General features: G+C 39.0%; 49 protein-coding genes, 1 tRNA gene and 1 pseudogene (2 of these 51 running past the window's edge). 14 read left to right on the forward strand and 37 right to left on the reverse strand.

Annotated elements, in window-relative coordinates; all coding sequences use genetic code 11:
* The 4 genes from PMAN_RS06990 to trhO all read right to left on the reverse strand — a co-directional run.
* Positions 1–1,392 carry the 5' portion of a DUF294 nucleotidyltransferase-like domain-containing protein gene (locus PMAN_RS06990; RefSeq protein ID WP_010557402.1) on the reverse strand. 504 nt of this gene lie to the left of the window's left edge, so the window shows 1,392 of its 1,896 coding nt (coding positions 1–1,392); the start codon lies at positions 1,390–1,392; its stop codon lies beyond the left edge, outside the window.
* 88 nt (positions 1,393–1,480) lie between these two features.
* Positions 1,481–4,561, reverse strand: coding sequence for an efflux RND transporter permease subunit (locus PMAN_RS06995; protein ID WP_010557403.1), 3,081 nt, complete (start codon positions 4,559–4,561; stop codon positions 1,481–1,483).
* A 2-nt stretch (positions 4,562–4,563) separates the two neighbouring features.
* Positions 4,564–5,577: an efflux RND transporter periplasmic adaptor subunit gene (locus PMAN_RS07000; protein ID WP_010557404.1), complete on the reverse strand. Its 1,014-nt coding sequence runs from the start codon at positions 5,575–5,577 to the stop codon at positions 4,564–4,566.
* Between the two features lie 171 nt (positions 5,578–5,748).
* Positions 5,749–6,756: an oxygen-dependent tRNA uridine(34) hydroxylase TrhO gene (gene trhO / locus PMAN_RS07005; RefSeq protein WP_010557405.1), complete on the reverse strand. Its 1,008-nt coding sequence runs from the start codon at positions 6,754–6,756 to the stop codon at positions 5,749–5,751.
* Positions 6,757–6,954: 198 nt separating this feature from the next.
* Here trhO and PMAN_RS07010 point away from each other — a divergent pair, with 198 nt between their 5' ends.
* Both PMAN_RS07010 and PMAN_RS07015 read left to right on the forward strand, forming a co-directional pair.
* Positions 6,955–8,277: a DEAD/DEAH box helicase gene (locus PMAN_RS07010; protein WP_010557406.1), complete on the forward strand. Its 1,323-nt coding sequence runs from the start codon at positions 6,955–6,957 to the stop codon at positions 8,275–8,277.
* 2 nt (positions 8,278–8,279) lie between these two features.
* Positions 8,280–9,116 carry a CvfB family protein gene (locus PMAN_RS07015; RefSeq protein ID WP_010557407.1) on the forward strand — a complete coding sequence of 279 codons (837 nt, stop codon included), beginning with the start codon at positions 8,280–8,282 and terminating at the stop codon, positions 9,114–9,116.
* 37 nt (positions 9,117–9,153) lie between these two features.
* Here PMAN_RS07015 and PMAN_RS07020 read toward each other — a convergent pair whose 3' ends face one another.
* From PMAN_RS07020 to gyrA, 10 genes are all read right to left on the reverse strand, one after another.
* Positions 9,154–9,528: a hypothetical protein gene (locus tag PMAN_RS07020; RefSeq protein WP_010557408.1), complete on the reverse strand. Its 375-nt coding sequence runs from the start codon at positions 9,526–9,528 to the stop codon at positions 9,154–9,156.
* 92 nt (positions 9,529–9,620) lie between these two features.
* Positions 9,621–10,325, reverse strand: a complete 705-nt coding sequence (gene pyrF / locus PMAN_RS07025; RefSeq protein WP_010557409.1) for an orotidine-5'-phosphate decarboxylase — start codon at positions 10,323–10,325, stop codon at positions 9,621–9,623.
* Between the two features lie 163 nt (positions 10,326–10,488).
* Positions 10,489–11,625, reverse strand: a complete 1,137-nt coding sequence (lapB, locus tag PMAN_RS07030) for a lipopolysaccharide assembly protein LapB (RefSeq protein ID WP_010557410.1) — start codon at positions 11,623–11,625, stop codon at positions 10,489–10,491.
* A gap of 2 nt (positions 11,626–11,627) precedes the next feature.
* Positions 11,628–11,909 carry a lipopolysaccharide assembly protein LapA domain-containing protein gene (locus PMAN_RS07035; protein ID WP_008132961.1) on the reverse strand — a complete coding sequence of 94 codons (282 nt, stop codon included), beginning with the start codon at positions 11,907–11,909 and terminating at the stop codon, positions 11,628–11,630.
* A 21-nt stretch (positions 11,910–11,930) separates the two neighbouring features.
* Positions 11,931–12,218: an integration host factor subunit beta gene (gene ihfB, locus PMAN_RS07040; RefSeq protein ID WP_006794165.1), complete on the reverse strand. Its 288-nt coding sequence runs from the start codon at positions 12,216–12,218 to the stop codon at positions 11,931–11,933.
* Between the two features lie 67 nt (positions 12,219–12,285).
* Positions 12,286–13,953: a 30S ribosomal protein S1 gene (rpsA, locus tag PMAN_RS07045; RefSeq protein WP_006794164.1), complete on the reverse strand. Its 1,668-nt coding sequence runs from the start codon at positions 13,951–13,953 to the stop codon at positions 12,286–12,288.
* A 95-nt stretch (positions 13,954–14,048) separates the two neighbouring features.
* Complete coding sequence (gene cmk, locus PMAN_RS07050; RefSeq protein WP_010557412.1) at positions 14,049–14,759, reverse strand: (d)CMP kinase; 711 nt, start codon at positions 14,757–14,759, stop codon at positions 14,049–14,051.
* 106 nt (positions 14,760–14,865) lie between these two features.
* The gene (gene aroA, locus PMAN_RS07055) at positions 14,866–16,143 is read right to left on the reverse strand and encodes a 3-phosphoshikimate 1-carboxyvinyltransferase (RefSeq protein WP_010557413.1); all 1,278 of its coding nucleotides are present in this window, start codon (positions 16,141–16,143) and stop codon (positions 14,866–14,868) included.
* Positions 16,143–17,225, reverse strand: coding sequence for a 3-phosphoserine/phosphohydroxythreonine transaminase (gene serC / locus PMAN_RS07060; protein ID WP_010557414.1), 1,083 nt, complete (start codon positions 17,223–17,225; stop codon positions 16,143–16,145). Before serC ends, aroA begins: the two co-directional genes overlap by 1 nt.
* A gap of 117 nt (positions 17,226–17,342) precedes the next feature.
* Positions 17,343–20,042 (reverse strand): DNA topoisomerase (ATP-hydrolyzing) subunit A, encoded by a 2,700-nt coding sequence (gyrA, locus tag PMAN_RS07065; RefSeq protein WP_008132953.1) that lies wholly within the window; start codon positions 20,040–20,042, stop codon positions 17,343–17,345.
* A gap of 177 nt (positions 20,043–20,219) precedes the next feature.
* On the opposite strand from gyrA, the gene ubiG reads away from it, so the two are divergent.
* The 5 genes from ubiG (at position 20,220) to yfaE (ending at position 25,773) form a co-directional block, all read left to right on the forward strand.
* Complete coding sequence (gene ubiG, locus PMAN_RS07070; RefSeq protein WP_010557415.1) at positions 20,220–20,930, forward strand: bifunctional 2-polyprenyl-6-hydroxyphenol methylase/3-demethylubiquinol 3-O-methyltransferase UbiG; 711 nt, start codon at positions 20,220–20,222, stop codon at positions 20,928–20,930.
* Complete coding sequence (locus PMAN_RS07075) at positions 20,930–21,610, forward strand: HAD-IA family hydrolase (RefSeq protein WP_010557416.1); 681 nt, start codon at positions 20,930–20,932, stop codon at positions 21,608–21,610. Before ubiG ends, PMAN_RS07075 begins: the two co-directional genes overlap by 1 nt.
* A gap of 412 nt (positions 21,611–22,022) precedes the next feature.
* Positions 22,023–24,305 (forward strand): class 1a ribonucleoside-diphosphate reductase subunit alpha, encoded by a 2,283-nt coding sequence (gene nrdA, locus PMAN_RS07080; RefSeq protein ID WP_010557417.1) that lies wholly within the window; start codon positions 22,023–22,025, stop codon positions 24,303–24,305.
* A gap of 65 nt (positions 24,306–24,370) precedes the next feature.
* A complete protein-coding gene (nrdB, locus tag PMAN_RS07085) occupies positions 24,371–25,501 on the forward strand; it encodes a class Ia ribonucleoside-diphosphate reductase subunit beta (protein WP_006794448.1) in 1,131 nt (376 codons plus the stop codon).
* Positions 25,501–25,773 (forward strand): class I ribonucleotide reductase maintenance protein YfaE, encoded by a 273-nt coding sequence (gene yfaE, locus PMAN_RS07090; protein WP_010557418.1) that lies wholly within the window; start codon positions 25,501–25,503, stop codon positions 25,771–25,773. Before nrdB ends, yfaE begins: the two co-directional genes overlap by 1 nt.
* A 27-nt stretch (positions 25,774–25,800) precedes the next feature.
* Here yfaE and PMAN_RS07095 read toward each other — a convergent pair.
* Together PMAN_RS07095 and PMAN_RS07100 are read right to left on the reverse strand one after the other, a co-directional pair.
* Positions 25,801–26,399 (reverse strand): annotated as a pseudogene (locus PMAN_RS07095) (DUF1287 domain-containing protein).
* 37 nt (positions 26,400–26,436) lie between these two features.
* The gene (locus tag PMAN_RS07100; RefSeq protein ID WP_010557419.1) at positions 26,437–26,865 is read right to left on the reverse strand and encodes a hypothetical protein; all 429 of its coding nucleotides are present in this window, start codon (positions 26,863–26,865) and stop codon (positions 26,437–26,439) included.
* A gap of 359 nt (positions 26,866–27,224) precedes the next feature.
* Between PMAN_RS07100 and PMAN_RS07105 the strand changes: the two genes are divergently transcribed.
* The gene (locus tag PMAN_RS07105; RefSeq protein ID WP_010557420.1) at positions 27,225–27,611 is read left to right on the forward strand and encodes a YkgJ family cysteine cluster protein; all 387 of its coding nucleotides are present in this window, start codon (positions 27,225–27,227) and stop codon (positions 27,609–27,611) included.
* Between the two features lie 140 nt (positions 27,612–27,751).
* A complete protein-coding gene (locus PMAN_RS07110; RefSeq protein ID WP_010557421.1) occupies positions 27,752–30,145 on the forward strand; it encodes a TonB-dependent receptor in 2,394 nt (797 codons plus the stop codon).
* 259 nt (positions 30,146–30,404) lie between these two features.
* Here PMAN_RS07110 and PMAN_RS07115 read toward each other — a convergent pair whose 3' ends face one another.
* The 7 genes from PMAN_RS07115 to PMAN_RS07145 all read right to left on the reverse strand — a co-directional run bounded on the left by PMAN_RS07115 (position 30,405) and on the right by PMAN_RS07145 (position 35,734).
* On the reverse strand, positions 30,405–31,025 hold the full coding sequence (locus PMAN_RS07115) for a BamJ family beta-barrel-assembly machinery protein (protein WP_006794455.1): 621 nt from the start codon (positions 31,023–31,025) through the stop codon (positions 30,405–30,407).
* Positions 31,026–31,094: 69 nt separating this feature from the next.
* Entirely contained in the window at positions 31,095–31,481 is a 387-nt protein-coding gene (locus PMAN_RS07120) for a hypothetical protein (RefSeq protein ID WP_010557422.1), read from the reverse strand.
* 51 nt (positions 31,482–31,532) lie between these two features.
* A tRNA-Ser gene (locus tag PMAN_RS07125) sits at positions 31,533–31,623 on the reverse strand.
* A gap of 125 nt (positions 31,624–31,748) precedes the next feature.
* Positions 31,749–32,126 (reverse strand): hypothetical protein, encoded by a 378-nt coding sequence (locus PMAN_RS07130; RefSeq protein ID WP_006794457.1) that lies wholly within the window; start codon positions 32,124–32,126, stop codon positions 31,749–31,751.
* Between the two features lie 206 nt (positions 32,127–32,332).
* Positions 32,333–32,881: an NAD(P)H nitroreductase gene (locus PMAN_RS07135; protein WP_010557423.1), complete on the reverse strand. Its 549-nt coding sequence runs from the start codon at positions 32,879–32,881 to the stop codon at positions 32,333–32,335.
* A gap of 118 nt (positions 32,882–32,999) precedes the next feature.
* On the reverse strand, positions 33,000–33,683 hold the full coding sequence (locus PMAN_RS07140; protein WP_010557424.1) for an HvfX family Cu-binding RiPP maturation protein: 684 nt from the start codon (positions 33,681–33,683) through the stop codon (positions 33,000–33,002).
* Between the two features lie 89 nt (positions 33,684–33,772).
* Positions 33,773–35,734, reverse strand: coding sequence for an oxidoreductase (locus tag PMAN_RS07145; protein ID WP_010557425.1), 1,962 nt, complete (start codon positions 35,732–35,734; stop codon positions 33,773–33,775).
* Between the two features lie 288 nt (positions 35,735–36,022).
* Between PMAN_RS07145 and sppA the strand changes: the two genes are divergently transcribed.
* Both sppA and ansA read left to right on the forward strand, forming a co-directional pair.
* Complete coding sequence (gene sppA / locus PMAN_RS07150) at positions 36,023–37,888, forward strand: signal peptide peptidase SppA (RefSeq protein WP_010557426.1); 1,866 nt, start codon at positions 36,023–36,025, stop codon at positions 37,886–37,888.
* Positions 37,889–37,969: 81 nt separating this feature from the next.
* Positions 37,970–38,980, forward strand: a complete 1,011-nt coding sequence (gene ansA / locus PMAN_RS07155) for an asparaginase (RefSeq protein WP_006794462.1) — start codon at positions 37,970–37,972, stop codon at positions 38,978–38,980.
* A 64-nt stretch (positions 38,981–39,044) separates the two neighbouring features.
* Here the strand turns inward: ansA and gndA are convergent, their stop codons facing one another.
* Positions 39,045–40,418 (reverse strand): NADP-dependent phosphogluconate dehydrogenase, encoded by a 1,374-nt coding sequence (gene gndA, locus PMAN_RS07160; RefSeq protein WP_010557427.1) that lies wholly within the window; start codon positions 40,416–40,418, stop codon positions 39,045–39,047.
* Positions 40,419–40,796: 378 nt separating this feature from the next.
* Between gndA and pyk the strand changes: the two genes are divergently transcribed.
* Positions 40,797–42,233, forward strand: a complete 1,437-nt coding sequence (gene pyk, locus PMAN_RS07165; RefSeq protein WP_010557428.1) for a pyruvate kinase — start codon at positions 40,797–40,799, stop codon at positions 42,231–42,233.
* A 57-nt stretch (positions 42,234–42,290) separates the two neighbouring features.
* On the opposite strand, the gene PMAN_RS07170 is transcribed toward pyk, so the two are convergent.
* From PMAN_RS07170 to thrS, 10 genes are all read right to left on the reverse strand, one after another.
* Entirely contained in the window at positions 42,291–43,115 is an 825-nt protein-coding gene (locus PMAN_RS07170) for a LytR/AlgR family response regulator transcription factor (RefSeq protein WP_006794465.1), read from the reverse strand.
* Positions 43,112–44,185 carry a sensor histidine kinase gene (locus PMAN_RS07175; RefSeq protein ID WP_006794466.1) on the reverse strand — a complete coding sequence of 358 codons (1,074 nt, stop codon included), beginning with the start codon at positions 44,183–44,185 and terminating at the stop codon, positions 43,112–43,114. Before PMAN_RS07175 ends, PMAN_RS07170 begins: the two co-directional genes overlap by 4 nt.
* A 292-nt stretch (positions 44,186–44,477) precedes the next feature.
* On the reverse strand, positions 44,478–46,034 hold the full coding sequence (locus PMAN_RS07180) for a SulP family inorganic anion transporter (RefSeq protein WP_006794467.1): 1,557 nt from the start codon (positions 46,032–46,034) through the stop codon (positions 44,478–44,480).
* A gap of 113 nt (positions 46,035–46,147) precedes the next feature.
* Positions 46,148–46,606 (reverse strand): Lrp/AsnC family transcriptional regulator, encoded by a 459-nt coding sequence (locus PMAN_RS07185; protein ID WP_002960703.1) that lies wholly within the window; start codon positions 46,604–46,606, stop codon positions 46,148–46,150.
* A gap of 115 nt (positions 46,607–46,721) precedes the next feature.
* Positions 46,722–47,363, reverse strand: a complete 642-nt coding sequence (locus PMAN_RS07190) for an MBL fold metallo-hydrolase (protein WP_010557429.1) — start codon at positions 47,361–47,363, stop codon at positions 46,722–46,724.
* A 2-nt stretch (positions 47,364–47,365) separates the two neighbouring features.
* Positions 47,366–49,183, reverse strand: a complete 1,818-nt coding sequence (locus tag PMAN_RS07195; RefSeq protein WP_010557430.1) for a M14 family metallopeptidase — start codon at positions 49,181–49,183, stop codon at positions 47,366–47,368.
* Between the two features lie 298 nt (positions 49,184–49,481).
* The gene (rplT, locus tag PMAN_RS07200) at positions 49,482–49,841 is read right to left on the reverse strand and encodes a 50S ribosomal protein L20 (protein WP_002960711.1); all 360 of its coding nucleotides are present in this window, start codon (positions 49,839–49,841) and stop codon (positions 49,482–49,484) included.
* A gap of 15 nt (positions 49,842–49,856) precedes the next feature.
* Positions 49,857–50,057 (reverse strand): 50S ribosomal protein L35, encoded by a 201-nt coding sequence (rpmI, locus tag PMAN_RS07205; RefSeq protein WP_002960713.1) that lies wholly within the window; start codon positions 50,055–50,057, stop codon positions 49,857–49,859.
* A gap of 212 nt (positions 50,058–50,269) precedes the next feature.
* Entirely contained in the window at positions 50,270–50,830 is a 561-nt protein-coding gene (gene infC / locus PMAN_RS07210) for a translation initiation factor IF-3 (protein ID WP_006794470.1), read from the reverse strand.
* Between the two features lie 59 nt (positions 50,831–50,889).
* On the reverse strand, positions 50,890–52,800 hold the full coding sequence (gene thrS, locus PMAN_RS07215; protein WP_010557432.1) for a threonine--tRNA ligase: 1,911 nt from the start codon (positions 52,798–52,800) through the stop codon (positions 50,890–50,892).
* 357 nt (positions 52,801–53,157) lie between these two features.
* Between thrS and PMAN_RS07220 the strand changes: the two genes are divergently transcribed.
* Positions 53,158–53,604, forward strand: a complete 447-nt coding sequence (locus PMAN_RS07220) for a DUF3010 family protein (protein WP_006794749.1) — start codon at positions 53,158–53,160, stop codon at positions 53,602–53,604.
* 185 nt (positions 53,605–53,789) lie between these two features.
* Positions 53,790–55,523 carry an AMP-binding protein gene (locus PMAN_RS07225; protein ID WP_010557433.1) on the forward strand — a complete coding sequence of 578 codons (1,734 nt, stop codon included), beginning with the start codon at positions 53,790–53,792 and terminating at the stop codon, positions 55,521–55,523.
* 44 nt (positions 55,524–55,567) lie between these two features.
* Here the strand turns inward: PMAN_RS07225 and PMAN_RS07230 are convergent, their stop codons facing one another.
* The 3 genes from PMAN_RS07230 to PMAN_RS07240 form a co-directional block, all read right to left on the reverse strand.
* Positions 55,568–56,650 carry a GGDEF domain-containing protein gene (locus PMAN_RS07230; protein ID WP_010557434.1) on the reverse strand — a complete coding sequence of 361 codons (1,083 nt, stop codon included), beginning with the start codon at positions 56,648–56,650 and terminating at the stop codon, positions 55,568–55,570.
* Positions 56,651–56,878: 228 nt separating this feature from the next.
* The gene (locus PMAN_RS07235) at positions 56,879–57,340 is read right to left on the reverse strand and encodes a YehS family protein (protein ID WP_010557435.1); all 462 of its coding nucleotides are present in this window, start codon (positions 57,338–57,340) and stop codon (positions 56,879–56,881) included.
* Between the two features lie 106 nt (positions 57,341–57,446).
* Positions 57,447–57,671 carry the end of a lipoprotein-releasing ABC transporter permease subunit gene (locus PMAN_RS07240; RefSeq protein ID WP_010557436.1) on the reverse strand. It continues 1,020 nt past the right edge of the window, so only the last 225 of its 1,245 coding nucleotides appear in the window; its start codon lies beyond the right edge, outside the window — the gene reads right to left on this strand; its stop codon occupies positions 57,447–57,449.

Consider the following 57,671-nt stretch of genomic DNA (forward strand, 5'->3'; position numbering starts at 1 on the left):
CCATTTTGTTTTACCCCACACACCGTCTAAATCAAAAAATATAGAACTGTTAAGTAAAGCCTGTGGTTTGGGTTCAGCAATCCATTGGGCAAATTGCTCAAACCATTGGTCCTGTGTTTTTCGCCACTTCTTGAATGACGCCATAATTTCACCGTCGCAATAGCTATAGCCACATTGAGCTAATCCATCACAAACAAAGTCACTCAAATTTTGAAAATAAGCATTATGTTTTTCGTCGTCATAGCTATTATCTAATATAAGTGCATTGTCTTGATCGGTAACAATAAGCTGCTCATCTCTAGCCATTGAGCCTAATGCAATAAAGCAGTAGGGTACTGGCGGCGGGCCGAATTTTTCTTCTGCGAGTATTAGCAACCGTTGTTTAAATGTACGACCAATGACAGCCATTGCAGTACCAACCATATGAGAGTTTGCGTCTTCATTTACCATGCGCACAAATACACGGGGAAGCTGATTTGCGTAGTGAGCTAAGTCTTCAACAGACTGCTGAGCCAATATACCACGCACCAACAATAAGCTACTTTGCGATTCATAACGTAGAATATCTGACAGTGATATAACACCTATTGGACGTTTTTTTTGTACCACAGGAAGATGATGTAAATTATCTCTGAGCATGGCTAGCACGGCTTCAAAAATATAGTCATTTTGATCAAGTAGCACTAGGTTAGTTGACATAATAACGTGTGCGGGCGTGTTGTACTCAAGCCCCTGCGCAACAACTTTAGTACGTAAATCTTTATCAGTTATTATACCAACGACTTGCCCGTCATCTTCTTGAGGGTCGTTATTAATAGGCTTATTAACGTCGGTCACTAGCACTGACGAAACCGACTCATCGGTCATGAGCTGTGCAATATTTTTTACTGTTTCAGTTGCATCGACTGTAACAACGTCTCGGTGAAGTAACGATTTTACCTTTGCAGTCGTTAAATCGTTGCTATCGGCTTGCTCAACAATTGCTTGATGCAAACGCACATTACCATCGGTTTCAAAATAATCTGCAAAGACTTCAAATTCATTACAATACTGCAAAAATATGTCAACGTTTATACAATACACTAACGTGTCTTCAAGCGCTGTAGCCGGAAAACGTACTTTGCGATTCATCAACAAGCCCATTTGCCCAAATATTCCCGCAGTGGCCAAACGGTTATAGAGCTCGCCATCACGGCGATACATTTCAACAGCGCCACTTCTTATGATGTACAAATCGGCTATGTCTTGGCCGTATTGTAAAATATCGGTATTAGCCCTGAAGTAACTGACTTCGACTTGTTTAGCAAGTTCATCTAATGCTTTTTGAGGAAGATCATCAAAAGGAGGGTGTTGTGATAAAAATTGCGCTATTTCAATTTGTTCGCTTTGCATTATAGATCCCTACTGATTTCCAATAATGCAATTGTGGGCCTAATTAACCGTTTTTTAAAGAAAAAAGATTAATTAGGCCACTAAAGGTTTATTCTGTTTGTTCAAGCTCTTGGGCCAGCTGTTTAGTTTCATCCCCTCTTGGCTTAGTGAAACGTGCAAGTCCTAAATAGATGACTGGTGTTAAGTATAAAGTAAATAAAACAGCAAGTGAAAGACCACCAAATACAACCCAACCTATTGCATTACGTGCTTCAGCACCCGCCCCGCTTGATAAAATTAATGGCAGTGCACCAAGTAACGTAGAAACGAGTGTCATGGTGATTGGACGTAATCTTACCAGCGCAGCCTCTTCAACAGCCTCACGAACTGATAAGCCTTGGTCTCGAAGTTGATCTGCAAATTCGACTAATAAAATGGCATTTTTCGCAATTAGACCAATGAGCATCACTAGACCAATTTGCGAATAAATATTAAGAGACGTATTTGTTAAATAAAGCGCTAAAATAGCAGAGGTAATACCAAATGGAACTGTTAGCATTACCACTATCGCACTGTTTACACTTTCAAATTGAGCTGCTAATACCAGTAATACAATTAGAAAAGCCAACACGTAAGTTAAAAGTACTTCGTTTGCTGTTTCTTCAAAGGTCAGCGCTTCACCTTTAAACGCAAGGGTAATACCTTGAGGCAACGATTGCTGAGACAAATTGCGAATTTGATCGACTATATCGGCAATCGTCATACCATCCGGTAGTTCCATATCTAATTCAATAGCACGACGCTGTGCATGACGCTCAAGCTCAGCGGCTACTCCTTCTTCACTAATATTAGCTAAGCTACTAATAGGCACTAACCTCCCTTGCGAACTTGCCACATAGAGGTTTGCTAAATCACTTGGGTCTTGAATAACTTGGTTTTGTACTTGCAGCATGATGGGTATTGATTGGTCGCCAATGTTGAGATCAGCAACATCATCCCCATTGATGGCAGCACGGAGTGTAATTGAGATATCACTTAGCGATACACCCAACTCTTCGGCTCTTCGCCTATCAATATTTACACGTAATTGTGGCTGTGATGGCTGATAAGAGACTCTTACTGGCGCAGTACCCGGGATTGCGTTTTCAATTTGCTTTGCAAAATCTTGTGCAGCAACAAAAATTTGTTGGTAATCTTGGCCTAATAAAGCGATTTCTATACCGCCACCTTGACCTCTAAGATTTAAACTATTAGAACCGGATGCACGACCAGCTGCTCCTGGGATTTCACCTAATGGTCCGCGAATTTTATTAATGATTTCTTGCTGGCTAAATTGACGGTCGTCCCAATGCTTTAGTGGTACTGTAATAAAAACAATATTTGGATCCCATTGCCCAACAACTGTATAAATAGATTCTATTTCACCACTTTCTACAAAAGGTAACAAAATATCTTCCATTTGCATTGCTTGCCTGTCCATAAAATTCAACCCAACACCGTCTGGGCCTCTGGCAAATATACGAATTTTCCCCCTGTCCTCTGTAGGTAATAGTTCGTTATCGAGGTTTAAATACAATGCGCCAGAACCAAAGGCTATTAATATACAAGCTATGAGCACAAGCCAAGCGCGGTTCAGAACGCTTTTAATAGTTATGCTATAAAGGCTTACTAACTTATTACCTACTTTGGCAAATGGGTGGGTGCTATGTTTTTTAAGTTTTAATTTTGAAGTCAATGCAGGGACAAGTGATAACGCAACAAAACTTGAAATAATGACTGCACCTGCAAGCACCCCGCCAAACTCTCTAAATAATCGTCCTGCCGTAGAGGGTAAAAATGCAATAGGGATAAAAACCGCAGCCAATACGGCAGTCGTTGCAACTACTGCAAAAAATACTTCTCGAGTTCCTATTACTGCTGATGCTCGCCGACCAAGCCCTAGCCCTCTTTGACGTTGTATGTTTTCACTTACAACAATTGCATCATCAACTATTAAACCTGTGGCTAAAACCAGTGCTAATAAAGTGAGTATATTAATAGAAAAACCAAGGGCCCAAATAAGTGCAAGAGATCCTATAAGCGCAACAGGTATGGCAAACGCAGGCACAAGTGTTGCGCGCCACGAACCTATAAACACCCATAACGTTATTACCACTAACAAAACTGTAAGCACTAAGGAGTTTATTACTTCATCAACAGAGCTTCTTATAAATTGAGCATCGTCTGATGTCAGCGTAAATTCGAGTTCAGGGAATCGTTCACGCATGTTGTCAAGTAACTGTAAAACTTCATCCGATATTTCAATTGTATTTGATTGCGCTTGACGAATAACCTCCATACCGATTACGGGTTTGCCATCTAAACGAACCATAGAGCGAGGATCTGCAGGGCCAAAATAGACTGATGCAATATCACCTACTCGCGTATCACCGCTAACAATAATATCTGCTACTTCATTGGGTGTAATAGAAGTAGCATCGGCTCTGACTATAACTTGTTGGTCACTTGATTTAAGGCTTCCTGCTGGTACATCAAATGGTGCTTCTCGTAAAACATCTGCCACATCAGGAATGGTAAGGTTAAAACTACTTAACTTTAATGGATCTAAGCGAACTCGCAAAACACGTTTTCGATCCCCGTTTAACCTGACATCGGCAACACCCGGTATGGTTAAAAACTGGGGAGCTAAATCGGTTTCAACGCGTTCAGTAAGGGCTTCAAGTGCTAGACTATTACTTGATACAGTGAGCGAAACAACAGCTTCTGCATCATTATCGGCCTTGATAATTGCAACACGTTCAACTTCCTCTGGTAATTCTCGTTGTACACGAGCAACAGACTCACGGGTTTCGTTAGCTGCATTATCTAAGTCTACGCCAGGGCGAAACTCAACAACAATACGTGCATTGCCTTCTTCACTTTGTGCGCGAATTGATTTAACACCACTTACACGGGCTATTGCCCCTTCTAGTTTACTGGTTACTTCTGTGTCGACCGTTTCTGGAGACCCGCCAGGAAATGAAGCCGAAACAGTTATACGTGGCCTATCAACATCTGGTAATTCTCTGACTTCAATTCCTGCAATTGCAGCTAAACCAGCAATTATTATTAGTAGATTCAAAACAACAATGAGCACTGGGCGGCGAATTGCCATTGAGGGTAGGTCTTGCATCATAGGGGAATTTTTCATTGTTATTCCTCTAAATTACTGGGATTAGCAAACGTTAATGTTTGGTTTTCGCGCAAGCGTTGGACGCCTTCAACAACCAATATGTCGTTTTCATTTAAATTGCCTGAAACTAACAATCGCCCAGCTAAGCGTTGCTCTATTTTTACATCTATGCGCTTTGCTTTTTTATCTATACTTTTCCAAACATAAGGACCTGTTGCTCCCCACATAAGTGCAGCCTCAGGCACAACAGCATATGACTCCCCTTGCATGGTAATATTAATTCGAAAACTCATACCAGGCATAAACTGCTCATTTGCATTTTCCAGTTTGGCTTTGACACGTAAGGTACGGGTTTGTGGATTTATTCGAGAATCAAGATATGAAACTTGAGCATTAATAGCTTTTGCGCTTTGCCATGGTGTTACTTCCACAATACCTTTATTTTTTAGTATTGAGACAGCTGACTCGGGGGCGTTAAAATTAATGTACAAACTGCGAGTATCATCAATTGTTGCAATGGCAGTTTGCTCTGTAATGCGATCCCCTTTTTCTACATCAGTAAGTCCCATCACACCATCAAATGGCGCAAGCACAGTTCTGTCTTCCAGATCTGTTTTAGCATTAATAAGAGCAACCTCGGCGAGTGCATGCAAAGTTTTAGCATCATCTAAGTCACTTTTAGGAATTGCTCCCTTTTTGTGACTTTCGCTGAGTCTGTTAAGTGTTCGTTGGGTATCTGCTAAGGTTATTTCTGCTTGTTGAAGAGCTGCTTTTTGTCTGCGAGAGTCAAGCTCGACTAAAACATCTCCTTCCTTTACGAAGTTACCCGGTTTAAAGTGAACGGCTGTTACTCTATCACCCACTGCAGGAAATAATATAACGGAGTGGATTGCTTCTGCATTACCTACAGCTTTAACCTCTTCTTTTGTACGTTCCGTTGTAACTTTTTGTACCATTACATTTGCACTAGATGCTGCTGTGCTAAAAATGAATAATAACAAATAGATATTTAATAGAAGTATGCGCAATTTCAAAGAACCACCTTATAAACCATTTTGCTGACCACTATACGCAGTGTAACAAAAGTGTGATCAAAATTAGCCTGTGTTAACGCTGAACACTCAACTATGCAAGATGAATAACAAATTTTAGCCAAAAAAAAGAGCCGTAAAGCTCTTTTTTATTAAGTACATTTTAAAGATGACTTACTTACCACGTTGAGCATCTTTTTGTGCTTTTTTAGCCTCTTTGCGTTGTTGAAGAACGGTCTGTGCTTCGTTACCTATATGTCCTTCACCACGAGCCTGTGCGAGCTCAATTTGTTTTTGGCGCTCTGCAAAACGGGCTCGCTGCTCATCAGTTACCTTATCAATACAATGATGACATGAAACACCCTCTAAATATTCAGGCTTTTGTTTTTCTTGTTCAGTTATAGGCATACGACACGCATGACATTGATCGTAAGAACCTTTCTGTAGGTCATGATCAACAGCAACGCGATTATCAAATACAAAACACTCGCCTTCCCACATGGTTTCTTCTTTTGGCACTTCTTCTAAGTATTTAAGAATACCACCTTCTAAGTGATAAACTTCATCAAAGCCTTGCTCTTTCATGTAAGCTGTTGATTTTTCACATCGAATACCACCTGTACAAAACATAGCAACTTTTTTATGTTTTTCAGGATCAAGGTTTTCTTTTGCCCATTGAGGGAACTCACGAAACGTTGTTGTATTTGGATCAACGGCATTTTGAAATGTGCCAATTTCAATTTCGTAATCGTTACGCGTATCAATAAGTACAACCTCGGGGTCAGAAATTAATGCATTCCAGTCTTGAGGTTTAACATAGCTTCCCACTACTTTAAGAGGATCAATTCCCTCTACGCCCATTGTTACGATTTCTTTTTTTAGTTTTACTTTTGTGCGGTAAAACGGACATTCGTCATCGTAGGATTCTTTAGTAACAATGTTTTTTAAATTTGGCTGTTCATCTAACCATGCAAGGAGGTTATCAATGCCCGCTCGTTTTGAAGAAACAGTACCATTAATTCCTTCTGCAGCTAAGAGTAATGTGCCTCGCACTTCGTTTTTTTCCATAACCTCTAGTAGAGGTTTACGTAATGCTTCAAATTCAGGTAGGCCTACAAATTTGTATAAAGCGCACACTACAAAGTGTTCGCTGGTAAGATCATCTTTATGAACAGCTGTCATTTTATTTCCTATTTTGCCTTATTAGCCAATATTGGCGTTTACCGAATCGTAAATCCGGCGCATATGGGGCGCGTATTTTACGCTTTTTTAGATTAATTGCAAAAAATAGCACCATACTTTGCTTTTTGCTGTCGGGATAAGCCATGTGTACGCTATAATGCAGCAATTAATTTAAGTTGCACATTGGAGAACATTACATTGCACTTTACTGATCTTGGGATTGATACTCGCCTTGAAACACAATTAGCACATCAAGGGATCACCCAGCCCACAGACATTCAAGCACATGCAGTGCCTACCGCACTTGCAGGGCATGACATTTTCGCTCAGTCAAAGACTGGGTCGGGCAAAACCTTGGCGTTTTTATTACCTGCAGTACAACGGGTTATGAAACAAAAAGCACTCAGTAAACGCGATCCACGTGTACTTATTGTTGCCCCTACACGCGAATTAGCCACACAAGTATTTACGCAGCTGCGTTTGTTAATAGCGGGCACGGCGATTAAAGCTGTAAAAGTATTAGGTGGTGAAAACTTTAATGACCAAATTAAAGCATTAAGGAACGACCCACAGTTTGTAGTAGCAACACCCGGTCGTTTGGCCGATCATGTTACCAAACGCTCGTTACAATTAAGTGGTTTAGAACTGCTAATTTTTGATGAAGCAGACCGTATTTTAGATCTGGGCTTTACTGAACAACTAAAGTTAATTAACGACGAAGCCAATCACCGTCTTCGCCAAACATTATTGTTTTCAGCAACCCTAGACCACGCTCAAGTAGATGCTCTTTCGCGTAATTTATTAAAAAAACCAAAACAGATCACGCTTAGTGCTGCAAATGAACAGCACAGCGATATAACACAAACACTCTACTTAGCCGACCATCTAGATCACAAAGAAGCGTTATTAGCACACTTTTTAAAGCAAGACGAAGTTGGCCAATGCATAATATTTACTGCCACCCGGGCAGATACAAGTCGTTTGAGCGAAGAACTAAACAACAAAGGATTTAAATCAGTCGCACTAGCGGGTGATTTAACACAAAGCAAACGCTTAGACATTATGGACTCGTTTAGCAGAGAAAACTTTAAAATATTAATTACCACTGATGTCGCATCCCGTGGTTTAGATTTGTTAAGCGTAACGCATGTAATTAACTTTGATTTACCAAAACATGCAGAAGAATATGTACACAGAATAGGTAGAACTGGACGTGCTGGTTTTAAAGGTACCGCTATTTCGTTAGTAGGCCCTAAAGATTGGGCTAGTTATTTAGCAATTAAATCTTTTTTAAACGATGAGCTTAAATTTGCAACTATTGACGGGCTTAAAGCTAAATTTAAGGGGATAAAAGAGAAAAAACCTGCTGCAACTGTTAAAGCTAAAAAAGTAACGCAGGTTAAAAAGCCACAAATTAAACGTAAAGCAAAACCTAAAAAACCAGCGGCCCCCATTAAAGCCCCTATGAATATCGATGGCGATTCACCAATGCGCCGTAAAAAAAAGCCTGAGCAGGAATAATTATGAGTTACCTTGGAACAACACAAACCCTATTTGTAAAAGAAGTGAGTAATGAAGGCGCTTACTTGGACGGTCATGATTTAGGTGAAGTTTTTTTACCAAAAAACGAAATCAGAGATGAACTTGAAGCTGGTGACAGCATTAGCGTATTTATATATTTAGATAATGCTAATTTACCAACGGCGACTGTTAAAAAGCCACATGCTCAAGTAGGTGAATACGCCCTTTTACGTGTTAAGGAAATAAATAGTATTGGTGCATTTTTAGACTGGGGATTAGAAAAAGATGTATTAGCCCCATTTAATGAACAAAAGCCACGTATGCAAGAGGGGCATTCTTATCTTGTTCGTTTGTATCTTGATAATGCGAGTCAACGCATTTGTGCTTCAACTAACTTTAATCGCTTTTTATCAAAGGATGAGCCTGAATACACACACCTACAAGAGGTTGATTTGATTGTTGCTGGTAAAACAGATATTGGCTACAAGGTGCTTATAGAAGAGTCTCACTTTGGTGTTGTATTTTACAATATGGTATTCAAAAACTTATTTGTAGGGCAAAAGCTTAAAGGCTTTGTTCAAAAAGTACGAGAAGACGGAAAAATTGATGTTGTACTCGAAAAACCAGGCATGGGTAAAGTAAGCGAGCTTGGCGATAAAATAATGGAAAAGCTTAAAAACGAAGGCGGCATACTCGCCATTGGCGATAAATCTGATCCTGAACTTATTAAAAAAGTATTTTCAACAAGTAAAGCTAACTATAAAAAAGCAATTGGTGGATTATTTAAGCAAGAGCTTATTGAGATAGAAGCGAAATCTATTCGCTTAAAATCTAAATAATTTTATAGCGCTCATGATATCTTTATATTGTGAGTGCTTACCCTAAAATATACTTATAAGGCAATGTACACTGTGTATACTCTCTTGAGTAATTAAGTACTTCCCTTTCTGATTCTAAGTTTTGCGGCGCTAATCTAAAAACCTTTATTTCACACTCCAATTTCTTTTCATCATGATGAGATAAACAATCACTGACAGTGATATCTTGAGCATTTAACGCGTCAGAATTTCTGTAGCAAAGATGGTGAGCATAATCCTTCATCGTTTTTTTAAAATCAAACATGTCTACAGGATAAGCTGATATAACGTCTGTTACTGTTGTAACGCCATCATAAGCCTTACTAGAAAATACATGTTTGTTAACTGAAAAGCCTGCAATGATAATCAACACTGAACCAAATAATAGCTTCAAAATAAACCCCTTACATCATTTTGATATTATAAATGTAACACAAATTACACATAACGTAAGGGGTTTAGTACTTATTTGCTGTTTTTTGTAAATTATTTTATAGATTCATTAACATCTTGCAGTACTTTTACTGGATTTGCTGCTTTAGTAATCGGTCTGCCTACAACTAGATAATCACTGCCAGCTTCAATTGCTTGTTTTGGAGTCATTATTCTTTTTTGATCGCCTGCTTCACTGCCTTCAGGGCGAATACCTGGGGTAACTAATTTAAAATGCTCACCAAGTTCAGCCTTTAAAACATTCGCTTCTTGAGCAGAACAAACAACACCATCAAGGCCTGCTTCCTTAGCTAGTTTTGCAAGGTATATTACCTGCTCCTGTGGTGATTTGTTTATACCTAAGCGTTTTAATTCTGGTTCATCCATACTTGTTAACACAGTTACAGCAATAAGAATTGGTGCTCTATCTCCAAATTCTTCTAAAGCAAGTTTTGCTTTGTGCATCATTTCATAACCGCCTGACGCATGAACATTTACCATCCAAACGCCCATTTTTGCAGCAGCTGTAACTGCCTTTGCAACTGTATTAGGAATATCATGAAACTTTAAATCTAAAAATACATCAAAACCAAGTTTAATTAACTCTTTTACAAATTCAGGGCCAAAGTAAGTAAACATTTCTTTGCCTACTTTTAATCGACAAGTATCGGGCGAAAGCTGTTTTACAAATGCTAATGCTGTTTCTTGATCGTCGTAGTCTAAAGCGATAAGCACTTTTTTTGAATTTTCGAAAGACATAGTTATCCTAATCTATAGCAGTAAAGAGTTTTTATATATTCAACTTAGTTATCAAGGCGAACTTACACAAAGTGAGTAAGGAGGTTTAATTAGTATATAGATGCTAGTTAAACTTCTAGTCGAATTTGTAAGGGCATTACAATAATTAAGTATTTAGGGGTTATTAAAATCCGTCTAAACCTCTACTTGGGACAATGGTTTCCCAATGTTTACAAGAAGGGCAATTCCAATAAATAGTATAACTTGTGAAGCCACAATGCTGGCATTGAAAATCAGGCTTAGTAGCAATATATGACGTTACAAGGCTATCAATTTCATTAAGTACTTCTTTTGTATTTTTATTTTGGTCACCCATTAGCTGCAGTAAAAAACTAAACCCCCTGATCGTTGGTTGTCTTTTTAAACTGTCAGTTAAAAAATCGAAAGCTTGTTTTGTATGACCTTGCTCTAAAAGAGCTTGGCAATGTTTTATTTTTATAAGAACACCACCCTTCTCTAGTAAATCGTTTACTAACTCATGAAATTGATGCGTTAAATTTAGTTGCTCATAACTATGCGCCAGATCATCAATGAATAAGGGGGCAAACAAAGTAAACTGGCAAATAAGTTCACGCCAATAGTATATCGCTTTAACATAATCTTCTTTAGAAAAAGCGATAACACCTAGCTCATACAAAGGCCGAACGGCTTTGTAGTTTAGGCTAATTGCTTTTCGCATAATTTGAGGAGTACTGTCACTAAGGGCAGACTCACAATAAAAATTCGCGATAGCCTTAAATTGTTGCTCTTTAGAGAATAATTCGCTGTGAGATTCAAACATATTAATGCCTTTATCCCACTCACGAGTTTGCGAGTATAAGGTAATAATAGGATCGAGAGCTTCTACATGGCCGGCCTTGACCAACCAAACCAAATGCTCTTCTGCACCATCTAGCAATCCAGCCATTATATAATCTTCGGCTAATTCTAAGCGACTAGTAGCGGCTTGCTGCTCACTCAAACTTGGGTGTTTTAGGAGCAGTTCATGGATTTTGATTGCGCGGTCTAATTCGCCTCGGCGACGAAACATAGTGGCAAGTGTAGAGTAATGTTCAACTGAATCCGCTGCAACCTCTAGTAAATTTATTAAGTGTTCTAAACCTTGATCTTCTTCACGGTCTAATAGAAACTTAAGCCCTTTACTGTATTCAGAAGTTATTTGACGATTAAGTTGGTGAGCATGATTTTTAGCACTGTTTTTACCCATAATCCAACCGTAGCCGGCTGCAACAGGTAGTAGTAAAAACAAAAGCTCAATCATAATTAGGTGTCTTTATTAACGTCAAGCTTGTTTTTATTTTTCTCAGGCGCTAACTGTTTTTTCAAACGGTAATTTTGCCACTTTAATTGAGAGAATAGCTTAAAGCTTATAAAACAACCTATTAGAACACCTAACAAAAAGCAGATACTTATTATTACAGCTAAAGGCAGAGTATTACTGGCTATAATATAATTTACTTGTACTAACTGCGGGTTTTGTGACCCTAATACAAATGCGCTAATTAGGCACAGCGCTACCAGAATAAATTTCAATACCTTGAACAAGTAACTACTCCGTTATATTAACTAGGCAATGCTCGCATTTACGCGGTCGCGTAATTCTTTACCTGGTTTAAAATGAGGTACGTGCTTTCCATCTAACTCTACTGTATCGCCAGTTTTAGGGTTACGACCTGTGCGAGGAGCGCGGAAATGCAAAGAGAAACTACCAAATCCTCTGATCTCTATTCGATCTGAAGAAGATAATGAACCGGCCATTTGTTCTAGAATTTCTTTTACAGCATTTTCAACATCTTTCACTGGAACGTGTGCGTGTTGTTCCGCAAGTGTTTCTATCAATTCTGACTTAGTCATAGCGTTTCCTTAATAAAAAGATATAGGAAGGGCAAAAGTGCCCTCCCAACTAAAAACTAATTATTTATTAGTCTTTTTGTGCATTTGCGAAAGCAGCTGCCATTGCGTTTTCAAACACTGGCTCTTCTTTCTTAAGCTTCTCTAGTACTTCTTTCTCTTCTGCTTCGAAAAGAGCTTTAACAGATAAGCTTAAAGTGCGGTTCTTACGATCAACACCAACGTATTTAACTTCAACTTCGTCGCCTACAGAAACAACAGTAGTTGCGTCTTCAACGCGCTCTTGAGCGATATCAGCTACACGGATGTAACCTTCAACGCCTTCGATAAGTTCAACAGTTGCGCCTTTCGCATCAACTTCAGTCACTTTACCTTTAACAATAGCACCTTTTTTGTTTGCATCAAGGTAGTTATTGAACGGGTCAGCTTCGATTTGCTTAACACCTAGAGAGATACGTTCACGCTCTGGGTCAACTTGCAATACGATAGCAGTGATTTCGTCGCCTTTCTTGAATTCACGTACAGCTTCTTCGCCAGGTGTGTTCCAAGAAATATCTGAAAGGTGTACAAGACCGTCAATACCACCGTCAAGACCGATAAAGATACCGAAGTCAGTGATTGATTTGATCTTACCAGTAACTTGGTCGCCTTTGTTTTGTAGACGAGCAAATTCCTGCCAAGGATTAGCAATACATTGCTTAAGACCTAGAGAAATACGACGACGTTCTTCGTCGATTTCAAGAACCATAACTTCAACTGTGTCACCTAGTGAAACAACTTTTGAAGGGTGGATGTTCTTGTTAGTCCAATCCATTTCAGAAACGTGTACTAGACCTTCAACGCCTTCTTCGATTTCTACGAAGCAACCGTAATCAGTAAGGTTAGTTACACGACCAGAAAGTTTAGAACCTTCTGGGTAACGACCAGCGATAGCTGCCCATGGATCTTCACCAAGCTGTTTAAGGCCTAGAGATACACGAGTTTTATCTTTGTCGAATTTAAGAACTTTAACTGCGATTTCGTCACCAACATTAACGATTTCTGAAGGGTGCTTAACACGCTTCCACGCCATGTCAGTAATGTGTAGTAGACCATCAACACCACCAAGGTCAACGAACGCACCGTAGTCAGTAAGGTTCTTAACGATACCTTTAACTTCTTGACCTTCAACAAGGTTAGCAAGAAGCTCTTCACGTTCTTGTGAGTTTTCTGATTCGATAACTGCACGACGTGAAACAACAACGTTGTTACGTTTTTGATCAAGCTTGATTACTTTAAATTCAAGCTCTTTGCCTTCAAGGTGAGTTGTGTCACGTACTGGACGAACATCAACAAGTGAACCAGGTAGGAAAGCACGGATTGAATCAACTTCAACAGTGAAACCGCCTTTAACTTTACCGTTGATAACACCAGTAACAGTCTCTTGCTCTTCACAAGCTTTCTCAAGACGGATCCACGCTTCGTGACGCTTCGCTTTCTCACGAGAAAGGATAGTTTCACCGAAACCGTCTTCGATTGCATCTAGTGCAACATCTACTTCGTCGCCAACAGCAACTTCTAGTTCACCAGCAGCATTTTTGAACTGCTCTGCAGGGATAGCACTTTCTGATTTAAGACCAGCATCTACAAGTACAATGTTGTTCTCAATTGAGATTACTGTACCTTTAACAATAGAGCCTTGCTCTGCTTCAAAACCCTTTAAGCTTTCTTCAAATAACTGCGCAAAATTTTCTGACATACGAATATACGTCTCATATATTAATACCAATAAGCAACCATGCTGCATGGGGTTGTTAAAATAGCACTGGCATCCTGCTGGTGCATAAAATGTGTTTAACTTCGTTTAGGAAGTTTACCTTCAGAAATAGCTGCATCTAAAAAAGTAATAACTTTATCAAACACTTGCTGTGCATTTAGCTCGCTAGTATCGAGTTCAATTGCATCTTCTGCAGGCACAAGCGGTGCGACGGCGCGATTCATATCACGGTCATCACGAGCTTGAATGTCCTCTAATAGACCACTTAGTGTAACATCAAGCCCACGCTCATTCAACTCAACAAAGCGTCTACGAGCACGCTCTTGTGCGCTCGCTGTCAAATAGATTTTTAATGGCGCATCTGGGAATACAACAGTACCCATATCACGGCCGTCTGCTATCAAACCATTTTCGGTTCTAAAAGCGCGTTGACGCCTTAATAGCGCTTCACGAACACGAGGAAGAGCTGCTACTTTTGATGCAGCTGCGCCCACTTCTTCATTACGAATAGTGGTTGTTACGTCCTCTCCCTCTAGAATAACTTTTCCAGCATTAGTTTGGCTATCTACCAAAAACTGCACGTCTAAATTTGCAGCCAGTGGTACAAGTGCCTCTTCGTTATCTAATGCGATTTGGTGATGAAGTGCTGCAAGGGATAAAACGCGGTAAATTGCACCACTATCCAATACATCCCAACCCAACTTATCGGCTAACAAACGACAAACAGTTCCCTTACCAGAACCACTTGGGCCATCAACGGTGATCACGGGCATTAATAACGCCTGCATTTAAACCTCCTGCAATGCACACCTAAATAAACCGCGACATTATACGTCAGTTATTAAAATATATCTGCTATTAGTGTGTAACTTTTTATAAATAGTTATAAAAAGCCTATTCACTCACTGATGCTAATACATTGAAAAACGTAGGAAATGTTTTATAGGTACACTTAGGGTCATTGATTGTTATAGGCTTTCCGCCCACTGCAACCATGGCAAAACACATCGCAATCCGGTGATCATCGTAAGTATCAATAGCGACATCGTTAAATGTTAATGGCGGAGTTATTTCAATAAAATCCTCCCCCTCAACAACTTTTGCACCTACTTTACGAAGTTCTGTACTCATAGCGTAAAGACGGTCTGTTTCTTTTACACGCCAATTATAAATATTACGAATAGCTGTGGGACCTTTAGCAAATAAAGCAACGGTAGCCAACGTCATTGCAGCATCTGGAATGGCATTGGCGTCTATGTCGACCCCTTTTAACTCGCCTTTCCTCACAACTAAACGTTCATCGTACCAATCGATTTGTGCACCGACTTGTTCCATCACCTTCGCAAAGCCAATATCACCCTGAACCGATTTAGCACCCACACCTTTAATTTCAATCTCGCCACCAGCAATGGCTGCGGCTGCAACAAAATAAGAAGCCGATGATGCGTCACCTTCAACCATTATGCGTTCAGGTGATTTATACTGTTGGCCACCTTTTACTTTAAATAGTGAATAGTCTGAATGTTCAACGGTAATACCAAAACGCGCCATAACCCCTAAAGTAATATCAATATAAGGCTTAGAGACCAATGTGCCTTTAATTGTAATTTGCGTATCACCACTGAATAATGGAGCTGCCATTAATAAAGCGGTTAAGAATTGACTTGAAATACTGCCATCAATTTCAACTTCGCCACCATTAATTTGCCCACCAACAATTTTAAGCGGTGGGTAGTCTTTGTGCTTTGTATAGGTAATATCACCACCAAGGGCTTGAAGCGCATCAACTAAGTGCCCTATTGGGCGCTCTTCCATGCGTGGCTCACCGACTAACTCATATTCACCTTTAACAGCAGCTAAAACAGCTGTTAACGGACGATATGCTGTACCCGCATTACCTAAAAATAAAGGTTCATTAGGTTTTTTGAACTCACCACCAACACCATGAACAGTTGCAACTGTTCGGTCTTCATTAAGTGTTACTGTTACACCTAAAAGCTCTAATGCTCCCAACATGTGACGAATATCATCACTATCGAGTAAGTTCTCTACAACGGTTGTTCCGCTAGCCAGAGCAGCCAGCAATAAAATACGATTAGATAAACTTTTTGATCCAGGCAATGTCACAGAGCCGTTAACACGCGATATTGGTTCTAAACGAAGTTGCTCCATTAGCTATTCTCCTTCGCAAAAGCTGCCATGAAATCAACAAGCGCTTGTACGCCTTCAAGTGGCATTGCGTTATAAATACTTGCGCGCATACCGCCTACTATTCTGTGCCCTTCAAGCGCTAATAAACCAGCTTCTTTAGATTGTGATACAAACTTTTCATTTAAGCTTTCGTCATTAAGCCAAAATGGGACGTTCATACGTGAGCGGCAATGCTTGGCTACTTTATTTGAATAAAAAGGAGACTCATCAATAAAATTATAAAGAAGTTCAGCCTTAGCGATATTCTGAGCTTCCATTGCTTTTACACCACCTTGTGCTTCTAACCATTCAAACACTTCTGCAGCTAAGTACCATGCAAATGTGGGTGGTGTATTAAACATACTGCCCTGCTTCGCTTCGAGTGCATAATCTAAAATACCAGGCTTAGCTAAACCTTCACGCTCAAGTAATGTTTTGCGCACAATAACGATAGCGATACCTGATGGACCGATATTTTTTTGCGCACCAGCGTAAATTAAATCAAATTTATCTACATCAATTTCGCGCGATAAAATTGTTGACGACATATCAGCAACAATTGGTGCCGTTGGGTGACTTGGTACCTCAAAAATTTCTAAACCATCTACGGTTTCGTTCGGACAATAATGAATATATGAGGCATCTGCAGGTAAAACCCAATCAGCTACATTTTTAATTGAGAATTTTCCATCTGCATCGTTACGTACATCAACACTGGTTGTTGAAGTAAACTTGTTAGCTTCGTCTGTCGCGCTTTTAGACCACACACCATTTTCGCAGTAGATAGCTTTTTTATCTGCTTGATGAAGATTGAGGGGCACTGCACTAAACTGACCGCGACCACCACCATGCATAAATAAAACTTCAAATTCATCACTAATATTCATTAAGCGTCTTAAGCTTGCTTCACATTTTGCAGTTAATGCCAAAAATTCTTTACTACGGTGGCTAATTTCCATTACAGAAACGCCCATGTCTTGCCAATCTAAGAATTCTTTTTGTGCTTTTTGCATTACCGCTTGCGGAAGCATAGCCGGCCCTGCACAAAAATTATATTTACTCATTACCTTTGCCTCATTCCAGTAATTTATACACTCAACATGAAAATATTAAATCCACGCTGTATTAATTTTTTTCAACAACATTAAAAAAAGCGGCCAAGGCCGCTTTTTCAATCTCAATTATTCTGAAGGAGGATTATCATCCACGACTTCATCTATAACTGTATCAACTGTTTCAACGTCTTCAGTATTGATTAAGTCACTTTCTGTAACTTCAATTTCTTCTATACGTTGTAAACCAACTACTTGCTCTTCGTCAATAGTTCTGATCAAAATAACACCTTGTGTGTTACGACCAACCGTTGAAACTTCGTTCACACGAGTACGCACTAACGTTCCGCGATTTGAAATAAGCATTATTTCGTCGTTGTCATCAACTTGAACAGCACCTACTACAGCACCATTACGCTCACTCACCTTAATTGATACAACACCTTGTGTTGCACGACTCTTAGATGGGTAATCTTCAAGTTGAGTCCGTTTACCATAACCATTTTCAGTTACAGTCAATATTGCGCCATCAGTTTTTGGCACGATGAGCGATACAACACGTTGCTCGTCGGTCATTTTAATACCGCGTACACCCGTTGCCGTTCTGCCCATTGGACGAACACCCTTGAAACGAATTTCTGGGTTACCTTCTTCGTCTAATACTGGGTTTCCATTTTCATCAACAACAGCAGATTCTTCAGCTTCTTTAAAGCGAACAACCTTACCCGCATCGGTAAACAACATTATTTCGTTGGTACCGTCAGTAATATCAACACCAATTAAGCTATCACCCTCATTTAGGTTAACGGCAATAATACCGCTAGCACGTTGACGGCTGTAGGCTGTTAATGGTGTTTTCTTCACTGTACCAAATGCTGTTGCCATAAAGATGTATTTATCTTCTTCGTACTCACGTACTGGCAATATAGCGGTAATACGTTCGTCAGCCTCTAAAGGTAATAAGTTTACAATTGGCTTACCGCGTGCTGCACGACTTGCTAGTGGTAATTGATATACTTTTAGCCAATATAAACGCCCTGCTGTAGAGAAACATAAAATAGTATCATGCGTGTTTGCAACTAAAAGACGTTCAATAAAATCCTCGTCTTTCATTTTTGTTGCAGATTTACCTTTACCACCACGACGCTGCGCTTCGTAATCAGATAACGCCTGATACTTAACATAACCTTCGTGAGAAAGCGTAACAACTACGTTTTCTTCAGTTATTAGGTCTTCAAGGCTGATATCATGCGCGGCTGCATTGATTTCAGTGCGGCGCTCATCACCATATTGCGCCTTAATTTCAACTAACTCGTCACGAATTACTTCCATTAAGCGCTCTGGGCTTGCCAGTATGTGTAACAGTTCAGCAATTAAATCAAGCAGTGTTTGGTATTCACTTAAGATTTTTTCGTGCTCAAGACCTGTTAGCTTGTGTAATCGTAAGTCAAGAATCGCTTGAGCTTGTTGCTCAGAAATAAAGTATTGGCCGTCGCGTATACCTAAATCATCAGCTAACCAATCTGGGCGAGCAACGTTAGCCTCACCTGCTTTTTCAAGCATTGCTTTAACATTACCTAATTCCCACGAACGTGCAGTTAACGCAATTTTTGCCTCTGCTGGTGTTGGAGACTTACGAATAAGTTCAATAATTGGGTCAATGTTGGCAAGTGCAATTGCTAGACCTTCTAGCATGTGTGCACGGTCGCGCGCTTTACGTAAATCAAATACTGTACGACGAGTTACTACTTCACGACGGTGAATGATAAACTCTTCAAGCATTTCTTTTAAATTAAAACACTTAGGCTGGTTATTGATGAGTGCAACCATGTTCATACCAAACACTGTTTGTAACTGTGTTTGTGCATATAGGTTGTTTAGAATCACTTCACCTACGTCACCACGTTTTATCTCAATAACGATACGCATACCGTCTTTATCTGATTCATCACGTAGTGCACTAATGCCTTCAATTTTTTTATCTTTAACAAGCTCCGCTATTTTTTCAATTAAGCGCGCTTTGTTAACTTGATAAGGGATTTCATGAACAATAATTGTTTCACGACCCGTTTTTTCGTCTGTTTCGATGTCAGCACGTGCACGCATGTACACTTTGCCACGACCCGTTTGATACGCTTGTTCAATCCCTTTTTTACCGTTAATGATTGCGGCTGTAGGGAAATCTGGACCAGGAATGTAATCCATTAACTCAGTTATGGTTAAATCTGGATTAACAATTAATGCTAAACAACCATTGATAACTTCAGTTAAGTTATGTGGTGGGATGTTTGTCGCCATACCTACGGCAATACCAGAAGAACCATTTACAAGTAAATTAGGTACCTTCGTTGGTAAAACGTCAGGAATTTGCTCTGTGCCATCGTAGTTAGGAACGAAATCAACCGTTTCTTTCTCAAGATCCGCTAATAACTCATGAGACATTTTAGCCATACGTACTTCGGTGTAACGCATAGCAGCAGCTGAATCACCATCAACAGAACCAAAGTTACCCTGGCCGTCTACAAGCATATAACGAAGTGAGAATGGCTGTGCCATACGAACTATCGTGTCATAAACTGCGCTATCGCCGTGTGGGTGGTATTTACCGATTACATCACCGACAACACGTGCCGACTTTTTGTAAGGCTTGTTCCAATCATTACTAAGCTCGTTCATTGCAAACAAAACGCGGCGGTGAACTGGCTTTAAGCCATCACGTACGTCTGGTAATGCACGTCCTACAATTACACTCATTGCGTAATCTAAGTAGGAGTTTTTTAACTCGTCTTCAATATTGACTGGCAGAATTTCATTGGCGAGATCAGTCATTTGATATCACATTCCTTCAGTAGCAGCTCTTAATAACCCAGTATTAGGTTTTAAAGAGTATTGTTATTATTACTAACAGACATGCTATCACAATTAATTTTAATTTACAGGCGCAAAACTTTGCGATTTATCAATTTAGGCCTATATAATGGCCTCAGATTGACGAGGAAGTATTTTATGACCGAACATCAAAATGTAGATCACGCAGAAATAGCAAAGTTTGAAGCCATCGCAGAGCGTTGGTGGGATTTAGAGGGTGAGTTTAAACCTCTTCACGAAATTAATCCGTTACGCCTAGATTTTATTGCAAATAAAACGCAAGGTTTATTTGATAAAGAAACACTCGATGTTGGCTGTGGTGGGGGTATTTTAAGCCAAAGTATGGCACGTATGGGGGCAAAGGTAACAGGTATTGATATGGGACAAGAGCCTTTGACTGTCGCTAAATTACACAGCCTAGAAACGGGTGTTAATGTAGATTACATAAAAATACCCGCAGAACAGTTTGCTGAAGAACACCCTGAACGATTTGACGTTGTTACCTGTATGGAAATGCTCGAACACGTTCCAGACCCTGCTTCAATTATTCACGCCGTTGCCAAACTTGCAAAACCTGGCGCTGATGTTTTTTTCTCTACCCTCAATAAAACACCGAAAGCTTACTTGTACGCGATTGTAGGTGCTGAAAAACTATTAAAAATGGTTCCTGAGGGAACTCACGATCACAAAAAGTTTATTAAACCGGCGCAGCTAATTGCGTGGGCCGAGCAAGCGGGCTTAAAAGTACGTGCAAGCTCAGGACTTTCGTATAACCCCTTCTCTAAACAATACACACTTAATAATGATGTTAGTGTTAATTATATCCTTCATTTTGAGAAGTTGGTGTAATGATGAGCGCAGGTTCATCATTAGAACTTTATCAATATGATGCGTTTTTGTTTGATTTAGACGGCACCTTACTCGACACAGCTGACGATTTAGGCGCTGCACTTAATAGTGTACTACGAGCAAATCAAATTGCCGAAGTAACAAGCGAAATATATCGCCCAGCGGCTTCTAATGGTGCGGCAGCTTTATTGGAAGCGGGTTTTAAAGAATTGTGGCCCTCTCTTGCACAAGCACAGTTGATAAAACAATTGGTCGATAGCTATGCCCAAAACATTGCGAAATACACCCAATGCTTTGCCGGTATTGAACCACTACTGATCTCACTTGATCACAAAAAGATCAAATGGGGGATCATGACAAACAAGCCTGGGTTTTTAACTGAGCCGCTTGTCGCTGCGATTCCCGCTTTAAAAAATGCGGCAGTTGTTATTAGCGGTGATACGCTTGAAGAAGCCAAACCTTCTCCTCTACCTTTACTTCATTGCGCAAAACTAATGGACGTAATACCAGCTCGCTGTTTATACATAGGTGATGCCGAGCGAGACATACAAGCTGGTAAAGCAGCAGGTATGCCTACAGCTACTGCTCTGTGGGGGTACATTCCAAGCGATACAGAAGCACTTACTTGGAAAGCTGATTTTAACTGGCGTAGCCCTATTGACGCATTTAACCATATATAGTGCCCATTTTAGATATAAACACTATATATTGTGATTGTGTTAGTTTTTACGCAAAGCTTGATGATAAAAAAAGCAGCCGAAATTTATTTTCAAAATGTGTAAATTTAGTCGATCCTGAGTTGATTTTTAAAAATTTCAACTTCAATGAATGATCAAAGGTTAATGCCTACTAACACAAATACGTTATCCCAACGTTATCCACAAATAGGGGCAATTATGCCCCTTGCAAATCAACTCAGACCACACTATCTTGTGATCTCTAAATTGAACAACACCAGATATTGTGGCCAAATGTTATTCAATTAAATTTACCTCATTGGGTAAAACTTATAAAAAATGAGCACTACTTCTCTTTTTGAGACGTACAACTTTGGTCAAAAATACATTATCCCCAAGGAATACAGGCAAAGCTATGAACCAACAGTTATCTGTAAGCAAACGTGACGGGCGCAAAGAGCCTCTTGATCTTGATAAGATCCATCGCGTTATAGAATGGGCCGCCGAAGGTTTAAATAACGTTTCGGTTTCACAGGTTGAATTAAAGTCACATATTCAATTTTATGATGGTATTCGTACAAAAGATATTCACGAAACGATTATCAAAGCGGCTGCCGATCAGATTTCTAAAGAATCACCTGACTACCAGTATCTTGCTGCGCGTTTAGCTGTATTCCACTTACGTAAAAAAGCATACGGTCAATTCGAGCCTCCACGTTTATTTGATCACGTAACAAAAATGGTGAGTGATAAACGTTACGATGCTCACTTACTTGCTGATTATACAGAGCAAGAATTTGACGAATTAGATGAATACCTTGACCACTCACGCGATCTTAATTTTAGTTACGCTGCAGTTAAGCAATTAGAAGGTAAATACCTAGTTCAAAACCGTGTAACGGGTGAAATTTATGAAAGCGCACAGTTTTTATATATTTTAGTGGCTGCAAGCTTATTTGCAGATTACCCACGAGAAACACGAGTTTCATACATAAAACGTTTTTACGACGCGGTATCCTTATTTAAAATTTCATTGCCTACGCCAATCATGGCTGGTGTACGTACGCCTACTCGTCAATTTAGCTCTTGCGTACTTATTGAATGTGGCGACAGCCTTGATTCAATCAATGCAACATCGTCAGCTATTGTAAAATACGTTTCTCAGCGTGCTGGTATCGGTATTAATGCTGGTCGTATCCGTGCATTAGGAAGCCATATTCGTAATGGCGAAGCATACCACACTGGTTGTATCCCTTTTTACAAGCACTTTCAAACAGCTGTTAAGAGTTGTTCGCAAGGTGGTGTTCGCGGCGGCGCAGCAACCCTATTCTACCCGCTATGGCATTTAGAAGTAGAGAACCTTTTAGTTCTTAAAAATAACCGTGGTGTTGATGACAACCGTGTTCGTCATTTAGATTACGGCGTACAATTTAATAAGTTAATGTATTCTCGTTTGATTAAAGACGATTACATCACGTTATTTAGTCCATCAGACGTGCCAGGTCTTTACGATGCGTTTTTTGAAGATCAAGACGAATTTGATGCCTTATATGTTAAATACGAACAAGACGAGTCTATTCGTAAAAAGCGTATTAAAGCCATTGAATTGTTCTCTGTGTTTGCACAAGAACGTGCAAGTACTGGCCGCATATACTTACAGAATGTAGATCACTGTAATACACATAGCCCGTTTATAGCGAAAGTTGCGCCAATACGTCAGTCTAACTTGTGTTTAGAAATTGCATTACCGACTAAACCACTTAACAACGTTAACGACGAAGAAGGCGAAATTGCATTATGTACATTGTCTGCTTTCAACCTAGGTGCGCTTGAGTCTCTAGATGAACTAGAAGAGCTTGCGGAGCTAGCAGTACGTGCACTCGATAACTTACTCGACTTCCAAGACTACCCAGTACCAGCTGCCAAAAACGCAACGATGGGACGTCGTACGTTAGGAATAGGCGTAATCAACTATGCCTACTACTTAGCTAAAAATGGTAAGCGTTATTCAGACGGCAGTGCAAATGCACTCACACATAAAACATTCGAAGCTATTCAATACTACTTAATGAAAGCGTCAAACGAGCTTGCAAAAGAACGTGGTGCATGTCCTAAGTTTAACGAAACAACGTATTCTCAAGGTATTATGCCTACAGATACGTATAAAACAGACTTAGATAAAATTTGTGATGAGCCACTGCACCTTGATTGGGATACACTGCGTAAAAGCATACAAGAACACGGTATGCGTAACTCAACACTAAGCGCATTAATGCCATCAGAAACGTCATCGCAAATCTCGAACGCAACAAATGGTATCGAGCCACCACGCGGTCACATTAGTGTTAAAGCAAGTAAAGATGGTATTTTAAAACAAGTTGTACCTGAGTACGAACGTTTGAAAGACAACTATGAGTTACTTTGGGACATACCTTCTAATGATGGTTACTTACAGCTTGTCGGTATCATGCAAAAATTTGTTGACCAAACTATTTCTGCAAACACAAATTATGATCCAAATAAATTTGAAGGCGGTAAAGTACCTATGAAAGTCTTATTAAAAGACTTACTTAGCGCCTACAAATTGGGGGTCAAAACTCTTTATTACCATAATACCCGTGATGGCGCATCTGATGCACAAGACGACACTCCAGAAGTGGAAGATGACGATTGTGCAGGCGGCGCGTGTAAAATATAGTCGTTAATTTTATCTTAAGCGGGCATGCAGCCCGCTTTGTTCTGATAGTTTTTTGAGTGATAAACATGTCTTATACTACTTTTAGTCGTAATCATAATAACCAAATGCAAGAGCCAATGTTTTTTGGCCAGACCGTTAACGTATCGCGTTACGATCAACAAAAATATCCTATTTTTGAAAAGTTAATTGAAAAGCAACTGTCTTTCTTTTGGCGACCAGAAGAAGTAGATGTGAGTAAAGACCGTTTAGATTTTCAGGCACTACCAGAGCATGAAAAGCACATATTTTTAAGTAACTTAAAATATCAAACACTGCTTGATAGTGTACAAGGCCGCTCTCCTAACGTTGCGCTACTACCTATCGTGTCTATCCCAGAACTTGAAACCTGGATAGAAACGTGGGCATTTAGTGAAACAATTCACAGCCGTTCATACACCCACATTATTCGTAACGTAACACAATCACCAGAGCTTATCTTTGATGACATCGTTAGCAACGATAAAATTAGCGAGCGCGCTGATGCAGTAACAACTTATTACGATGATTTAATTAACTCTGTTTCACTTTACAACCTTTACGGTGAAGGCAAGCATGAAATCAACGGTAAAACAGTTGTTGTAAACTTATTCGAGCTAAAAAAGAAACTTTACCTCGCTATGATGTCGGTAAACATTCTTGAAGCAATTCGTTTTTATGTCAGCTTTGCTTGTTCATTTGCATTTGCTGAGCGTGAACTTATGGAAGGTAACGCTAAGATAATTAAACTAATTGCACGTGACGAAGCACTTCATCTTTCGGGTACACAGCATATTTTAAATATCATGCAAGACGGTAAAGACGATCCAGAAATGGCAATCGTTGCAGCTCAATGTCGCGATGAAGCAATTAAAATGTTTGTACAAGCTGCTGAGCAAGAGAAAGAATGGGCAGAGTACCTATTCAAAGATGGCTCTATGATTGGCTTAAACAAGCATATTTTATGTCAGTATGTTGAATATATTACTAACGCACGTATGACTGCTATTGGTTTGCCAGCCCAATTTGAAAACAACAGTAACCCTATCCCATGGATCAACTCATGGTTAGTGTCTGATAATGTTCAGGTTGCGCCACAAGAGGCAGAAATTAGTTCATACCTTGTAGGTCAAATAGATTCACAAGTTGATGCAGCTGAATTTGGTGATTTTGACTTATAATGAATAACGAAACGACTGCAAGTGTTACACTTGCAGAAAACAGCCAGCGCATTGAATATAGCCCTGGCTGCCCTTCTCTTTTACACTGCTTAGAATCTCAAAAAATAGACGTTGCTTATCAATGTCGTGAAGGCTACTGCGGTGCTTGCAGAGCAACTTTAGTATCTGGCAATGTTAAATATAATGAAGAGCCACTCGCGTTTGTTCGTGATGGTGAAATACTTTTATGCTGTAGCAAGCCAAACGGCAATATAAGTATTAATCTAAAATAATTAATAGCTTTATAGCAGCACCCATCTTTACTGGGCATTATAATGTTTATTAGTAAAACGATAATGACCAGTAATCTTATAATCAAATAGCATTTCGCTTATTTCTGGTCCTCGCCCTATATTATGTACAATTTGAACATTCTCGGCGCTGCTTAAAGCTTCCGTAACAACCATGCCTATATGGGGTAAGTTACCGGGTAACATCCAAGTAACTATATCACCAACTTTATAATCACGTGAGTTACTTGAAATAGTTAACTCTGTGCCTTGACGCTTAAAAAATACTTGAAGGTTAGGTACACGCCTGTGGTCGATATTTTTATCTGGTTTTTTAAACCCCAAATTCGCTCAGACGGATACATCACAAAATTTGCTCGAATATCTTCATGTACTCTTTGTTGTAAATCCACACCCAATTGGCGGTAAGCGCGAATAATAACATCGGTACACACACCAATATTACTTGGTACATCACCACCGGGATAGGTCATTGAATAATAACTGCCGTCATAAGTAATATTGTGTGTTGTTCTTTCAATCAGAGCTGCGGATATTTGCTGATTGAAAGAGTTAGCAAACGAACAAAAAGGTAAAAACGTAAATAAATATAAACCGTATTTAAACATAATCACCCTTTAAAAACGCTATACGCCAAAGCTTTAATTAGCCTTCTTCTTCAACAAGTGACTCTAACAAGTCATGAATCTCTGCTTTAAGTTCTTTGTCTTCTATTTTATTTGCACTGACTTTGGCACTTTGAAGATTTTTAATTGCCTCTTCTTTTTGGCCCATCTCAAGTTGTAGTGTCGCCATAGAAAAAGCAACCGACGACATATGGTCTTTATTATTAATAGCAATAGATTTTGCTAGTGCCTTCTCGTAGGTAGTAATCGCATCTTCTAACTCCTCTGTAAAATCAGCCAGTGTTTCCCACTGAACAGGATGATCTTTAGAGGTATCTTCGTTTTCTTCACAAATTGCTTTTAGTTTAGAAAAAAGTAACTCAAAGCGTTTGCGATCATTTTTATTCGCCGCACTCATTAATTCTTCAGCCAAATCATGTACCGCTTTGTATACTTTTGTATTCATCATTACGTATCACCCCTAATGTATTTATGCTTAAAATAGCAAAATATAAATCTAAATGGCTCATTAAATATGCCTTTAGGCCGATCATACAACATTAAAGTATATAGCAAACGATTTAACTACAGGGGCAGTAGTTAAAAATGTATTTTTGATGAGGTTTAACTATTTTATAGGTAGTAAAACCCTCTAAAAGACTTAACTATTGTGGATTTGTAAATATCAGAACGAAAAAGAATATTTGGTAAGCTCTTTCAGGCTATAAACTTAAATGCTTAGGGTTAATAAAAAAATAATAATTTCAAACAATTTAACACGAGCTGTTAAACTAATAATTGTAAAAATTATATAAAGATGAATAAATCATGAAAGAGTGTAACCAGTGTGGTAAGTGCTGTACCAAATATGGTGGTGGTGACCTCGATGTATCATCAGAAGAAATTGAAATGTGGGCGCTCTTTAATCCCGAAATTTATCAATATGTACAAAACAATAAAATTTGGTTTGATCCGAACACGGGTGATAAATTAAATAACTGCCCTTTTTTAGCAGTTGAACCTAAAAAAGATGAAGGTGTTCGCGATAAATTCATATGTAATATTTACCTAGACCGACCTGAAGATTGCCGCCAATACCCTAGCCTAATAGCCGAAATGCTACGTGACGAATGTGAAATGCTAGAGCCTACTGACTTAAAAAACCAAACACGAGCACAATACAAGCTTGATGTACTAATGATTGATAGCAGATAAAATACCAACTAGCCTGAGTGATTTATCATCATTTTTAGTTAATTAACCGCAAACACAAAAGTTATAGTATAACATTGTTGATTCACAAATTACGAACTGTTATATTATATCACAACATGTAATCACCAAATAATTTACCAATGACAAAGTTAACATTAATTTCTTCTGCCATATTATCGGTTTTATGCACCCAATCCGCCTTAGCTGCAACAATAACAGGTAAGGTAATAAACGATAAAAATCAACCTATTGAAAACGCTTCCATTCATGTTCATGGAAAAAATCAAACTATAAAAAGTAATGAGCTTGGCGAATTCTCAATTGAAATTGACGCTAACAGCCAACTTCATATCAGTAAAGACAACTACGTAGATTCAAGAATAACGGTGACTGAATCGTCAAACAATGTCACGGTTTCACTTTTACCAACCTCGGTTGAAACCGTTGTGGTTTATGCATCTGCGCTACACAAAAGCAGCTTAGAAATGATTTCACCTGTAAGCGTTCTGTCGGGTGATGAGTTAAGAAATAAATCTAAACCAACACTTGGCGAAACACTAAAAGGTTTACCTGGTGTTAATGCAAGCTACTTTGGCCCTGTATCCTCAAGCCCTATTATTCGAGGTTTAGATGGTCCTCGCGTTAAAATCACCCAAAACGGATTAGATGCTAGTGATGCATCGCGCATTGGACCAGACCATGCAACCTCAAGCGACAGCTTAGCAGCTGAACAAATTGAAGTACTTCGTGGACCAAGTACGCTGTTGTATGGCTCAGGTGCAATTGGTGGTGTGGTAAATGTGGTTGATAACCGTATTCCAACGAGCAATTTAGATGATTTAACTGGCGCCGCTGAGTACAGCCATGACACGGTTTCTAACTCAAATACCGTCGCCGCAAAACTAGAAACAGGAAATGACGGATTTAACTTTCATTTTGATGGGACTAAACGCAGTGGCGATGACTATGAAACGCCTACATTTACAGTAACTGACGTAGATGGCGACGTTGAAACTGAAAACACAGTAGAAAACACGTTTATTGATAGCGAAACACTAAATTTTGGTACTAGCTACGTTGGCGAGCACCTTACTGTCGGATTTTCTTACGGTAGTATAGAAACTGACTATGGAATACCTGGACATGAACATCATCATGAGCATGATCACGAAGGTGAAACTGAAGAAGAACATGCAGAACATGAGGGTGAAGAAGAAGGCGAAGAAGCTGTTTTTGCACAGCTAGAGCAAGACCGTTGGCAAGGCTTAATCAGCTATGCGCTTCACAATAACTGGATAGAGACAATCAACCTACGTATAGGTTATACAGACTATTCACACAGTGAAATTGAAGATGGTGAAATTGGTACCACGTTCACTAATAAAACTACCGAAGCGCGTTTAAACGTAGAACATAAGTTCGCGGACTGGCATGGTATGTTAGGCTATCATTACAGCAATTCTGACTACGACGCAATTGGTGATGAAGCATTTACTCCAGCAAGTATAACAACCTCAAATGCACTTTATGTGTTAGAAGAACGCGTGTTTGGTGATGTTACTTTAGAGCTTGGTGCTCGTATTGAAGATTACAAAATTGAAAGTAATATATCTTCAGCTGAGCATCATCATGACCATGATGAAGAATTTGAAGAATTTGAAGAAGAACATGAAGAAGAGATAATTGCCTACAGTGAAAGCTTTACTAACGTAAGTGCATCTGCAGGGGCTATTTGGCAATATACGCCAGGACAAAGTTTAGCACTGAGCCTATCTCATTCTGAGCGTGCGCCGCTTTCTGCTGAGCTGTTATCTAATGGCCTACACATTGCTACAGGTACTTACGAACTTGGCTTAGGTTACCACATCGAAGATAACGAAGCCCACTTTGAACCTGAGGACATCAAACAAGAAAAATCAACTAACCTTGATTTAAGCTTTAGACGCTTTAGTGGAGATTTTGGTTACACTGTAAACTTTTTCTATAACGATATTAAAAATTTCTATTTCCAAGAAAATACGGGCTTAGTTTACGATGAAGAAGAGGGTTTAGAATCAGCTGTTGGTGCACACGACGATGTAGTAGCTGTTTACCAATTTAAAAGCAAAGATGCAGAGCTCTATGGATTTGAGTTCGATGCACACTACCAAATTACACCAAACACAATGGTTAAAGTATTTGGTGACTCTACCCGCGCTAAACTTAAAAGTGATGAAGGCAACTTGCCGCGTATACCTGCAAATAAGTTAGGCTCTGAGTTACAGTATGATTTAGGTAAATTGCAACTAACGTTAACTGGCACACATTACTTCGATCAAAATGATATCACTGCGTTTGAAAGCCGAACGGATGGTTATACTTTATTTGATGCTCAAGCTAACTACCAATTAGGGTTAGGTGCTGTTGATGCTCAATTTTATATAAATGTTGATAACCTGACTGATGAGCTTGGGTTTGTTCATACCTCATTTATAAAAGATAAAGCCCCTCTTCCAGGTAGAAATATTCGCTTGGGTGTTCGCGGCTACTTTTAATCATTAAAAGCTATGCTTTGACATTAAAGTGTTTAATTAATAACTCCCTTTTGAAACCGCATTTTTAAATGCGGTTTTTTTAATGACTTGCTTTGTAATTGGCGTTTGGCGTTTGGCGTTTGGCGTTTGGCGTTTGGCGTTAATCATTTTAAAAGTGACTGTTCGTATTGCCTGACAATAATTAAAGGTAATTTTTAATAGGCACAAAAAAACCGCGCTATAAGTAAGCGCGGTTTTTTAACTAACTTAATAATGACTATTAAGAAAGGATTTCGTGTAGCTCAACGTCAAATACAAGCGTTGAGAAAGGTGCAATTGCAGCACCTGCACCACGTTCACCATAAGCTAGCTCATGAGGAACGTAAATACGCCATTTAGTGCCTACTGGCATCATTTGTAACGCTTCAGTCCAACCTTTGATCACGCCACCTACTGGGAATTCAGCTGGTTGACCGCGCTCGTAAGAGCTATCAAATACTGTACCGTTAATTAATGTACCGTGGTAATCAACACGTACTGTAGACTCAGCAGTTGGCTTTTCGCCTTCACCTGTTGCTAATACTTCATATTGAAGACCAGACTCAGTAACAGTGATTTCAGGACGTTTTGCGTTTTCTTCTAAGAATGCAATACCTTCAGCAGAAAGTACTTTTGACTCTTCTTCACGACGAGCTTGAATCTCTTCGTTAACTTTTTCAAATGCAGCTTGGATCTCTGGGATCTCAACTTGAAAAGCGCTACCTGCGTACGCATCTTTCATGCCTTCAAACACTGAATTTAGGTTTAAGCCTTCAAAAGGATTAGACTTAAGTTGCTCACCCATTTGTAAGCCAATACCGTAACTTGCTTTTTCAGCATCTGTAGTAAAATTATCTGACATAATGTGTTTTTCACGTTTTGTTAGTTAAAAGACATGAGTATGCTATCACAAAATAACGCACGTTTGGTGCTAGTTTTTATTGAGTTTTACCTTTAACAGACCAACAATAAAGCAACTAAGTATCAAACTGAATAAAAATCCAGCAAGCAATGAAAAAGTTAATAAACTAGCGGTGCCGCCAATAATAATTGGTACAGCGACTAATCCAACTACACCAATAAATACTGAGGCAACTAGGGGCCATTTTGTATCGTACTTAGTAATTAAGTGGGCCACTAAAATATTAAAACCTACACCATATGCAAACGCTGTAATTAATGGGTGTTCTGGTTGTGCATCGGCTGCCATTTTAATTAGTACGCTCATGCCGCTTTGGTAACAGTAACCAAACACGGTCCATAAAAGAATGTGTTTTAAAAGCTGTGCACTCATAGGAATAGTTGCGTTGTCTGTCATTTATCAAACCCCAGATAGCAAAAAACCGCCATAAGGCGGTTTTTTAAATAATGGTGGAGAGATAGGGATTTGAACCCTAGATAGGCTACAAACCTATGCCGGTTTTCAAGACCGGTGCATTCGACCACTCTGCCATCTCTCCGTACGGCGCGAATAATATGGGTTATCGAGATATTTGTAAAGCTTTAAATGTAAAAAAATAAAATTTAATCTAATAGCGTAAAAAACTATCACTTATTCATTTAAAGATTTTAAAAATAGCGGTTACTAGTAATACTGTTTAGGCCTACGCGCAATCCAAGAACACACTAAGCAAACCAATAAGCTCAATGAGAAAAAAGTAACCCCTTGAAAAATTAAATCAAAACGGTTTAAATCGTCACTTGGCACAATGACAAACATAAAAGTAGGCAGAATACTTAACATAAGCACATAACAACACACTTTAAATGCGCGTCCAAAATCAAATCGTTTAGATTGTTGCATCCACCAAGTAAGTAATACCAATACACTGACAGCTGAACCGGCAATAAAAGGGGCTGCATTTGTACTCATTGCTACATATAACGTAACAAACGCACCTAAAAGGCCCCAAATTGACCAAGCGAGCCAGTTTTCTTTTTCACGTAAAAATAAATTTCCCATAATTTAAGTCTTCTTTATCGTTATTATTTTGAGACTCTCCATACATTATCAAAAAACAACCGATTAAAAAACAATCTGCAGAAGAATTATCAAGTTATTTAGCATCCATGCCCTTCTTGCAGTTTCTCACTGACAATAATAATCAGCGGTTAAAATTTACACTCTATTATAAGTGACCCTATATGTATGTAAAAGTTCACACTTATTTATAAATCCGTAAAATAAGCTTCTGGCTTATGCCTTGGTGACTTTTTACAATCGACGGCAGGTGTACCTATATACAAGTAACCCACAATTTCATCTAACTCGTTTAAATTAAGCGCTAGCTTAACCGCATTACTTTGTGCAAAATAACCCGTGCGCCAAATACCCCCTAACCCTTGTGCAAATGCGGCTTGTTGCATTGCAAGTACGCTACACCCTGCGCTTTGCACTTGCTCGATACGAGGAACTTTAGGATGTTGTTGATATTTAGCAATGGCGATGATGATCATTGGAGCACGAAGCGGTAATTCTTTAGCTCGGTTTATAACTTTATCTTCTTGTTGCTCTGCCACAGCACTCTCGTGGTAAATCGACCCTAACTTTTCACGCGCTTGCCCTTCAACAACAATAAATTGCCATGGCGCTATGCAACCATGATCGGGGACACGAAGTGCAGCTTGTTTAATAATATTAAGCTGCTCAATTGATGGGCCTGGCTCTGTTAGTTTTGAGTCGGATTGGCGAGTTAATAAAAGCTCAATAGCGTCCATAATTATTTCTCGATATTTAAAACGCTAGGGTAACATTTTAAGTCTGTGTTGATAAATATTGAAATAAAAACGCCAGCAAAAAATAATTTTTGCTGGCGTATATAAACTCACGTTAAATTTACTCTTTAAAGACACTTCTTCTTAGCCAATAGTCAACGCTTACAAAACGCCCACCACCAGTGAAAAATAAACTCAGGAGCATAGCGAAATAAATGGCAGCAAATTCTATCCCATTATTTAATATTGAAGGTTTACCTTTTTCGTACAGGTAATCTACAAATCCATGCTCATCGACTATTGATCGTATTTTGCCAATTCGCTCTTGTACTTCAACTGAGTTTTCAAGACTTTCTTTGGCGCCCGGTATAGATAACCAATCAAGTACCTGAGCTGCACTCGTATCAGGATTAGTCGGAGCAATTGCAAACCAGCCATTGTGCCAATGTACTGATGTTGCAGCAACAACCATAGTAAACATTAGAGGAATACTTACGAAGCGAGTCAATAGACCTAATAATAAAAACCAACCACCCAAAAATTCGCTCCAACCAGCTAAAAATGCAAGTAAGTCGGGAAAAGGTAAACCTAAGCCCCATTCACTATTTCCAAACCATTGCACAACATCAGGTGATGCTAATAAATTATTGAAAAAGCCAGTAGCATCGCCGCTGATGGCGAGCTTATTATAACCCGCGATAATCATCACAGGGGCTAAAATTAATCTAAAAAGTAAAGGAGGTAACCCATCTAAAAATGATAGTTTACCTATTGCAGCTACATAGAAGCGGGTCAGTGTGTTCATGCGTATCCTGTGTTTAATGTTTATTTAGTTATAGACTATAAACAACCAAGACCGCATGAATTACTAAACTATTTCAACTTGTCGAAAGGTTAAATACTTCTCGCTATTTGAAGGGCTTCAAAAATAGCGCGCTTAGCATCAATTGCAGCAGCGAGTTTAGCGCCACCAATAACGTGTACTTTAGCGTTTTCAGCATGAGGCTTTACAACTTCATCATTTGAAACTTGACCAATACACGCAATAACAGTGTCGACCGGTAAAACCTGAGTTTCACCACCAACTGTAATAGTTAAACCCTTGCTATCAAAGCTTTGATACTGACAATCCGCAATTTGTTTTACACCATGCTGCTTAGCTACTTGACGATGGATCCAACCTGTTGTTTTTCCAAGTTCACTACCAAATCGGCCAGAGCTTCTTTTTAACATGTACAACTGACGCTCGTCTTTGTGTGGCTTCGGTTCACATTCAATTCCCCACTGCGTTTTAAACTCATCAATGGTTTGTGATTTATGTTCACTTAAAAATGCCACCATATCAAAACCAATGCCGCCAGCACCTAAAATGGCAATAGAGTTGCCTAACTCGACTTCGCCACGAATTACTTCATCGTATGCAAATACGCGTTTGTTATCACTACATTTAATTGACGCCTCACGTGGGCGAACACCCGTGGCAAATACAATGTCGTCGTACTGTGTCAGCATTGACTCGTTGTATGATGTTTCGAGCTTAACCGCTACATCTAAACGTTCTAGCTCATTAATAAAGTATGCCAGTGTATGATTAAAGTCTTCTTTGCCAGGTATTTGCATGGCTAAATTAAATTGGCCACCCATTTGCGCTTTTTGGTCAATCAAAGTGACCTTATGACCTTTTTGAGCCAAATAACAACTTGCGGATAAGCCAGCAGGGCCTGCGCCCACAACAAGTACATTTTTTGAGTTTGTCGCTTTATCGAGCGGGTAATCAAGTTCAAAAGCCGCTTGAGGATTAACCAAGCAGGTTGCACGTTTATTTTTAAATACATGATCTAAACAGCCTTGGTTACAGCCAATACAAATGTTAATTTGTTTTGTTTGATCGTTTTGATATTTATTAAAAAACTCAGGATCAGCTAATAAAGGTCTAGCCATTGATATGAGGTCGGCTTCACCTGCATTTAAAATGTCATTTGCAATGTCAGGTGTATTAATACGGTTTACTGCAATGACTGGAACGCTAACAACACTTTTTAAGCGCTTAGACGCTTCTTTAAAGGCTCCTGGTGGAACCATACTAGCAATCGTAGGAACGCGCGCTTCATGCCAGCCAATACCCGTATTAAAAATATCAACCCCGGCTTTTTCAAGCTCAGTGGCTTGAATAACCACTTCATCAGGAGTGGACCCATCAGGGATTAGATCCATAACTGACAGTCTAAATATAATTAAAAATTTATCAGATACTTTAGCCCTAACCGCTTTGACTATTTCAAGCGCTAGGCGCATTCTGTTTTCAAGGCTTCCACCAAATTCGTCTTTGCGTTTGTTAGTGTGTGGCGCCATGAATTCGTTAATCAAATAACCTTCAGACCCCATTACCTCAACGCCATCATACCCTGCTTTTTCAGCCATATAAGCAGAGTGTGCAAAGTCTTTAATCGTTTTTTTGATTGAGCTCAGTGACATTTCTTTAGGCTTGTAGGGATTAATTGGAGCCTGAATTGCACTAGGTGCCTGATTGAAAGGATGATAAGCATAGCGACCCGCATGCAGTAACTGTAAACAAATTTTCCCACCATGTTTATGAACAGCGTCTGTGTATGCGCGATGCTTAAAAACATCATAATAACTGTTAAAAGAAGACGATATTGGCGTTAACTTGCCTCGCAGGTTCGGGCTATAGCCACCGGTAATGAGCATGGCTGTGCCGCCTTTTGCACGGGCTTCATAAAATGCACGTAAACGTTTTCTGTTATGCCATCCCTCTTCGAGGCCCGTATGCATTGAGCCCATAACTAATCTGTTTCGTAATTGTGTGTGTTTTAATTGTAGTTGTTGTTCTAACATCTCATGCCCCATTAACTGGTCTAACCTGTGTAGATTCACTAATTCTGCTTTAATGATAACGAATAAGCAATATTTGCATGTATTTAATTAATACTTAAGACACGCTTAAAATACGTACTCATCTCAAAATTACTATTTAATGCGAGCGTGTATAGCATAATAAATCCATTGTTTTCGGTAGCTTAAACGTATTTATAAACACTTCGTTACGATTTAGCAGTTAAATTTATATTTATTCTAGGATAAGATGAAACAAATGTATTAGCTGTACCAAATTAAGGAGCTATTTTGATAGCAAAAATATTCAAAGGTATTTGGGCTGGAATAAACTTTTCTCGTCGATTAATAATCAACTTTTTGTTTGTACTACTTGTTATTGTATTTATTGCAGGTATATCAAGCGATGATGATAAAATTATTGTAGAGGAAGGCTCTGTTCTTAGGTTAAACCTAAATGGCCCATTGGTTGAAGAAAAGTTATATGTAGATCCTATTGAAGCGGCTTTAAATGACGCAACATCAGGTAACGACGAACCAAGTGAGATTTTACTCGATGATGTTGTTGAAGTCATAAACGAAGCAGCAAAAGATAGTCGTATCAGTGTACTACTTCTTGATTTACAAGAAATGCCTAAAGCGCATTTAAATAAACTTAAACAAATTACCAACGCTATTGAAGGCTTCAAACAGGCTGGCAAAAAAGTAATCGCTACAGGTTACTACTACACGCAAGCGCAGTATTACATTGCTGCACATGCTGACGAAATAGCGATGCATCCGTATGGAAGCGTAGCTATTGAAGGTTACGGCATGTACCCACTGTATTTTAAAGACGCACTAGAAAAGCTAGAAGTAACACAGCATATTTTTAGAGTAGGTACATTTAAATCAGCTGTTGAACCCTTTATCCGTAACGATATGTCTGATGCGGCTAAAGAAGCAAACCGTGTATGGTTAGGTGCACTTTGGAATGAATATAAGCAAGATGTTTCTGCTGTACGTCCATTCGATGAGTCAAACTTTGATGAAACTATGGATGTTTACCTAGAAAAAATGCAAGCGGCTAACGGTGATGCTGGTAAATATGCACTCGATAATCAATGGGTTGATTCGCTTAAAACAAGTCAGCAAATACGCCAACAATTGATAGATTTAGTGGGTGCGCAAGAAGATGGTAAAACATTTAAACACGTATCGTTTCGTCAATACCTGAGCCTGGTTAAACCTCCTGTCGTTTTTGATAACCCAATTACTGAGAAAGTAGCGGTTGTTGTAGCGAGAGGAACAATTGTAGATGGTGAGCGCAGAGCGGGCGAAATTGGTGGTGACTCTACCGCTGCCCTTCTCCGTAAAGCAAGACTTGATGATAAAGTAAAAGCAGTGGTACTTCGTATTGATTCAGGTGGCGGTAGTATGTTCGCATCTGAAGTTATTCGCGCAGAGGTATTAGCTCTAAAAGCAGCCGGTAAACCTGTTATCGCATCAATGAGTTCTGTTGCGGCATCTGGCGGTTACTGGATTGCATCTGCTGCAAACGAAATTTGGGCTGCACCAAGTACGATTACAGGGTCTATTGGTGTATTTGGTACATTTATGACATTTGAAAATACATTATCAAAAATTGGTGTTTATTCTGATGGTGTTGCAACCACCGAAATGGCAGGTTTTTCTGTCACTCGCCCACTTAACGAAAAAATGGCTCAAGTTATTCAAATGAGTGTTGAAGAGGCTTACGGTCGATTTTTGAATGTTGTAGCTCAAGCTCGAGGCATGACGCCTGAGGAAGTTGATGCAATTGCGCAAGGTCGAGTTTGGATTGCTTCTCAAGCACTTGAACTGGGATTAATTGATAAGCTAGGTGATAAGCAAGATGCAATTGATGCTGCAGCCGCCCTTGCTAAGTTAGAAAACTACGATGTTAAAACAATCACACAAGATTTGAGCCCGCAAGAAAAAATGCTACAAGACATTTTTGGAAGTGCATCAGTGAAATCGATGTTGGGTCTTCAAACACAAGCACCATCTGTTTTAGCAACACAAGCTAATTTAAACAGCGTCATACAACAACTGAGTAGTGAAGTTGAAAGCCTCAAGGATTATAACGATCCACAGGGTGTGTACGCTCGTTGTTTAGAGTGTAAAGTTGCACAATAAAGGTGCGTGATCCACACTCGTTGCTTTATTTACACTAGCGACAGGTTATACTAAGCCCAGTTTTTTTACTGGGCTTTTTTTATGAAACGTAAACGCATTTATATCGCTTATACCGGCGGTACCATAGGAATGAAAAAATCAAGTCGGGGTTACATTCCCGCAGAAGGTTTCTTAACCGAAACGGTTATGAACAATGCCGAATTTAATCGTGATGAAATGCCCTTATTCGATATTCACGAATACTGTCCACTTATTGATTCATCTGACATGTCCCCTGCACACTGGCAACTTATTGCAGATGATATAAAAAGTAAATATCAGCAATACGACGGCTTTGTTGTACTGCATGGTACAGACACCATGGCCTATACTGCATCCGCACTTTCATTCATGTTTGATAATTTAACTAAACCCGTTATTGTTACCGGATCGCAAATTCCACTTTCTCAACTACGATCTGACGGACAGGTTAATTTGTTAAATGCAATGTACTTAGCTGCTAATTACCCAATTGCAGAAGTGAGTCTGTTTTTTAATAACCAGTTATTTAGAGGTAATAGAGCCACTAAAGCACATGCAGATGGTTTTGATGCCTTTGCTTCACCAAATTTAGAGCCTCTTGCATTATCAGGTATTAATATTCAACTTATTAAAGGCCAACTAAGTCCTTATGTTGAAAACGAACTTCAAGTAACCACAATAACGCCACAGCCAATTGGCGTACTTTATTTATATCCAGGAATAAGTACCGAGGTGGTGAAGAGTCTTGTAAACGATAACATTAAAGCTTTAGTGTTATTGAGCTTTGGCGTGGGTAATGCACCTCAGGACGATAAGTTTTTATCTGTGTTAAGTGAAGCAAGTAATAAAGGAATGATTATTGTTAATTTAACACAATGTCTAAAAGGTCAAGTCAATATGGGCGGTTACGCAACCGGCAACGCATTATTAAATATTGGCGTTATTAGTGGGTATGATATGACTTTAGAAGCCTGCTTAACCAAACTTCATTGCCTATTCAGCCAGAATCTAGAAATCGAGACTATTCGCCACTTAATGCAAGATAATATGCGTGGTGAATTAACAAGATAAAGAGTTACACATCGCAGAATCAAAAAAGGCACGCTTATAGCGTGCCTTTTTGTCTAATAAAGAATTAACGAACTTTAGCTTCAATCTCAACTAGGTCAGTCAAATGGCAGGTTTCACCACTATGGGTTTTAATGCCATGCTCACCAAAATAATCACGCTGGGCTTGAACTAGGTGCCCATTACTTGGTGTTGTTAACGTTGCTAAGTAAGTTTGTGTAGAGCTTAATACAGGAAACGCCAAACCAGACATAACAGCTTGTCCTGTTATCTTACGTAGTGCATTCGCCTCTTTATCGAGTGAATCTATAAATTCGACTCCTTGCGCCACGCTATCTAGATAGTCAGCTCGAATAATACAACCTGCACGCCAAGTTTGTAATGTTTTCGACAAATCAACTTTCCACTGGTGTGTACGAGATGCGCCTTTAATTAGTGCTAAACCTTGGCGATACGCAAGTAAACTAGCAAGTGTAAATGCATCTTTAAGCTCTTCGAGATCAATATCAACGATATTGGTTGATTTTGAAGCGTACGTCATTTCTTGTGCAGCGGTTGTATCGCAGGCATTGGTTAGGTGTCTGGCTTGAACAGCAGCGACAAGTGATGGTACTGCAATTCCTAACTCTAGCGCGTTTTGTGCAGTCCACAAACCTGTACCTTTAGCGCCAACTTTATTATCAATAAGGTCGACTAGTGGCTCATTTTTATCATTTTCAAGGGTTAATATGTGGCTAGAGATAGAAAGTAAGTAACTATTTAACTGCCCTTGTGACCACTCATCAAATATTGCAGCTACTTCTTTTGGAGAACGGTTAGTTCCTGAGCGTAGTAATTGATACATTTCTGCAATGAGTTGCATAAGTGCATATTCAATGCCGTTGTGAACCATTTTAACAAAGTGTCCACTTGCCGATTGGCCAACACGTGCAAAACAAGAGCTACCATTGTAACTTGCAGCTACTTTTTCAAACCATGGTTCAATACGTTCCCAGCCACCTTCTGACCCACTGGCCATCATTGCTGGGCCATGGCGGGCACCTTCTGCACCACCTGAAATACCCATGGTGGCAAACTCAAATTTATTTTGGTATTTAAGTTTACGCGTAATACCATCTTTATAATTACTGTTACCACAATCAACTATAATATCATCACACTCTACGCCTGCGTTTACCAGTTCATTACAAACGGTATCTACTAACTCACCCGCAGGAACAAGTAATAAAATAGAACGAGGTGCTTCTAAACGCCTTACCATGTCTCCTAAATCAGAAACAATGTGAAGTTTGTCAGCCATGCCTTGAGATTTAGCACAACTTATTAACTCTTCACCCGCATGTGGGTTTTTGTCATAAGCAACAAGCGTTATCCCCTTTTCTATCAAATTTAGGGCAAGATTTTTCCCCATAACGCCTAACCCGACTAATGCAACTTGCATTTAGTGTCCTCCTCGGTAACAACTATTTGGTTAGAAAATTCAATGTATTCATTCAATAATACCGCATGCTTTATACGTATACAGTAATAAAATACTAACGATGAGCCAATACAAAGTAATATTTCACTACAGGTATAAAAGCCTCGCAATTATATCAAATATCATCGAGCAAAGGGTGACTAAAAGCAAAGCAAATTAAAATTATGATCATTGACGCATTTTGACACCGGTGTCATAATGATGACACAATAGTTTTGTATAAAATAGTGGCAATTCTTTTAGCTTTGCCTACAACTAAAGATATAGCTTTATAAAGCTATATCTATCGTAAACAAAATAACCGTCAACCTGCTTTCACCAAGCACACAGGAGAAATTGATGCTAAGACGCACAAAAATAGTCGCTACCCTTGGGCCCGCTACCGATAGAGATAACAACTTAGAAAAAATTATTCGCGCAGGCGCAAACGTAGTACGTTTAAACTTCTCACACGGTGTGGCTCAAGATCATAAAGACCGTGCACAAGCAGTTCGTGATATTGCAAAACGATTGAACAAACATATTGCTATCCTTGCCGACCTTCAAGGTCCTAAAATCCGTGTATCAACGTTCAAAGAAGGCAAAGTAACCCTAGAAGTGGGTGCTAAGTTTATCCTTGATGCAAAAATGGAAAAAGGGCAAGGCGATATAAGCGCTGTAGGTATCGATTATAAAGAGCTTCCACAAGACGTATCTCCTAACGATTTACTTCTTTTAAATGATGGTTTAATTCAACTTACAGTTGATAAAGTAGTTGATCATCTAGTTCACTGTACCGTTACAGTGGGAGGTGTTTTATCAAATAATAAAGGGATTAACCGTTTGGGCGGTGGATTAACTGCCCCTGCGTTTACTGATAAAGACAAAGAAGATTTAATCACAGCAGCAGAAATCGATGTAGATTATATTGCGGTATCTTTCCCACGTAGTGGTGATGATATGCGTTACGTTCGTTCTTTAGCTGAAGCAGCTGGCTCTAAAGCGCAACTTCTTGCAAAAATTGAACGTGCTGAAGCTGTAGAAACGCAAGAAGCGATTGACGACATTGTACTTGCTTCAGATGCTGTTATGGTTGCGCGTGGTGACTTAGGTGTAGAAATTGGCGATGCTGCGTTAATGGGCAAGCAAAAGCTTATTATTCGTCGTGCTCGTTCATTGAACCGTACTGTTGTTACAGCAACGCAAATGATGGAATCGATGATCGATAACCCAATGCCAACACGTGCTGAAGTAATGGATGTTGCAAACGCAGTGCTTGATGGAACCGACGCTGTAATGCTTTCTGCAGAAACCGCAGCGGGTGATTACCCTGAAGAAACTGTAGCGACTATGGCGCGAGTTTGTTTGGGTGCTGAGTCACAAAAAGAAACACACGTATCTAAGCACCGTTTAGACAGCCGTTTTTCTAATAATGCAGAATCAATTGCTTTATCAGCTATGTATGCGGCAAACCATTTAGACTCTGTTAAAGCTATTGTAACGCTTACTGAATCAGGTAGCACAGCAAAATTAATGTCACGTATTAGTTCGGGTTTACCAATCTATTCACTATCTCGTCATGCTAGTACGCTTGGTCAAACCGCACTTTATCGTGGTGTTTACCCTGTGTTTTTTGATTCAACACAAACAGAAAAAGATGCAATGGTTAAAGCAGCTTTAGATACGCTTGTTGCCCAAGGATCATTAGCGTCAGGTGATACTGTGATTTTAACGCATGGTGATTCAATGGAAACGGTTGGCGCAACAAATACAATGAAAATTGTTACTGTTGAGTAATTAACGCTTTAAAAAAAATGCGAGCTTAGCTCGCATTTTTTATTTCTAACTATAATTTTAGCTCGCTAATGCTGCTTTTACTTTATCTCGGTAACTTCGGCTTACTTTTAATTCTTGTCCATTTTCTAAAACAAGTAAATACTCGCCACTAACCTGTGTTACTAATTTACTGATTTGTTTTGTATTTACAATTGCGCTGCGATGAACCCTAACAAATAAATGAGGGTCGAGCTCTTGCTCAAGTTCTTTCATTGTTTTACGTAATATATGTGTTTGTCCATCTTGGCAATGTAAACACATATAATCACCTGCTGCATCAACCCATTGAATGGTTGCTGCTGGAACACGAATAATTTCGCCCTGCTCTTTTACTGCCAACGACTCTGGGTAACGTTTATCAGCTAAAGTATCACCGGTTGCCAGCTTTTTGAGAATTTCTTCACAGTTATTTCCGGTAATGCCAGCTACAAAACTCGCGAGTTTTTTCTTATGGGCGTTGTCTTGTTGCGTTTTTAAATAGGTATGCACTTTTTCTACCGCCTGTTTTAGTCTGTTATCATCAACGGGTTTTAAAATGTAATCCAATGCATGAATTTCAAATGCTTTTACTGCAAATTGATCAAATGCGGTAACAAACACGATTGCAGGTAGTACTTTAGTGCTTTCACTTAACGCGCGAGCAACTTCAAAACCATTCATGCCTGGCATTTGAATATCTAAAAATACTAAATCTATTTTTTCGTTTTTACACGTCTGTATTGCATCCGCACCCGAACTGCATAATTTAATAACTTCAATATCATCAAATTCTGAAAGTCTTACATCTAAACCTTTGCGCGCTAATGGTTCATCATCAACAATAAGCGTTCTGATTTTCATCATTTCTTCACAGCCTTCTCAAACGGCACTCGCAGATTAACTTTTAATCCACTTGGCGTATTATGTGATAATACAAACGAATAATTATTTTCGTAGAGCGTTTTTAATCTATCTTTGGTATTTGCAATGCCAACACCTTGTGCGTTAACAAGCTTGCCATTTTCTAATTCTGTGCCAGGCCCGTTATCTCCCACTTCAAGGAGTAATTCGTTAGCAAACACTTGGGCTTTGATATCAATTACACCACCTTCAGATAAGTGGGCAATCGCATATTTAATTGCGTTCTCAATAATAGGTTGCAATATAAGACTAGGCACAAGCGCTTGTTTTGCTTGTTCACTTACGTCTATGTTTACCTTTAAACGTTCATCAAAACGTACTCTCTCAATATCAAGGTATAGCTTTAATGCATGTAACTCTTGCTCAAGTGGTACTTTTTTTATGGGATCGGTATTTAATGTGTATCTTAAAAAGTCACTTAATTTAGAGACCATTAAGTTAGCATCTTTATTTTCTTTTACCAAAACTAATGTTGAAATGGCATTTAGCGTATTAAATAAAAAATGCGGGTTAAGCTGATACCTAAGCATTTTTAATTGGGCTTCGTGGGCCATTGTAGTGGCTTTTAATGCTTTTTGACGTTCACTTTGCAATAGCTGATAATATTTGACGCCAAAGTACAAACCACTCCAACACAAAATAATGTAAACAGAATCTAATCCTTGTTGCAGGTAATAAAACCACTCTTCTGGCCTGTAACCATGGCGATATATTTCCCATAGATTAAATTTTTGTACAACAGCCCATAATGTACCCGTTACATAAGATGCCCCAAACACCACTAACATCAGCACTATAGGTGAAGCATTCCAAACTGTACGGTAAATATAGCGAAGAGGTACTGTCATAAGACAGCCAGCATAAGCATTTAATAATATAACGAATACGTAAATATCACGCATTTCAAATACTTTAGAACCAATGTAATTGACAAGCGCATACCCTATCCAGCCTGCAATCTGCAAAAGCCAAAAAAAGCGCTGACGGTTATCAATTAAAGATTGCCAATTCAAAACTTACACTGTCTCCAAAATAGTAACTACTTTAAAATCTACTCTTAGCTTGTATTTATTAATAACTAATTAATTTTATAATTCAACTAATTCATATCATCGCCTATTATATAGATTTACGAGGCTGTTTAGCACTACCGCCTATCTTAGTTTTTAATACAATCAACGCAAACTCTACTCACACGCAATAAAAAAGCGAAAGGTGTTACCCTTTCGCTTTCGTTGATACGTTGATACGTTGATACGTTGATACGTTGATACGTTGATACGTTGATACGTTGATAGTTAGTATTTAAGCTAGCTTATCTGACGCAACTTTATAAGTAGGATCTTCTATTACATTGACCTCAACTAAATCACGCGCTTTGTGCAGTAACTGAGTACAGTCTTTACTTAAATGACGCAAATGAAGCTGTTTACCTGCTTTAGTATATTTATCAGCTAATGCGTCAATAGCCTCTATTGCACTGTGATCTGATACACGGCTATGTTTAAACTCTACAATAACGTTCTCTGGGTCATTTTTAACATCAAATAATTCAGAAAAGTTTTTAACTGAACCAAAAAATAATGGCCCATGTAACTCATATACTTTTGAGCCTTCTTCATCAATGTAGTTAGTTGTGTAAATATGCTTAGCATGTTGCCATGCAAAAACAAGTGCAGACACAATTACACCTACACACACTGCAATCGCTAAATCGGTAATCACCGTTACACCTGAAACCAACACGATTACAAAGGCATCTGACAATGGAACGCGCTTCATCATTTTAAAACTTGCCCATTCAAATGTACCAAGCACAACCATAAACATAACCCCAACAAGTGCGGCAAGTGGGATCATTTCAATTAAACTTGAGGCAAAAATGATAAATGCAAGCAACATTAGTGCTGCACTGATACCTGATAAACGTGAACGACCGCCAGAATTAATATTAATCATTGATTGGCCAATCATTGCACAACCACCCATTGCACCAAAAAAGCCACACGTTATATTTGCAGCGCCTTGGCCAATACACTCTTTGTTACTGTGACCACGGGTTTCAGTAATTTCATCAATTAAGCTAAGCGTTAATAATGACTCTATCAGGCCGATAGCAGCAAGTATCAGTGCATAAGGGAAGATAATTTGCAGCGTATCTAAATTAAATGGCACCATAGGAATATGGAACTCTGGCAACCCACCTGCGATTGTTGCCGCTTCGTCACCTGTCATCCCTTTTAAAAAATCTAATACGGTATGTGCTTCAAGGTCTAAACCAATCACTAAGCCAGTTACCGTTACAATCGCAACCAAAGACGAAGGAATAGCCGTTGTTAACTTAGGAAGGAAATGAATAATTCCCATAGTTAGCGCAACCAGCCCTAGCATAATAAACAATGGTTCACCCGTCATCCATTGCTGACCGCCCATACCGTCAGGTACTTTAAACTGACCTAACTGGGCTAAAAATATAACAATAGCTAAGCCGTTTACAAACCCTAGCATTACAGGATGTGGTACCATTCGAATAAACTTACCGAGCTTGAATATTCCCGCGAGTATTTGCAAAATACCCATCAACAGCACGGTTGCAAAGAGATACTCAACACCATGATCAAGTACTAAACTTACCATAACAACCGCTAAAGCACCGGTAGCACCTGAAATCATACCAGGGCGGCCGCCAAATATAGCCGTAATTAAACCTACGATAAACGCGGCATATAGACCAACTAAAGGTTCTACATTTGCTACAAAGGCAAACGCAACAGCTTCTGGCACTAAGGCTAACGCCACAGTTAAACCAGATAGAATATCGTTTTTAGCAGAGCTTGGCGCCCTACTGAGTAAGTTAAACATTGAGATCCTCAGGTGTATTTTGGGTATAAAAAAAGCGCTAAATTCTAGCAAATTAGCGCTCATTTAACAATTACATTGTCTTTTAAACTAAATAGCTCTATAAAGTTATCCGTTTACAAAGGAAGAGAAGTGCTTCGTTTTACACATGTCATTGTTACATTTGAATGCACTTCCTGTACATATTCCAAACTTAATAAATTATCTCTGACAAAATGTTCGTAACCCTCTATACCTTGTGAAATTATGCGTAACATAAAATCCATGGTACCAGCCATTGTATAACACTCAGTTACTTCATCATAACTCATGATTAGTTTTTCAAACTCAGCCAGATTTTTTTTTCCATGGTTAGATAAACGCACATGTGCGTATACCAGCATATCAAAGCCTAGTTTCTTTTCATCTAACAATGCCACTTTGCTTTTTATATAGCCGTCTTGCTCAAGTTTAGCAATTCGACGCCAACAAGGTGATTGAGATAAGCCGACTTTATCTGCTATTTCAGCAGTTGATAGACTTGCGTCTTGTTGCAAAAGTGCCAAAATTTGGCGATCTACGTGATTTAGAGACATTTTATTTCTTATTTATCAAATAAACTGGTTAAATTATACAACCATTTTTAAAAACAATCTGCTTATTTTTAGTTTTTCTATGTATAAATTATTCATAATTAATACATTTAATTCACTATCCGTACTGCCCACTCACAAAAGGGTTCGTTTTAATTTCATGCTCTACTGTTGTTTCACTGCCATGCCCCGACAAAATCGCGGTCTGCGCCGGCAAGGTTAATATATTAGCCTTAATAGATTCTATAAGTTGTTGACTATTGCCTTGTGGAAAGTCGGTTCGACCCACAGAGCCTTTAAATATAACGTCACCAACAATTACGCATTTATTATCTTGTTCATAAAATACAATATGTCCTGGCGTATGACCTGGGCAATGCATTACATCGAATTTTAATTTACCTAGGCTCAAAGTATCACCATGCGATAGCCACGCATCTGGGTAAAAAGGATCAATGGGTGGAAAACCGAACATTTGAGCTTGCATTGGTAAATTATCAAACCAAAAACGTTCATCCTTATGCGGGCCAATAATTTTAATATCAAACTGCCTACGAAGCACGTCAGCTGCACCAACATGGTCTAAGTGCCCATGGGTTAACCAAACAGCTTTTAAGGTTAAACTATTACTCGTTAAAGTAGCTATTATCTTATCGCTGTCACCACCGGGGTCGACAACGATTGCTTCTTGAGTACTTTCGCAAGCTATTATTCTGCAATTTTGTGCAAATGGTGTCACTGGTATTGTTATAATTTTCATCGCTATATTTCTTTATCTTTTTGTTCTGGTATTGCTATTTCTTCTTCAAACGACATAAGTATTGGATACTTTAAATAAGCTTGGTCATAAAACGGGCTATGCTCATACAACCAGTTTAAGCGAGCATCAGGATCATTAGCGAATGACTTGTCATTTTTTAGCTTTTTATCAAATGCTAATGCAAGTTTTGGATTATCTTTTAACATTTGACGGGCAAACGGGATTAGCGCGTAGTTTTCCATGTATTCTGTTCGTTGAAAAACAGTATTAAACTCACCCCATGCAAAAAATGAATCCGGTGCCTCTGGGTGCAGCAAATGGACAGCTAATTCTCCTGCCTTTTGTTGAGTTGTCACTTCAAACCAACCGTCTAAATTTACATTAATAGCAGACTTATAATCAAAAATAGCCGTTACTCTAAATCGTCCTTCAAACGGTGACTTAGCAAAAGAGTACTTATCTATTTTGGCCTGTTTTAATGGTTGTGTATTTTCACCAACTAATTTGTTCACAGACACACCATGAAGCGATAACTTTTCAATTAAATCCGTGTAAACAGGTGGTATAAAAAATGCCTTAGGCACTTCAACACGCTTTTGTACGTCTTTTTGCCAATATACAGGGAGGTTTGTATATGATTCTTTCTCACCAATATATTGAACTTCTGTTTGACCTGATAACGTACTCATTTTTGAGGTATAACGAATACCTTTGAATTCAATTTCAACAGGAGTTTTACTATACCCTCGTTGAACAATAAGCTCTTTTGGCACAAATGCCTGTTCTTTTTTTACTGCATTAGCTAGTTCATGGCTGTGATTTGATAAGGCATCAATTGCACCATCAATAAATACATAAGTTCCTAATACACGTTGCTTATAGGGTTTCAGGGAATGGTTTTCGACTAAAATTGTAGGTAAAGACTTTAAGTCGCCCCAACCATTTGAAAACCGTGGTGTAGCAACCCAACCTGCAAGCCCTTCTTTAAAGTTTCGCTTGTTCATAACAAATACAAGTGGTCCAGGTATATGGCCTTGCGATGCTAACTTTTCATCTATTACAGGTTTGAAGTATTGGTCTAGCGCAGCAGATATAGCAGGTGATTCGCTCGCAAAAACCGGGTTATACCCATAGGTGACATCGTATTGATAATCTGCACCGTCAGTAACGTGCACATCAACATACAGATTTGGGTTATAGTCATTAATAACCTTCAAAACACTTTTAACTTCGGGTGTATCAAGTTTTGTAAAGTCACGGTTTAAATTTAAATTATTTGCATTAGTTCTAAAACCCATTTTACTTGGGCCGCGTTGGTTAATACGGTTGAAGTGGCCGCTTCTTTCATGTCCGTCAACGTTTAAAATTGGGATAAACAAAATATTTACTTTCTTTAAAATATCCCTGCGTTTGCCTGTCGCTATATCGCGTAACAACATAAACATGGCGTCTTTACCGTCAATTTCGCCAGCATGAATTCCCGCTTGAACAAGCACTGTAGGCTTGGTGCTATTAGCAAGCTGATCTGCATCAAAAAAACCTTGCTCACTCGCTACAACCATTTTAATAGCGCGCTTACTACTACTATAACCAATTATTTGCGATTTGAATTGAGTTGGGTTTGCAGCAACTAAACGCTCTACAAAAGCCATTGTGTTTTTGTAGTCAGGAGATATATAACCATCTGAAAGTTCAAAATCCGTTGTCAGAGGACCTGCCTGTTGTATCAGCGATAAGCTTTGTCCTTGCCAAGGTAGCAAAGGTGGTAAATGGCTGTCGTAAGTCATACTTGCAGATAAAAAGAGTAAGCTGGCTAACATATTATTCTCAAAAAAACGCTTTAATGGCCAAATTATAACAACTTAACTGATCGTTACGAAAAAACTGCGGTAGTTCAACAAAAAACACAGCCTAAGGTAAGTTAATAATGGATCAAAAATGCTTTATTAGTATTTCAGCACAATTAGCATCCAATTAAATACAGCTGGGTCTTTAAATTAATAACAGCTTATCTTACTCGGGAACTTAGAATAGCTTTTATGTGGTAGGGTTTTCATAGCAAATTTTAGGCACAAAAAAAGGAGCCAATGGGCTCCTTTTCAGTTCTTATAAAAAAGCTTAAGCGGCTAGGCCTTCTTTAGCTTTTTCTACAAGCGCTGCGAATGCAACTTGGTCGTAAACAGCGATATCTGCAAGGATCTTACGATCGATTTCTACAGAAGTCTTCTTAAGACCATTGATAAAACGGCTGTAAGACAGACCATTTTGACGTGAAGCAGCATTGATACGTGCAATCCATAATTGACGGAAAGTACGTTTCTTCGCACGACGGTCACGATAAGCGTATTGACCCGCTTTAGTAACAGCCTGGAAAGCTACGCGGTAAACACGTGAACGTGCTCCGTAGTAACCTTTTGCTTGTTTTAAAACTTTTTTGTGACGTGCACGTGCGACAACGCCGCGTTTAACTCTTGCCATTTCTAAAAACCCCTATTAAGCGAACGGTAACATACGTGAAACTAGACCATGGTCATTTTTATGAACCATCATCTTAGGACGTAGGTGTAACTTACGCTTAGAAGTTTTCTTAGTCAGAATATGACGAAGATGCGCTTGTTTACGCTTGAAACCGCCAGAAGCAGTCTTTTTGAAACGCTTAGCAGCGCCACTGTGACTTTTTAGCTTATAAGCCATTGCAATAACTCCAATTGTATTGCTTTTAAATTAGTAAGCAGGCGTGAGGTATATTTCTATAGCTCCACTTTTAGGCCTAACTTACTGCCATGTTCCGGTGAAAGCCCAGCATAAGATGCTGCAACTTTACTTTAAAACCGGTTAACTCAGGTGAATATTTGCATATTGCTTGCAGACCTGAGCTAAATTCGGTGCGCATTATTACTTAAAAATTACTTTTTAGCAATAGGTGCCATCATCATAACCATTTGACGGCCTTCAACGCGATTTGGGAAAGACTCAACGACTGCTAAATCTTCTAAATCGCCTTTAACGCGGTTTAATAGTTCGATGCCAATTTCTTGGTGAGCCATTTCACGGCCACGGAAGCGGATGGTAATTTTAGCTTTATCGCCAGCTTCTAAGAACTTACGTAAGTTACGAAGCTTAACCTGATAATCACCTTCATCCGTACCAGGACGGAATTTGATTTCTTTAATCTGGATTTGCTTTTGCTTCTTCTTCTGCTCTTTCAGTTCTTTGCTTTTTTCAAAGATGAACTTACCGTAGTCCATAACCTTACAAACAGGCGGCTCAGCGTTTGGGCTAATCTCTACAAGATCAACACCCGCTGCATCAGCCATAGCTTGTGCGTCTTTTAATGACTGAATTCCAGCTTGTTCGCCGTCGATGTCGATTAAACGAACTTCTTGAGCTGTAATTTCTTCGTTAATACGATTTTTTTGAGCTGTTTGTTGCCCTTTCTTGCCGCCTCTAATGGTACGTTCCTCCAAGAATATCAATAATATAAGCGTGTAAATGGCTTTTAGTTACAGCCCTACACGCTCGATTTTTACTGTCGATTTTTAATCTCTTCGCTTATTTTAGCTACAAAGTCATCGACATTAAATTTACCCAGGTCTTCACCTGTTCGCGTACGAACCGCTACTTCTTGTTGTTCAACTTCTTTGTCGCCAACAACCAGTAAGTAAGGTATACGCTTTAATGTATGCTCACGGATTTTAAAGCCAATCTTCTCATTTCTCAAGTCAGCAGCGGCTCTAATTCCAAGTTTATTTAATTTTTGTACAATTTCGTGCACGTAATCTGCTTGTTTATCGGTAATATTCATAATTACCACTTGCTTTGGAGCAAGCCACGTTGGGAATAAACCAGCGTATTCTTCAGTTAAAATACCGATAAAGCGCTCAATTGAGCCTAAAATAGCACGGTGTATCATAACTGGGGTGCGTCGTTCGTTGTTTTCAGCTACATAAGTAGCGCCTAAACGACCCGGAAGTGCAAAATCTAGTTGCACTGTACCACATTGCCACGCTCTGTCTAAACAATCGTACAAAGTAAATTCAATTTTAGGTCCGTAAAAGGCACCTTCACCTGGTAGGTAATCAAATTCAATGTCGTTTGCCTTAAGTGCATCAGCTAATGCAACCTCTGCTTTGTCCCAAATTTCATCGTCACCGATACGTTTTTCAGGACGCGTAGAAAGCTTAACTACAATTTTGTCAAAACCGAATGTTTCATAGGTATCATAAACCATCTTAATACACGCTGAAACCTCGTCCATTACTTGCTCTTCTGTACAGAACACGTGAGCATCATCTTGTGTAAAGCCACGTACACGCATTAAGCCGTGTAAAGCGCCTGATGGTTCGTTACGGTGACAACAACCAAACTCGGCCATACGCAGTGGTAAATCACGGTACGATTTTAAACCTTGGTTAAAAATTTGCACGTGACCCGGGCAGTTCATTGGTTTTATAGCGTATTCACGTTTTTCAGACTCTGTGGTAAACATGGCGTCTGAGTATTTCTCCCAGTGACCAGATTTTTCCCATAAAGAACGGTCCATCATCATTGGACCTTTTACTTCTTCGTAGCTGTACTCACGCAGTTTTTCACGAACAAACTCTTCAAGCTCGCGATAAATGCTCCAACCATCGTTATGCCAAAATACCATACCTGGCGCTTCTTCTTGCCAGTGCCATAAGTCTAGAGCCTTACCAATACGGCGATGATCACGCTTTTCAGCTTCTTCTAAGCGTTTAAGGTACGCTTTAAGTTGCTTTTTATCACCCCACGCTGTGCCGTAAATGCGCTGTAACATTTTATTTTCAGAATCACCACGCCAGTACGCACCTGCTACTTTCATTATTTTGAAGTTTTGGCAGAATTTCATGTTAGGTACATGAGGACCACGACACATATCTACGTATTCTTCGTGGTGGTATAATCCTGGGCGATCATCTTTTGCAATGTTCTCGTCCAAAATTTCAATTTTGTATGTTTCGCCACGCGCTTCAAACGTATCGCGAGCTTCTTGCCAGCTTACTGTTTTTTTCACTACGTCATAGTTTGTTTTTGCAAGTTGCAGCATACGCTTTTCAATGGCATCTAAGTCATCTTGTGACAAAGAATGATCTAAATCGATATCGTAGTAAAAGCCGTTATCAATAGTAGGGCCAATGGCCATTTTTGCTTCGGGGAAAAGTTGCTTAACCGCATGACCTATTAAGTGAGCACACGAGTGACGAATAATCTCAAGTCCGTCTTCATCTTTTGCTGTGATGATCTCAAGGCGTGCATCATCATTAATTAGCTCACATGCATCAACACGGTCGCCATTAACACGACCAGCAATGGTTGCTTTGGCTAGGCCTGGACCAATATCGGTTGCAACATCAAGGGTACTTACAGGGTTTTCAAAACTACGCTGACTGCCGTCAGGAAGGGTAATAACTGGCATTATAAATCCTTACATACAGTGGTGACACCTACAATGTATCACGTGTATTTTAAATAAAATTAAATGAGAATGACTCGACAACGCTCTTACGAATAAGCATTGACTATTTTTCGCCTAACAGGCTGATGTAGATGCTGAGTCTGCTCAACTACAAAAATATATTGTCGCGTGAGCGAGAAACAATTACAAGTTTAAAGGCGCTGTAATCAATGTTATTTTGCGTAAGTTTGTAAATATAGTTAAAAACGATGACAATTTTGAGAAATGCATAGTAAGAATTCACCTTATTGCTTATTCTCGCAATTTATTCGATGTTGCGTATAATACGCAACAATTAAGTTTTATTAGAGAACAGCAATGAGAACATGTGGTGTAGAAATTACCGGTAGTGACGTACTACTTTGTATTTTAAGTAAAGATAACGACGTTTTTGATATTCGCGATGTGCGTCAAACACGTTTTACTTTAGGTAATGGTAACGACACTGAAATAATGCGCAAATTTCAATTTGATTTTGCAAAGCTAATGCAAGATTACCAAATTGACTCTGTTGCCATTCGCGAACGCCAACCAAAAGGTAAATTTGCCGGCAGTGCGAAAGGCTTTAAAATGGAAACCGCTATTCAGCTCATTGAAAACCTAGATGTACGCGTATTCTCAACTACAGAGATTAAAGAGCAAGTTAAGCGTAATCCTATCCCTATTGCATTTGAGGAAACAGGCCTTAAAAAGTACCAAGAAAATGCATTTGTTAATGCCTACGTATACATAATGAAAAAAACGTACCGTAGTGACGAAATGTAATTTAAAACGTTTAAAGTTTTTTAAATTATGAACGCGCCAATATGGCGCGTTTTTTATTGCTACTATTTTACTGGCTATATCTTTACTTATAATACATTAGTCTAACCACCCTTCTTTTTGTCGACAATGTGTGTTTATTTAGTTCCTAGTTTATGTAATACACACACATCGACACGGAGAAAAACATGCACACACTACATAAAACGGTTAAAGAAGTAGAAGTAATAAATTCACTACCGTTGTCCAAAAGCTATTTTAAAGGCTCACAAAATACACCTTTAACCAATAAAACCATTGGTGCCTACTTCGACTTCATTGTCGACAAAAACCCTAACTCGCTTGCGGTAGTGGTCAATCATCAAAACATTCGTTTAACATACAAAGAATTTCAAAAAGAGGTTAATCAACTCGCTATGGGGCTATTAGCCATCGGTGTTAAGCCAGGCGATCGGGTAGGAATATGGTCACCGAATAATATTCAGTGGTGCCTAACTCAATTTGCTACCGCAAAAATTGGTGCCATTATGGTTTGCATTAACCCAGCCTATCGGCCAAATGAGCTTCAATATGCATTAAATAGCGTTGAATGTTCAACACTCATTACCGCTTCACAATTTAAAGGCAGCAACTATATAGAAATGCTAAATAGTCTAGCGCCAGAACTTAAACATTGTGACAGTGGCAAGCTTTCAGCTAAAGCTCTTCCCAATCTTAAGAATGTAATTCGTATTGGTGATAATGTAAGCGCTGGCATGTTTTCGTTTTCCGATATTATGCGTATGGCAACGCCAGCTCATGAGCTTGAACTTAATGCTATTGCTGCAAATTTAAATGCCGATCAGGACATAAATATTCAATTTACTTCGGGCACAACAGGTAACCCAAAAGGCGCTACACTCACTCACAAAAACATATTAAATAATGCGCTTTTTGTTGGCGATTCTATGCATTTTACTGAGCACGACAAGCTTTGTATTCCAGTGCCTTTATATCATTGCTTTGGTATGGTTTTAGGTAGTCTGTTATGCGTTACTAAAGGTGCCGCAGCCATTTATCCGAGTGATTCGTTTGACGCCAAAACAACGCTTGATGTAATTGAACAAGAAGGTTGTACAGCATTGCACGGTGTTCCCACTATGTTTATTAGTCAACTTGAGCTCAGTACCTTTAATGAATATGACTTAAGGTCACTCAGAACCGGTGTTATGGCAGGCTCTACTTGCCCCGAACAAGTCATGCGAAAAGTCCAAACACAAATGAATATGCATCAGGTATTAATTGCCTATGGGCAAACTGAATGCAGCCCAATCAATAATATAACCGAAACTGATTCATCAATAGAGCGCCAAGTAACAACCGTTGGCCGTGCCCTTGCACATACTGAGGTTAAAATTATTGATGAACTGGGTAACATTCAAAAAATAGGTTTACCCGGTGAAGTATGCTCCAAAGGCGTAGGAACAATGCGCTGCTATTGGAATGACGAAGAAAAAACAAAAGCCACCATAGATAGTGACGGCTGGCTTCATTCAGGCGATTTAGGTGTTATGGATAGCGAAGGATTTGTGAGTATTGTTGGGCGAATTAAAGACATGATTATCCGTGGTGGTGAAAACGTTTACCCTCGAGAAATTGAAGAGGTGCTTTATACCTATCCAGGCATACAAGACGCCGCTGTATTTGGTATCAGCGATGAAAAATACGGTGAAGAAGTGTGTGCGTGGATCCAACCAAAAGAAGATACAACACTCGATGAACAAGCGATCCGTGCATTTTTACAAGACAAACTCGCCTACTTTAAAATGCCTCGGTATATTCGTTTTGTAGAGAGTTACCCTATGACAGTGACAGGCAAACTACAAAAGTTCAAAATGCGAGAACAAATGCAAGAAGTATTATCCAGTAAATTATTTTCATAATGTAAACTTGCCCAGCATGACACAATATAAATGTTGGGCCATTTTTATATGTAATCTTTAATTACTTTATTTTTACCTGTATTTTTTGCTTTGTACATCGCTTTATCGGCTACAGATAGCAATGCTTTAATGTCTGGACAAAGGGCGGAAAAATCAGCTACGACAACGCCAGCAGAAACAGTTACACGTTTAAATGTTGAGTATTCGTGACTTATCGTATTTGTAGCAAAGAGATTGGGTAAATCATCAAGCCAGTCTAAATTATTTTGATCTAAAATTTTAACTAAGATAAATTCTTCACCACCAAATCTAACAACGATATCTGCCTGGAGTTCTTTTAATCGGCTCGCAACATCAATGAGTATGTTATCGCCATCTAAATGCCCGTAATTATCGTTATATTTTTTAAAGTCATCGATATCAACCATAGCAAGCGCTAGCGACTGAGATGGCTTTATTTGATTCATTAAGCGTTTACATTCTGAGTCAAAACTGTGTCTATTATATAACCCCGTTAGTTGATCAATGTTTGCTTTTTGTGTTTCAACAAGCTCAGCTTCATATTGTTTACGTAAAAGTATATCCAGTTGATATTGAATACAAGCCATTACAATCACAATGCTAATGTAAAAGTAAAGGCTCCATATTATTGGCGTGGATGAAAACAAATGAACACTTAGAAGGCTTAACCCCGTAATTGTCCATAAAATAAGTTTATGGCCTAAATGAAGCATGGGTATTGCAGAAAAGGAAGCCACTACAAGCATTGGCCCTCCCTCGTTTAAATAACCATATAATCCAACAAAGGACCAAAATAAATACCCAAATAAAACACAAAATAAAACGCCATAAGCAAAACAACGATAATGTAAGTATTTTGCCTTTAATTTATTGTTTACATAAACCAATACAAACGACAAACAAACCATCGATAGTCTTAAAACATTAATGACAGAGTATAAAGATTGCTCATCATTCAACCACGAAAGAATAACCAAAATCGTTAAAAATAAAGCAGCTAAATACAAGGCTATATTAGCAAAGTGAACGGTGCTTTTATTAAGTTGATGCTGGAAGTCTTTTTCTTTGTCGGGTGGAAAATAAAATGTTGAGGGTATTAATTGCATTCTAAATTCCTTTTTGTATTTTCGTTACCTGGAAATAGCGAACTTAAAACGGATATGATTGTGTTTTTATGACACTTGGTTTTTAATGCACTTAGATTGGTTTAGCAAAGTTAACTTTTAAATATTATCGCTAAGTTAGATTAATTACAATCTTAGTAAACACTTATAATGACTGGCTTAAAAACGTTGTTTTTCACAACGTTTTTAAGCCAAAATAATTATTAGCAATTATTCAGGGCGGTGTTGTTGCTGTACACCGGTTAAAAATAAACGAAGTATTTGATCGTTACACACCCGGTAATGCTTGTTGTCTACTTTACGAGAAAACGCACTTAATTCGTGTTTGCTTAAATCAAAATCAACCAATGCAAGCGTGGCTATTACATCTTCAGCCTTCATGTTTAAAGCAATGCGTAACTTCATAAAAATAATATTATTATTGAGCTTACTCTCTGGTATTGGCTGTACACCCTCGCGTTTGCCTCGTTTGGTATTAATAAACCCGTTCAAAAAGGTAGCAAACTCAGTGTCTGAAATTTTAACAAACTCTTGCTCGCCCTCTTTTGTTAACCACGCAATGACTTGCTCTGTTGTTACTGTAGCCTCTGCCGCAGCAAAAATGCCAACCACGGCAGTATCTGTTAAATTAAAGGTATAGCGAAGACGGCGTAAAATATCGTTATTTGTCAAAGTGATTTCCTGAGTAAGGTTTTAAATAGATAAGCAATAGCGCCCACTATTAAATGAGCGCGTAGTTTAGCAGCTTTACAAACCCGCCCCTATTGTTTTAGTAAGGTTAATTACCCAGCACCTTTGCCGGATCGACTCGCGTAGCCTGCCATGCGGGATAAATAGTCGCAAAAATAGCAAGTACGAATGTTGCAATTACTGTAATGCCGATGTCTTCGAGCACAAGCTTACTAGGTAAAAATTCTATAAAATAAACCCCTTCAAGCGGATTAGCACCCATTAGCTGGCTCAGCCAAGCAAATAATTCACTTATGTTTAATGCTAATACAAC

The sequence above is a fragment of the Pseudoalteromonas marina genome, assembly GCF_000238335.3.
Classification (GTDB): Bacteria; Pseudomonadota; Gammaproteobacteria; order Enterobacterales; family Alteromonadaceae; genus Pseudoalteromonas; species Pseudoalteromonas marina.

Coding starts and splice junctions, on each gene's coding strand:
- PMAN_RS06995 (WP_010557403.1), bottom strand. CDS start 4,561: ATGAAAAATTCCCCTATGATGCAAGACCTACCCTCAATGGCAATTCGC.
- trhO (WP_010557405.1), bottom strand. CDS start 6,756: ATGACAGCTGTTCATAAAGATGATCTTACCAGCGAACACTTTGTAGTG.
- PMAN_RS07015 (WP_010557407.1), top strand. CDS start 8,280: ATGAGTTACCTTGGAACAACACAAACCCTATTTGTAAAAGAAGTGAGT.
- pyrF (WP_010557409.1), bottom strand. CDS start 10,325: ATGTCTTTCGAAAATTCAAAAAAAGTGCTTATCGCTTTAGACTACGAC.
- lapB (WP_010557410.1), bottom strand. CDS start 11,625: ATGATTGAGCTTTTGTTTTTACTACTACCTGTTGCAGCCGGCTACGGT.
- ihfB (WP_006794165.1), bottom strand. CDS start 12,218: ATGACTAAGTCAGAATTGATAGAAACACTTGCGGAACAACACGCACAC.
- rpsA (WP_006794164.1), bottom strand. CDS start 13,953: ATGTCAGAAAATTTTGCGCAGTTATTTGAAGAAAGCTTAAAGGGTTTT.
- cmk (WP_010557412.1), bottom strand. CDS start 14,759: ATGCAGGCGTTATTAATGCCCGTGATCACCGTTGATGGCCCAAGTGGT.
- aroA (WP_010557413.1), bottom strand. CDS start 16,143: ATGGAGCAACTTCGTTTAGAACCAATATCGCGTGTTAACGGCTCTGTG.
- serC (WP_010557414.1), bottom strand. CDS start 17,225: ATGAGTAAATATAATTTTTGTGCAGGGCCGGCTATGCTTCCGCAAGCG.
- gyrA (WP_008132953.1), bottom strand. CDS start 20,042: ATGACTGATCTCGCCAATGAAATTCTGCCAGTCAATATTGAAGACGAG.
- ubiG (WP_010557415.1), top strand. CDS start 20,220: ATGACCGAACATCAAAATGTAGATCACGCAGAAATAGCAAAGTTTGAA.
- PMAN_RS07075 (WP_010557416.1), top strand. CDS start 20,930: ATGATGAGCGCAGGTTCATCATTAGAACTTTATCAATATGATGCGTTT.
- nrdA (WP_010557417.1), top strand. CDS start 22,023: ATGAACCAACAGTTATCTGTAAGCAAACGTGACGGGCGCAAAGAGCCT.
- nrdB (WP_006794448.1), top strand. CDS start 24,371: ATGTCTTATACTACTTTTAGTCGTAATCATAATAACCAAATGCAAGAG.
- yfaE (WP_010557418.1), top strand. CDS start 25,501: ATGAATAACGAAACGACTGCAAGTGTTACACTTGCAGAAAACAGCCAG.
- PMAN_RS07100 (WP_010557419.1), bottom strand. CDS start 26,865: ATGATGAATACAAAAGTATACAAAGCGGTACATGATTTGGCTGAAGAA.
- PMAN_RS07105 (WP_010557420.1), top strand. CDS start 27,225: ATGAAAGAGTGTAACCAGTGTGGTAAGTGCTGTACCAAATATGGTGGT.
- PMAN_RS07110 (WP_010557421.1), top strand. CDS start 27,752: ATGACAAAGTTAACATTAATTTCTTCTGCCATATTATCGGTTTTATGC.
- PMAN_RS07115 (WP_006794455.1), bottom strand. CDS start 31,025: ATGTCAGATAATTTTACTACAGATGCTGAAAAAGCAAGTTACGGTATT.
- PMAN_RS07120 (WP_010557422.1), bottom strand. CDS start 31,481: ATGACAGACAACGCAACTATTCCTATGAGTGCACAGCTTTTAAAACAC.
- PMAN_RS07130 (WP_006794457.1), bottom strand. CDS start 32,126: ATGGGAAATTTATTTTTACGTGAAAAAGAAAACTGGCTCGCTTGGTCA.
- PMAN_RS07135 (WP_010557423.1), bottom strand. CDS start 32,881: ATGGACGCTATTGAGCTTTTATTAACTCGCCAATCCGACTCAAAACTA.
- PMAN_RS07140 (WP_010557424.1), bottom strand. CDS start 33,683: ATGAACACACTGACCCGCTTCTATGTAGCTGCAATAGGTAAACTATCA.
- PMAN_RS07145 (WP_010557425.1), bottom strand. CDS start 35,734: ATGTTAGAACAACAACTACAATTAAAACACACACAATTACGAAACAGA.
- ansA (WP_006794462.1), top strand. CDS start 37,970: ATGAAACGTAAACGCATTTATATCGCTTATACCGGCGGTACCATAGGA.
- gndA (WP_010557427.1), bottom strand. CDS start 40,418: ATGCAAGTTGCATTAGTCGGGTTAGGCGTTATGGGGAAAAATCTTGCC.
- pyk (WP_010557428.1), top strand. CDS start 40,797: ATGCTAAGACGCACAAAAATAGTCGCTACCCTTGGGCCCGCTACCGAT.
- PMAN_RS07170 (WP_006794465.1), bottom strand. CDS start 43,115: ATGATGAAAATCAGAACGCTTATTGTTGATGATGAACCATTAGCGCGC.
- PMAN_RS07180 (WP_006794467.1), bottom strand. CDS start 46,034: ATGTTTAACTTACTCAGTAGGGCGCCAAGCTCTGCTAAAAACGATATT.
- PMAN_RS07185 (WP_002960703.1), bottom strand. CDS start 46,606: ATGTCTCTAAATCACGTAGATCGCCAAATTTTGGCACTTTTGCAACAA.
- PMAN_RS07190 (WP_010557429.1), bottom strand. CDS start 47,363: ATGAAAATTATAACAATACCAGTGACACCATTTGCACAAAATTGCAGA.
- PMAN_RS07195 (WP_010557430.1), bottom strand. CDS start 49,183: ATGTTAGCCAGCTTACTCTTTTTATCTGCAAGTATGACTTACGACAGC.
- rplT (WP_002960711.1), bottom strand. CDS start 49,841: ATGGCAAGAGTTAAACGCGGCGTTGTCGCACGTGCACGTCACAAAAAA.
- rpmI (WP_002960713.1), bottom strand. CDS start 50,057: ATGGCTTATAAGCTAAAAAGTCACAGTGGCGCTGCTAAGCGTTTCAAA.
- thrS (WP_010557432.1), bottom strand. CDS start 52,800: ATGCCAGTTATTACCCTTCCTGACGGCAGTCAGCGTAGTTTTGAAAAC.
- PMAN_RS07220 (WP_006794749.1), top strand. CDS start 53,158: ATGAGAACATGTGGTGTAGAAATTACCGGTAGTGACGTACTACTTTGT.
- PMAN_RS07225 (WP_010557433.1), top strand. CDS start 53,790: ATGCACACACTACATAAAACGGTTAAAGAAGTAGAAGTAATAAATTCA.
- PMAN_RS07230 (WP_010557434.1), bottom strand. CDS start 56,650: ATGCAATTAATACCCTCAACATTTTATTTTCCACCCGACAAAGAAAAA.